We start from the raw sequence: 57,671 nt of genomic DNA, 5'->3' as shown, positions 1-57,671 counted from the left end.
TGAAAACAGGCTGAAAAAACATTCCATGAAACTAACAAAATATATCTCAGGATTATCTTCTATTAGCTTTATAATGTTTATAATACTTGATTTATTCGCTATAATTTATGCTTTAGAAAATAGATCATGTAATGATTTTCTAAAATATAGTCTACTTATAGACGGAGCCATTATCTTACTTTTATCAATACCTGTAGTTTTTTTGTTGGTCAACAAAAAAACTAATATATTAAAAGCTATTTATCAGGAAGGATTTTTAATCTATTCCGCAGTACTTATATTATTTTTGGGTCCCATTTACTATTCTTTAGGAATTGTATTTTATGACATCCCTACATTCTTTGAAAGATTACTAAATCTTCCAAAAAATCTTATAACACCTATTACGGTGCTAATTATATTATTAGGGGGAGTATCTTTGTTCTACTTTCGAAAACGCTATCGCTTATCTTATGGTATTTCAGAATGCGCTTTAGGATTGATTATAGGAGTTGAAAAGACTACTGAACAAAATATTGATAATTTTGCGAGTTACGATTTTTATCTCGTCATATTAACAGCGTCATTATTCCTTGTCGTTCGCGGATTTGACAATATATATCATGCATTAACAAAAGAGCCACTAAACCCGTTCCTAGAAAAAATTAATTTTGCAATTAAGAGAATTGAAGAGCTTAACAACAAACCTTAAAACGATTAAAATTAGCTTTTTTTACAAAATATACCCCACTATGAAACAATACCACGATTTACTAAAGCACGTACTCGAAAACGGTAACCAAAAAGGAGACCGTACAGGAACTGGAACATTGAGCGTTTTTGGATATCAAATGCGTTTTGACCTCAGCAAAGGTTTTCCCATGGTAACGACCAAAAAGTTACACTTAAAGTCCATTGTTTATGAGTTGCTTTGGTTCTTGAAAGGAGATACAAATATTAAATACCTTCAAGAAAACGGCGTGCGTATCTGGAATGAATGGGCAAATGAAAATGGTGATTTAGGCCCTGTTTATGGTCATCAATGGCGTAATTGGAACAATGATGAGATTGATCAAATTAAAGATGTTATTCAATCTTTAAAAAACAATCCTAATAGCAGACGTATGTTGGTTTCCGCATGGAACCCAAGTGTACTTCCGGATACTTCAAAATCGTTTTCTGAAAATGTGGCCAATGGCAAAGCGGCACTTCCTCCCTGCCATGCCTTTTTTCAGTTTTATGTTGCAGATGGCAAGCTTTCATGTCAACTTTACCAACGTAGTGCAGACATCTTTCTAGGCGTACCGTTTAACATTGCTTCTTACGCACTATTTACAATGATGATGGCACAAGTGTGCGGTTATGAAGCAGGTGAATTTATTCACACTTTTGGTGACGCCCACATCTACAACAACCATATGGAGCAGGTAGAATTGCAATTGAGTCGCGAACCTAGGCCTTTACCGAAAATGGTCATCAACCCGGAAATAAAAGACATTTTCGACTTTAAGTTTGAAGATTTCAGCCTGGAGGATTACGACCCTCACCCACATATTAAGGGTGCCGTTGCCGTTTAGCGTTCACCAAAAATACTATTGAGCTCATGGCGTACATTCTATAATCCTTATATTTATAGAATATAAAAATTGCTATGACCTCAACCGATTCTCTCGTTGATTTTTTTTTAGAGACGCGCCTGCACACAGAAAATATTTGCACGCCTCTAGAAATTGAAGACTACGTGGTTCAACCCATTGTAGATGTTTCCCCTCCTAAATGGCACCTAGGACACACAACTTGGTTTTTTGAAGAGTTTATTTTAAAACCTCATTTTAAGGGCTATACCCTTTTTGATGAGGATTTTTCCTTTGTATTCAATAGTTACTATGAAACCGTAGGCAAACGTGTAGTGCGTTCCGATCGGGGCAATCTATCGCGCCCCTCTGTAGACAGTGTCTATGCCTATCGCACGTACGTAACGGAAGGGATAAAAAACCTATTTAGCACATCACAAAGTCAAGAACTAGATGACCTGTTGGAAATAGGTATACATCATGAAAAGCAGCATCAAGAGTTGTTATTAACGGATATTAAGTTTATTCTGGGCAACAACCCGCTATTACCCGTTTATTCAAATAACTTTAAAGAGCATCCACATGAAAATGAACCACAAGAGTGGATTTCTATAGATGAAGGTATTTACGAAATAGGCCATAACTCTAGCACTTTTTGCTATGACAATGAATTGGGAAGGCATAAAGTATACCTACACCCGTTTCAGGTATCAAAAAATCTTATTACCAATCAAGAATATATTGCATTTATTGAAGCCGGAGGTTATAAGAAATTTGACCTTTGGCATGCGGAAGGTTGGGATTGGATAAACCAAAATAACATTTCCGCACCTTTATACTGGCACAATATTGACGAACTTTGGCATAATTATACGCTAAACGGGCTTCAGGAAATTACACCCAATGCCCCGGTTACCCACATTTCATATTTTGAGGCATTCGCTTTTGCACAATGGAAAGGCTGCCGTCTTGCTACGGAATTTGAATGGGAAGCGGCTCAATCACTCTTTAATTGGGGAAAGCGATGGGAATGGACGGAAAGCGCTTATCTCCCCTACCCCAATTATAAAAAAGCTGATGGCGCCCTAGGTGAATACAACGGTAAATTTATGGTGAATCAGAAAGTTTTACGTGGTGGTTCCGTTGCCACACCCGTACATCATACCAGACCCACATACCGTAACTTTTTTCAGACCCAACTAAGATGGCAATATACCGGTTTAAGGCTGGCCAAATAATTTTTTAGACAACACAGTATAGTATTTAGAACTTTTCCGACCTAAGAGGCATGCATAAACCAACCCAAATACTTTTTGAGACCCAATTTGAAGAAGATGTCCATACCGGGCTAACGGATTTCCCCAAACATTTATCGTCCAAATATTTCTATGACGAGAAGGGAGACAAACTTTTTCAGGATATCATGAATATGCCAGAGTATTACCTTACTCAGAAAGAGTTTGATATTCTTGCGAATCACACCCAAGAAATAGCCGAGCTTTTTGCTTCGGGAATCCCTAAATTTAAACTTATAGAGTTGGGTGCCGGAGATGGCAAAAAGACTAAAATCCTATTAAAACACCTTTCAGAAAATAACTACGATTTCAAATACCAACCTATTGACATAAGTCAAAACGTACTTAATGGCTTGGAACAATCCCTTAAAAAAGAGCTGCCCAATGTGGTTGTAGAACCCCAACAAGGCACCTATTTTGAGGCATTGAAAAAAATAAACTCCAAAAACGGTACTAAGAAAGTAATTCTCTTCTTAGGTTCTAACCTTGGAAACCTCTTGCACGAGCAAGCTATAGACTTTCTCAAAAGTGTTCAAGAGCTTATGCAAAAGGATGATTTGTTCTTTATTGGGTTTGACATGAAAAAAAACCCACAGACCATTCTAGACGCTTACAATGATCAAGCCGGAATAACTGCAGCATTCAATAAAAACGTATTGGCCAGGATCAATACAGAACTTGGCGGCAATTTTGATTTGGACAAGTTTCTACACTGGGAAGTATATGACCCGGAAACCGGAACGGCAAAGAGTTACTTGGTAGCCAAAGAAGCCCAATCTGTAAGTATTGAAAAGTTAGACGTACTAATTGATTTTGAACAGTGGGAAACAATACATACAGAAATTTCCCAAAAGTATGACGACAAGGTGGTTGCTTGGCTAGCCAAAGAAGCGGGTCTAAAAATAGAAACAGAGTTTTGTGATGCCGAAAACCATTACAAAAATTTCGTGCTAAGAAAAAAGTAAGCTCAACACCTTCTAACTTTAATTATTTATCTGCCGTTTAAAGGAATGGCATAAATGCATTTGATATGAAAGCAATTTGGAACAATACCGTAATAGCGGAAAGTGATGAAACAGTTGTTGTAGAAAACAACCATTATTTTCCTGCGGAAAGTATTAAAAAAGAATACTTCAAAACAAGTGAAACACATACTACTTGCCCATGGAAAGGTCAGGCACATTACTATACCCTAATGGTTGATGGCAAGGAAAATCCTGATGCAGCATGGTACTACCCAGAAGTTAGCCCATTGGCCAAAGGTATCAAAGGCCGAGTTGCTTTCTGGAAGGGAGTTACCGTTGAAGCATAGAGACAAATAGATAATTAGCACAACCGCTTCTACACAAGCTTGTGCAATTGCTCCAAAGTAAAAAAAGCCGGGACATAAACATGTTCCGGCTTTCTATATATTTCTAACGAATGAATTATAAATCCAGAACGGCGTTTTCACCACCAGCGTAATCGTTCCACTGGTAACGATCAGCTTCCGCTTCGTTTACATAGTTACCGTCTATGATATATTTAAACTCAAAAGAAGTCTCTTTAGGAAGTTCTAAAGTACCTTTGAAATTTCCGTTTTTCAACTTCTTCAATGAACTTGCTTTGTTTGCTTTCCAGTTATTGAAATCACCAACAACAGCCACTTTTGATGCTTCCTCTGCAGGAACCGTAAAAGTAACTTTACAAACGGGTTTTGTTTTTAGATACTGTTTTGAAATTGCCATTATGTATTATTTTAAATTGATTTTTTAGTTTCTAAATCAAGAGCAAAACTAACATATTAAAATGCTCATATACAATGATTAACGCATTTTTATCATTTTCGCAATATTTACATAACAAATAGTAATTGGATGCAAAATATTGTCATCCTTTTCTCTACATTGTAATCGTCTATATAGCTGTTTTTAAGATTTTTACAACTTCATCGATATCTTCTTCACTATTGTAAAAATGAAAACTAAGCCTAATACCGTTTCCGCGTTGCGAACAGATGACACCTTTGTCCGTTAATTTTTGAAAAAGAGCATCATTTCCTTCTATATTAAATATAGTACTATGATTGTCTCTACCTAGTATTGACTTGGGCAACAATCCTAGTTCGCCAAATTCATTTTTTGCTTTTTTAGAAAGCAATTTTAACTGATTTTCTATAGCATCCTTACCCAAGGCACTCAAATACTCTAAGGAAAACTTTAAACTCCCAAAGTTTAACGTATCTAAATGTCCCGGCTCAAACCTATTGGCAAATGGAATGCTATCTCTTGCACCTAGGTCATGCCCCGAAGCATTGTAACCTATTGTTCGTACAGCAAACGTTTCTTCCAATCCATCCTTGAACAGCATAAAACCGTTTCCATAACCGGACAATAACCATTTATATGCACTTGCTCCTAGAACATCCAAAGGCGAACTATCAAAATCAATGTTTGACGTGCCACAAAACTGCGTGCCATCAGCAATTATTTTCAATTTAGGAAATTTCTGCTTAATTTTTGTAAGAAAATCTAAATTTATATGAATTCCGTTGGTCCATTGCACTAAGCTTAAAGCCAATACGGTAATTTTATCCTTCTCGATCTGATTCAAAATAGTGGCTTCCAAATCTTCGTTCAAAGGAACATAGGATACATCAAAACCACGGTATTCAAAAGGCCAATTTACCGATGGATAATCATCTTCAACCAATAATATCTTATGGCTCCTGTCCAGTCCTTCCAAAAGCATATTCAACCCTAGCGTAAAATTTTGGACCAATGCTGTATTCTCCTTTTTAGCTCCAAAAAAATTGGCTACCGTTTCGCGCGTTTCAGAAATTAACTTAGCGGCTACCTCATTTCTAAAATTGCTTCCGCCTATTAAATAATCCAGATCATGTTCCTGGCGCCACTCCATTAAATCATCATTAAGTAATCCTGAAGAAGCGGTGTTAGCATAGATATACTGACTTAAAACGGGAAAGTGTTTTCTGGTATTTTTCATCTTGTATTCGCTGTGTCGGCAATTGCCTTATCTTTGTAATCTAAAGATAACTATTCGTATGTTCTCTAAAAATAAAAACCGCTCCGAAGTAGATCTTGAGCAACACGAAATGCTTGAGAACGCTCAAACCCGCATAAAACAAAAGAAACGGCTCTACGTTCATTTTGTCATTTTTCTAATTGGCAGTGTCTTTTTAATTCTAATAAATAAGATTTTAAAATACGGCGAGACCTATGACTGGTTTATTTGGGGCATTACCTTTTGGGCCTTTTTATTTGTCATACATGCTTTTAATGTTTTTATTACCCAAAAATTTATGGGCAAGGATTGGGAACGTACCCAACGTGAAAAACTGGTAGCCAAACAAAAAAAGCGCATTGCCGAAATACAAAAGGAAATAGAGACCGATTTTCCGCTATCCAAAATCAATAAAAAAATTGAACCATGAAAACTGTAGCAATGATAGCGGCGGCCGCCGAGGACAATGCTCTAGGAAAAGACAATGACCTCCTATGGCATTTACCGGACGACTTTAAGAGGTTTAAAAAACTAACTTCCGGGCACAGCATTATTATGGGAAGAAAAACGTACGAAAGCTTTCCCAAGCCCCTTCCCAACCGTAAACATATCATCATAACCAGGGATAAAAACTATACCGTAGACTATGATACTTGTGTTGTTGTGTATTCTTTAACCGAAGCATTGCAGCTTGTAAAGGACCAGCCCTTATCGTTTATAATTGGAGGAGGAGAAATCTACAAGCTTGGAATGGAACAAGCTAACAAAATTGAACTTACCCGCGTACATGGCACTTTTGAAGATGCCGACACTTTTTTTCCGGAAATTGATGGGTCCGTTTGGGAACTTGCAACCGAGCAATACCATCCGGCAGATGAGAAACACAAATACGCATTTACGTATCTTACCTACTTAAAAATCTAATTTTTCAACTAAAAAATCTGCCGTAACATCCTCCACAAAACGCTTTAGAACGTCAGGAGCTACGTTAGTATAAAGTCTATGTCTTGCCAGCTCATTTGATGCATTGAGCGCATCGTTCTTTTGGAGCACGGCCCGTACCTGTCTTGCTACTGCTTCTCCGGAATCAATAATCTTTACATGAGCGGGCAATAGACTTTTTAGAACAGGTATTAGGTATGGATAATGGGTACAGCCCAAAACCAGATGGTCCATGCCTTGTTCAAGCATAGGGCCCACATATTTATTTAAAAGTTCCTTGGTTTCCTTAGCTTCTACTTTGCCGCTTTCTATTAACGGCACCAAACCGGTTCCTTCTTGTTCTATAATCCTAATTCCGGCAGCATGGTTAATAGATGTGCTATGAAAAAGACTACTGGATAGCGTTCCTTTTGTAGCCAATACACCCACAGTCTTAGATTCCGATTGTAAGGCCGCAGGCTTTATTGCCGGCTCTATACCTATAAAAGGAACTTTGTAATGCGCCCTTAAATACGAAATAGCATTGGTAGTGGCCGTATTACAGGCAACCACAATAATCTTACAGCCTTTATCCAGAAGAAACTCTGTATTCTTTATACTTAGCTGAAGAATCTCTTCCTGTGATTTCTCACCGTAAGGTGCATTTTTACTATCTGCCAAATACAGGGTATTCTCATTAGGTAAGAGTTTCTGAATTTCTTTCCAAATGGAAGTTCCTCCAACCCCTGAATCAAAAACACCAATTGGCCTATTGTTCATATGCTTTCTAATTATTCCAACACTTCTACTATTGGGCTTCCTGTAGCTCCGTTAGGAAACGCTATCCCTAATAAGCTAGCTACTGTTGGAGCAATATCATCTATTTCGGTTCGCTCTACCGTACTCCCATGTTTAATTCCCGCACCGTAAAAAAGTAAGGGTACATGCGTATCATAAATTTGTGGCGAACCATGGGTAGAACCTGTTTTTGGGTAAGAAATTGTACCCGGAGACAATACGACCAAAACATCACCAGAACGTTTTTGGTTATACCCATTTTGAAGAATATAAGGTATACCATGAGTGTAATCATTCTGCCACATTTGGTAGGCCGTATAGGTACGATCAATCCCTTTATAATTCAACAATTCTTTTGCTATATTTTCCTGAACTTCCTGTACGCTCAAATCCAGATTCTTAATAATACTATTGTCTAAAAAGTATTGGTTGTTAGAAAAGTCCTTTACAATATCAGTTGTTCCATAATTGAACTCCAAAAATTGATTGAAATTTGTTTTTATCTCGTCCCAAACAACATAATCTGCCGGTATTCTCTGATCCTTTAAATATGCCGGAACTTCAATTGCGGCATGATCTGCGGTTAGAAATACGGTATATTCTCCTTTACCCACTTTGCGATCTAATTCCTTAAAAAGACGTTCTAAATCTTGATCAAGTCTTACATACGTATCCTGTATTTCTTTTGAGTTGACACCAAACTTATGACCTACGTAATCCGTACTTGAAAAACTAACGGCCAAGAAATCTGTAATATCATCTTTCCCCAGCTGCTCTTCCTCAAGGGCGGCTACGGCAAAATCAGTAGTTATACTATTACCAAAAGGTGTTGCTTTAAGCAGCTCATACTTACCATTCTCATCCCATAGCGCAGGTAAATCATGAGGAAAAACCGAAGTCTTCTCACCTTTAAACAATCCTTCATAAGCATTATAGTCCGTACCGCTTTCAACATACTCCGAAATCTTCTTTAACGTTTTCCATGGCTTCTTGTAAGCATCTACGGATTTATCAGCATTAAACTTCTCCACCCAAACAGGTAACTTATCCATATAAAAAGAACTTGTAATCCAAGCGCCATCGCTAAACCAATACGCCGCATTAGCCGTATGCCCACCTGGAAGAACAGCACCTCTATCTTTTAAGGCAATGGCTATAGTCTTTCCTCGCATTTGCGTATGCAAGCGAAGTTCATCTGTAATTGTGGTAACGGTCATTCTATGGGGAGACATTTTTCCGGCATCAGAAGTAGTACCAACTGAATTATAGGCCGGATCACCCGCACAATATACATCGGTATCCGATTCTTTATCGTACCAGTTATTGCCAATTATGCCATGCATAGCCGGTGTTGTACCTGTATATACAGAAGTATGCCCAGGTCCTGTACTCGTGGGAGCATAGTTATAATGATTGTTCTTACAATTGAAACCTTCATTTACCAAGCGTTTAAATCCATCATCACCATAATGGTCCCAAAAACGGGTAATATAATCATAGCGCATTTGATCCACAATAATACCCACCACAAGCTTTGGGTCTGTTTTCAATTGAGCATCAGTTTGTTCTTTTGATTTTTTTTGACCGAATGACGTAAGCGGTAAAAAAGTAATGGTACAAATAGTAAAAAATAAGACGGTAAAATTCTTGGACATAGTTGTTTTATTGAGATAGCAAAAGTAAATAAATTCCCCTTTTAAAGTTTAAATGGAGGTTAAATGAAATCGTTTATTGTTATTTTTGTTAGGATATACCTATTTTCATCACATGAACTACCTAAGATCGATTGGCAGATATGCCATTATGATAAAAGAGGTCTTTAAGAAACCTACAAAATGGCGCATTATGAAGTCGCTCATTTTGAAAGAAGTAGACGAATTGATCTTCGGTTCTTTGGGTATCTTAATTTTCATTTCTTTTTTCATGGGAGCTGTTGTTGCCATACAGACGGCATTGAACATTACCAGTGAACTTATACCAAAAAACCTGGTGGGCTTTGCAACTAGGCAATCCATTATTCTTGAGTTTGCCCCTACCTTTTGCTCAATTATCATGGCAGGAAAAGTAGGGTCCTATATCACATCCAGCATTGGTACTATGCGAGTAACAGAGCAAATAGATGCGCTAGAGGTCATGGGAGTAAACGCCCTTAATTATCTGGTTTTCCCAAAAATTATAGCACTTTGCCTTTACCCGTTCATTATCTCAATTGCTATGTATGTTGGGATTTTTGGAGGTTGGATGGCGGCCGTATTTGGAGGATTTAGCACCAGTGCAGATTTTATAGAAGGTGTTCAATTAGATTTTATTCCTTTTCACGTAACCTATGCCTTTCTCAAAACATTGGTATTTGCTTTTGTTTTAGCTACGGTACCTTCCTATCATGGTTTTTACATGACTGGTGGAGCTTTAGAAGTAGGAAAGGCCAGTACCACCTCGTTTGTTTGGACGAGTGTGGTAATAATCATTGCTAACTATATACTCACCCAACTCTTATTAGGCCAATGATAGAAGTAAACGACATACACAAATCTTTTGATGGCACCCATATTCTTAAAGGGGTGACCACTAGTTTTCAAAAAGGAAAGACCAATTTAATAATTGGACAAAGTGGCTCCGGTAAGACCGTTTTCTTAAAGTGCTTGTTAGGACTTTTTACTCCGGAGGAAGGCACGATTAGTTATAACGGTCAAATCTATACGGAACTTACCGATGAACAAAAGAGAGACCTACGCCAAGAAATGGGCATGGTATTCCAAGGAAGCGCCCTGTTTGATTCTATGACCGTAGAAGGCAATGTGAAATTTCCGTTGGAAATGTTTACAAAACAGTCCAAATCCGAAATGCAGGACAGAGCGGATTTTGTACTAAAGAGAGTCAATCTGGTAGATGCGCATCATAAATATCCTTCCGAAATTTCCGGGGGAATGCAGAAAAGGGTAGCTATTGCCCGCGCCATTGTTATGAACCCTAAATATCTTTTCTGCGACGAACCCAATTCTGGACTTGACCCAAAAACCGCTATTGTCATAGACAACTTGATCAAGGAAATTACGGAGGAGTATGACATTACCACTATTATCAATACCCACGATATGAACTCGGTAATGGAAATAGGAGAAAAAATTCTTTTTCTTAAAGATGGTTTAAAGGCTTGGGAAGGCACCAACAAGGAAATATTTAAAACCGATAACGAAACGGTTACCGATTTTGTTTATTCTTCCGACCTCTTTAAGAAAGTGCGCCAGATGTATATAGAAGAGCGTAACTAAATCTACAATCCTATTTAGCAGTTCCTCGCAGCTGTATGGTGGTATCCTTCAATCGTACTTTTAACCACTCATGAACCCGTTTGTTCTCCGATGCAATTTTAGTATTGCTCAGCCCTTCTTTCCATTTTACTTCAAAGATTGATAGGGTATCTGTTTTACTGAAATCCGTAATAACGGCATTATCATACTGCAAAGAAACCAAATTCTCATAGTTGGCTTTTGCCTCGGCACTTATATCCTGAAAAGGAATTTGCTTTCTACTAGATGCATCCTTTTGCAAGCGAGTGACCTCAGACTCTAAAAACGCAATTTTCTCCGCTTTACTAGACAATTGGTTTTTCTGGGACTCGTACAGTTCATTAATATATTTCAACTGATCTACTTGATCATTTTGAGACCCTTGAATAATATGAAGCTCGGTATTCGTAAGCCGCTTATAATCCTCATCTTCTTTTAGCATAGTATTCCATGAAGAAATTATATTGGCCGGAATAACCTCATTACCCATACAAACGATCTCAATTACCGGCTGTTTACCTTCATTATATTCAATACTCGTAAAATTATCCAGATACCTTCCTCCGCTTGTAAATTGGTATTTTCCAATGGTCTCACTAACAAATTCATTGGCCTGTTTTTTAAACATGGACTCCTGAAACACCTTATAGAACGTCCATCCCGCAGGTATCATAACCAATAAAGCCACAATAGAAGCTATACGCGCTATACGTCTTCTTTTGGCGGAATTCACATAACGCACCATAGGAAACTTTAAAAGCTTTATGGTCAAGAAAGTCGCCAAGGCTATGAAAATGGTATTTATGATAAATAAATACATGGCCCCAAAAGCGTAACCCGGATTACCTATGGCCAGACCAAAGCCTACCGTACATAAAGGCGGCATTAAAGCCGTAGCAATGGCAACACCAAAAATAACACTAGCAATAGTTCCTTTTTTAGCCCTTGCAATTACCAATGCCAAACCACCAAAAAAGGCTATAAGAACATCCCTAATATCCGGAGCCGTACGTGCCAACAACTCAGAAGACTCATCTTGAATTGGAAAGAATTCAAAAAACAGATAAGCCGTTAACACACTAAGAACCACCATTACGGCAAAATTCTTTAATGATCGCCTTAGTGTGTCAATATCATTAATGGCCAAAGACATACCCAGACCCAAAATAGGCCCCATAAGCGGTGATATTAACATGGCACCAATAACTACCGCTGTAGAGTTTGCATTAAGACCAATAGAAGCAATAAAGATAGAACAGATCAAAATCCATGAGGTATGCCCTTTAAAGGGTATATCTGCAATTATAGCTTCCTTCGTAGCTTCTTGATCCGTATTTTCACGAATATCCAATAATTCACGCATAAACCTCCGCAGGCTTTCCCACAGACCTTTTGCATCTTTCCTTACGGCCTCTTCGCTCTCCTTTGGAGCCTCTGTTGGCGTGATATTATCTTGATTCAGTTTATCGCTCATGTATTAGAATTAGGCATATTCGTCGCCATATTTATCCTTAACGGCACCCAACACCTTTTTAATATCCTGTTCTTTAGTTTTCGGGTATATTAAAAGTACTTCTTTTTTGTCTACGATGATATAGTCATTAAGACCATCTACCACAACAATTTTATCTTTTGGGGATCTGATCATATTGCCGGATGCATCAGTAGTTACCACCTTGCTGTTTACAATGGCGTTATTATCATCATCCTTGTCCAATTTATCATATAGAGAGCCCCAAGTACCCAAATCGTTCCAGTCAAAAGTAGCCGGTAGTACAAATATGGATTTTGAATTTTCCAAAATGGCGTAATCTATAGAGATGTTTTCTGCTTTTGGATAGTTCTCTTTTATAAACTCTTTTTCTTCGCCAGTATTGTAACAAGACATCCCGGATTCAAAAAGTGAATACTGTTCAGGTTGATAGTTTTTGAACGCATTTACAATGGTCTTCACGCTCCACATAAAAATTCCCGCATTCCAAAGAAAATTTCCTTGGGCCAAAAATTCCTTTGCCGTTTCGTAATCAGGTTTTTCACGGAACTGATTTACCTTCTTTAAGCCTTCCGGACTTTCCTTTTCAAATTCTATATAACCAAAGCCTGTATTAGGAAACGATGGTTTAATACCTAAAGTACAAAGTACGTCTTCCTTCTCACATTTATCAAAACAGGTGGTTACATCTTTGGCAAAGGCATCTTCATCTTCAATCCAATGATCACTGGGCGCTACGATCATTACACCGTTCTCGTTCATTTTTTGAATCTTTAAAGCTGCGTACAGAATACAAGGAGCTGTATTTCTCATAGCAGGTTCAAGCACTACTTGATCCTGTTTAACCAAAGGTAGCTGCTCCAAAACCAAATCATTATAGCGATCATTGGTCAGGATGAGAATATTTTCGGTAGGAACAAACTTGTTCAGACGCTTAAAAGTTTTTTGAATTAAGGTGTCTCCCGTACCCAACATGTCATGAAATTGCTTTGGATAAGAAGATGTACTGATTGGCCAAAACCTTGAACCGACACCACCGGCCATTAGAACTGCGTAATAATTGTTGTTTTTCATTTCTTGATTGCTATGAAAGCGGAAGTAACAAAATCTTTCGCTTATTTATAAATAGTTAGTTATTTTTCACGTAATTTCTTACAATTTTAATCAAAAACCAATTCCACTTCTGCATTAGGTTGAAAAAGATACATTCGCCCTGTAGCCACCTCTATACATTCATATCGCTTAACGCGTCTATTCCCTTTTTTGTACAATTTACCATTATGTATGCGAAAAATACTACCTAAGGGCACCTCAAAAACGTAGGTCCTATCCGTTTTTTGCTCGTCAAAATGTTTTAATGCTATGGACAGCCTTGCGTCCGTACTACTACTTGCCTTTGGATTTTTAAAATGATTTGCTAGAAGAGGTAGTAATTGGGTAGGAAAAATTTCGGGCCTTATAAACGGTAACATTAAATATTGAAAAATGCGTTTCCACTCCGTACCATGTGGTTTTATAGTCCTGCCGTATTTTTCAAAAGCCACTAAGTGGGCAATTTCATGTATAAGCGTAATCAAAAATCGATATTTATTGAGATTGGCATTTACTGTTATCTGATGCTTTCCATTGGGCATCCGCCGGTAATCCCCATGGCGGGTAACCCGTTCGTTAACAATCTTTAAGTGAACGCCTGTCTTCTGAATCAACTCCAAACAGGATTCTATAGCCCTTTCGGGAAGATATTTTTGTAACACATTATCCACTGCGAACAAAAATAAGTTAACTCAACCAATAAATGAAGTTATCTATTATTAAGCCTATGTCAAAAAATAACGCCTATTCACAAGAACGACCCTATGTAAGGAAAAACCAAAAGTTTAGGGCGTACTATTACTGACCTGAAGTAGTTTTCCGTTATACAGCTGATGGCCTTCTAAAGCAAAGTTCTTAATGTATTTGGCCATTTGCAAAGCTGTTGTAGGCGCTTCATACCCTGGAAAAGCCTCTTGTAGCATTTCAGTCTGGACTGCGCCCAACGCCAACACATTAAATGAAGGACCGGTTTCCTTAAATTCTTCGGCCCACAATTCGGTTAGAGTGATTACCGCCCCCTTACTGGAACTATATGCAGATAAACCCGGAAACTTAACACTGCCCTGCACACCCCCCATAGAACTAATGGTAAGCACATGGCCGTCTTTAGGCATTCTTGGTAGAATTTTCCTTGTCATTTCCGCTACTCCAAATACATTTACTTTGTAAACAGCCTCAAACTCCTCGGCTTCGGTTTCAAGAAAAGGTTTGTTCAACAACTTTCCCGCATTATTTATAAGTACGTCTACCGTTTCAAAGTTTTCAGCTAAAAAATCCTCCATCTTTTTAAAATCGGATGGATTACCCAAATCAAAGGAGAAACTAAAAATATTTTCATGAGCCAAATCGGAAATTGGCTTATCATTTCGGGATAGAGCCAAAACTTTGTGCCCCTCATCAGCAAACAATTTGGCCAGTTCAAAACCTATACCCCTACTAGACCCCGTTATTACGATATTTGCCATTAGTTGTACTTAATTTCTTTTGTTGGTGCGTTAACGATACCCTCTACAACCGGAATACTCTTATTTATTAAGTTAGCCATGTGACCGAAGTCCATTTCAGAAAGTTCATCTCCCACTTTGTGGTAATGGTTAAAGTTCGTAAAATCAAACGTACTGAAAGTCTGTGAAGGCACCCCAAAGGCTTCATGAAACGGATAATTATCCGATCGCTTAAAAAGGTTGAATTCCTTCGCTTTAGAAAGAAAGCCCGCGTAGGTCTGTTCTGCATAGCTATTAGCTACTTTGGCCATATTGGATTCTTCATACCCCGTTAAGTAAGCCAAGTAATCCTTACCTACCAAGGGCACACCAACCATTTCATAATTGAGCATTGCATACAGGTTCAAATTCTCTTCCTTAAGCTTTTGCGCCAAGTGTTTTGACCCTAACAATCCTTTTTCTTCAGCACTGAAAAGAGCAAAAATTATGCTTCGCTTATTTGTTCTTGATTTTCCAAAATAACGGGCAAGCTCCATCACGGTTGTAGTTCCCGTTGCGTTATCATTTGCACCATTGGCTATGGCATCTCCATTCTCCTCTGCTATAAGTCCTATATGATCGTAATGAGCACCAATTATTACAAACTCATTTTTTAGTTTAGGATCACTGCCTTCAACCACACCAACAACATTAAAAGCGGGTGCATCATAATTAGAAAGATCATCTCTATACGTTTCAAAATAAGGTTTGACGTTATTTTTTGAGAAGCTCTCTTCAATGAACTCAGCGGCTTTTTCAATTCCTTCACTTCCAGTATCCCTACCTTGTAGCTCGTCCGAAGCCAGAAAATTCATGATTGAAGCCACTTTTTCCACGTTTGAAAATTGATTTTGCCCCGCACCTACAATACTTCCTATACCATTTAAATCGTCGGCCTTTTTAGGCACCTCCATTAAGCTGCGGTCAAATTGCACCGCTTCTTCACTTTCTAATGTTACGGATTCATCAATCTTTTGAGAACCGCACGACAAAGCCAATATACTGGCAACAAACAGAAAACTCTTTTTCATAGGTGTTATTTTTAATGGTACAATTTAGAAATAAAAAAAGGCATCTGGAAATAACCAAGATGCCTTTATTATAATAGTTAGCGATCTGTTTAAGCCAGCATGGTTACCGGATTTTCCAAATACGCACGTAGTGTTAACAAAAATTGAGCGCCAGTAGCCCCATCAACCGTTCTATGGTCACACGCCAAAGTTACCTTCATTGTATTACCAACTACAATCTGGCCATCTTTAACCACTGGTTTTTGAACAATGGCTCCAACGGATAAAATTGCGGAGTTAGGTTGATTGATGATTGAAGTAAACTCGGTAATACCGAACATACCCAAGTTAGAAACTGTAAACGTACTACCATCCATCTCGGCTGGAGTCAGTTTTTTGTTTCTCGCACGACCGGCCAAATCCTTAACGGCAGCACCGATCTGAGTTAAACTCAATTGCTCAGTAAATTTCAATACAGGAACAACAAGACCTTCATCTACAGCTACGGCAACACCAACATGTACATGATGGTTATAACGTGTAGTATCTCCGTTCCAAGTAGTATTTACCTGCGGATGCTTCTTCAAGGCCATGGCACATGCTTTCACTACCATATCGTTAAAAGAAACCTTTGTATCAGGCAAATCATTTATCTGTTTTCTAGAAGCCATGGCATTGCTCATGTCTACTTCTATAGTCAAGTAATAGTGAGGTGCGGTAAATTTAGATTCGGACAAACGCTTTGCGATGGTTTTTCGCATTTGCGAATTTTTGACCTCCTCAGAACCTTCTTCACCTACTGGCAGGATTACAGGAGCACTTGCAGGCGCCGCCGCTTGTGAACTAGCCGCTTTTTGCGGAGCTTGTGAAGCTGCAGCAGGAGTATACCCCTCTACATCTTTCTTCACAATTCGCCCGTTATCTCCAGAACCTTTAACATTGGCTAAATCAATACCCTTTTCCTTTGCTATTTTCTTGGCCAAAGGCGATACAAATATACGTTGACCGTCATTTGCAGCCTTGGGAGCTGAAGTATCTTTAGAAGCTTCCTTCTTTGGCTCTTCTTTCTTAGTCTCAGAAGAAGTACTTTCTTTCTTACCCGAAGACGGCTTGGCATTAAGCACAGCATCAACATCCGTACCTGCAGGTCCTATAACCGCCAACACTGCATCAACCGGAGAAGATTCACCCTCTTGAATACCGATATATAATAAGGTACCCGAGTAGAAGGATTCAAATTCCATTGTAGCTTTATCCGTTTCGATTTCAGCTAAAATATCTCCTTCTTCTACCGTATCACCCACTTTTTTCAACCAAGCAGCAACAGTACCTTCTTCCATAGTATCACTAAGGCGAGGCATCTTTACCACTTCTACGCCCTCTGGAACATCTGCAGAAGCAACCTCCTCAGAATCTTCAGAACTTGCAGCTACAGGTTCATTGGATTCTTCCGCCTCTTCTTCGCCAGAAGTATCTGCACTACCGTTTAACAATGATGAGATATCTTCTCCCTCTTCACCTATAATGGCCAAAAGAGAATCTACCGGTGCACCATCTCCTTCTGCAATACCAATATGCAATAAAGTACCTTCATAAAAGGACTCAAATTCCATTGTGGCTTTGTCAGTTTCTATTTCTGCAAGTATATCGCCTTCCTCAACTTTGTCACCAACGTTTTTCAACCATTTGGCTACGGTACCTTCTTCCATGGTATCGCTCAAGCGGGGCATGTTTATTACTTCTGCCATTTACCTAAAATTATTTATGTTGTACAAATGGAAAATCTTCTTGCTCATAGACCATATCGTACAATTGCTGTACTGGCGGATAATCTGATTCGTCTGCGAATTTTTCGCATTCCAACACCAAATCCTTAACTTTTTTGTCTATTGCCTTAATGTCTTCTTCAGATGCGTAATCGTTCTCTTTAATAATATCAAGAACTTGGGTAATAGGATCTATTTTCTGATATTCCTTTACTTCCTCCTTAGTTCTATAATGTTGTGCATCCGACATAGAATGACCTCTATATCTATATGTTTTCATTTCAAGGAAAGTTGGCCCACCTCCAGAGCGTGCTCTTTCTACGGCTTTACTTACCTCTTGAGCAACCGTTACCGGATCCATACCGTCTACAGGACCACAAGGCATCTCGTAACCCAAACCTAGTTTCCAAATTTCAGTAGAATATGATGTTCTCTCTACGGAAGTACCCATAGCATAACCATTGTTTTCACAAATGAATACTACCGGAAGTTGCCAAAGCATTGCCAAGTTCAACGCTTCATGAAAAGAGCCCTGACGTACGGCACCATCACCCATATAACATAAGGTAACGTTATCCCTACCGGCGTACTTATCACCAAAAGCCATACCAGCACCTAATGGAATTTGTCCTCCTACGATACCATGACCACCATGAAAACGGTGTTCTTTTGAGAATATATGCATTGAGCCTCCCATACCTTTGGAAGTACCAGTAACCTTACCATACAATTCTGCCATTACTTGTTTAGGATCAACACCCATACCAATTGGTTGAACGTGATTCCTGTAGGCGGTGATCATACGGTCTTTGGTTAAGTCCATTGCATGCAATGAGCCAGCCAAAACAGCTTCTTGACCATTATACAAGTGTAAAAAACCTCTAACTTTTTGTTGAATGTAGACCTGTGCCAGCTTGTCCTCGAACTTGCGCCAGAACAACATATCTTCATACCATTTCAGATATACTTCTTTGGTAATTTTTTTCATTGATGCTAATAATTTGGATTCGTGGTTACAACACCCTGACCGTTCCTTTTTTATTCACGGAACCAACCAGAAGGGCAAAAATACATATTAAATCAATAGTTGAAAAAAATTGAAGTAAAAGGTTTGTTAGAATTTATCCTTAGGTTGTTCAGAACTGTTACAAAAACGAACTATCAAAGCCCAATGGCAGAATATCCGCCATGGAATTACATTTAAAAATTTTGCCTTTTTCCCCCATCATCAAAAGTGCTATGGGAGTTTTTTGCTTTACTTCATACTCCGAGATAGCCTGCCTACAGTTTCCACAAGGTGCCGCCGGGTTGGTTAACTCGTAATTGATAGAGGTTGCGGTTATGGCTATAGCAGTAATGCCCACACCCGGATATTTTGCCCCAGCGTAGAAAATTGCCACACGCTCAGCACAAAGCCCGGACGGATAAGAAGCGTTTTCTTGATTGTTACCTATAACCACTTCGCCATTTTCCAATAGCACCGCAGCACCAACCTGAAAGCTCGAGTAAGGTGCATAAGCATTTTTTCTTGCTCCAATGGCATCTATCATAAGTTTACCATCCTCTTCCGAAAGCTCCTGAATTGAATCAAAAATGGTCAATTCAAAAGATATATTCTGTTTTTGCATACTTGTTTAATAAGGGCCTAAAATAAGAAAACCTACCGTATGGCAGGTTTTCTTATTATATATTTATACGAATCTTAATCGTTGTAGAACTCATCCCCTAAATTAAAGGTTAAAGAGAAACGAAGAGAATTCTCTACAGGGTTAGTGATTTTAGATGTAGAAAATAGATAGGATAAATCTATTTGAGCGGAATTAAATTTAAAACCTGCACCTAACGTAAAGTATTTTCTAAAACCTTTTACATCACTCTCATTGAAATAACCTGTACGGAACATAAAAGCATCTTGGTATGTATATTCTGCACCTAAAGCCCATGTCATTTCTTTTAGCTCCTCACTAAAACCATCAGGGGCATCTCCAAAAGATTTAAACACACCACTTAAAAATCCAATATTTTGGTACTCGTCGTTATCCGCGGCATCCATATCTCCATCATTATCAAAATCCTGAGGTGTTGGCACTAACAACTTATTGAATTCGGTAGTAAGGCCAATTACATTGTCTTGATCAAGAATAAAATCAAAACCAAAACCAAACTTTAAATTTGTTGGGATGAAGTTATCTTGCCCATTTTCATCATAAGCAATTTTACCTCCTAAGTTTGAAATATTAAAGCCACCTCTCCAGCGGCCGTCAAACCTGTTATAGGCAATTTCCCTAGAACGGTAAAAACCTGCTACATCAACCGCAAAAGTACTTCCCGGCTTAGAATCTACATTATTATCATTTTGGAATTTGAGGTTAGACCTAATATATCTACCCCCTACAGCCATTGAAAAAGTTGGGCTCAATTTTAAAGAATAAGACCCATCAAAAGACAGTTCGTTTGGCTTAACAACCGTTCCTACATCATCAAAAGTTTGCCTAAGCTCAATATCTCCCAAGGTAAAATAGCGAAGACTAACGGCAAAAGCGCTCTGATCATTAATTTTATTGAAATAACTTGCGTTCAAAAGACCAATACCGGAGATGGCATTGCTAAGATAAGGCGTATACCCCATACCAATACCCATTTTACGCTCCGCAAATGCAAACTTTGCAGGGTTCCATTGCTGAGAATATGCGTCGGTTGAAGTGGCCACACCCAAATCACCCATACCTGCCGCTCTGGCATCTGCTGTTATGTTCAAAAAGGGAACTGCAGTGGTAATTACACGATCACCTGCTTCTTGGGCCGATACTTTGCATGCAAACACAAGCAAAATAAGTATTGAAATTTTTTTCATTTTTAATATAGCTAAATTTAGTCGGTCAAATATTACAATATAGTGCTACAAACCAAAAATATATTAGTTGTATTACATGTAAACGGCCTTTTAAGGAATATCTTGCATAGAAAACACAAAATTTTCAAATTTCCGTTTCAAATCAAAAACAGGGCATAAAGTACGCACATCTTTTGTAATTTCGCATTCGCTTAGAAATATTATGACCTTCATACTGTTTTTTGGGCAAAAGAAATGCATCTAGCCATACTATAAAGTTATTTGCACCGTTATGATTTTTGAGGCGGCATCGGTTAATTGCAAACGCGATGTCTCCTTGGCAGACAAAATAATTTTTCACAAATAAAATATTCTGTGCAAATCATCGTTTTATATGCCGAAAGTGACACTAAAAATTAATCAAAATAAAATAACCAACTGCGCTACCATTTTAAGCAGTGGTACTATTTGAACTCAAGTCCTAATTATGAAAAAACAGTTTATCAAAGTTGTACTTTCTTGTGCAGTACTAGCGGGAGGTTTTACGGTTACCAGCTGTAAAAATTCCGGTTCTTCCAAAGACGTGTCAAGAGCCACAGGCTGGAAAATAAACGCCAAAGAAGGTGGTTTTCAATACAATACGGATTTTAAAGAACAAGAAACGGCACCAGGCCTTGTGTTTGTTGAAGGTGGTACTTTCACCAAGGGTAAAGTACAGGATGACGTTATGCACGATTGGAACAACACGCCTACATCGCAACACGTACAGTCTTTTTATATGGACGAGACAGAGGTAACCAATGTCATGTACTTGGAGTATCTTGATTATCTTAAAAGTGTTTATCCTCCAGAAAATCCACAATACGCAAACATCTATAAAGGTGCTTTGCCTGATACTTTGGTTTGGAGAAATAGATTAGGCTTTAACGAAACTATGACCAACAACTATTTAAGACATCCGGCTTACGCTGAATATCCTGTAGTTGGTGTAAACTGGGTTCAAGCAACACAGTTTGCCGAATGGCGTACAGATCGTGTTAACGAAGTAATGTTGGAAAGAGAAGGTTACTTGGCAAAAGATGCCAAATACCAAGCGGCCCAAGGTGAAGTTGCAGGTACTTTTAGTACGGAAGCTTATTTGAACAGACCAGAATCTGTTTACAACGGGCAAATAGACTCTTTACAAGGAAAAGCTAAAAAGGACAGTGTAAATACATTTGCCAAAAGAAGTAGCGGTGTAATTATGCCAGAATATAGACTACCAACGGAAACCGAATGGGAATACGCCGCACAAGCCAACCAAGGTAACCGTGAGTACAATAACTATAGAGGTAGAAAAAAATATCCTTGGGAAGGGGATTATACCAGAAACGGACAACGTGTAGGTAGAGGTGACCAGTTAGCCAACTTTAAGCAAGGTAAAGGTGATTACGGCGGAATTGCCGGATGGTCCGATGATGGTGCCGATATTACTGCTCAAGTAATGTCTTACAAGCCTAACGATCTTGGTCTTTATGACATGGCGGGTAACGTTGCCGAATGGGTTGCTGATGTATACAGACCTATTGTAGATGATGAAGTAAGTGACTTTAACTACTACCGTGGTAACATTTACATGAAAACCGCAATAGGAGAAGATGGTAAAGTCAACATCCTTAGAGACTCTGTAATGTACGATACCATGCCAAACGGAAAAATAGTTGCCGTTAACCTTCCTGGTGAAATTAAAATGGTACCTGTTGATGAAGAAGAAACTTATTTAAGAACTAACTTCTCTTCAAGTGACAACAGAGGATACCGTGATGGTGACCCAGGTTCTTCTAGATTCTTTGATCAATTTAGTGATGAGGAAGATGAGAATGACAGAAAGAAAATGTACAACTCTCCTAAGCATAGTGTTGAGCGTGACTCTACCGGGAAATTGGTTCGTCAGTATGATAAGTCTAACAACAGATCAACATTGATCAATGACGAAGTTAGAGTTTACAAAGGTGGTTCTTGGAGAGATCGTGCCTACTGGTTAGATCCTGCACAAAGAAGATACATGCCTCAATATATGGCTACGGATTACGTAGGTTTCAGATGTGCTATGTCTAGGGTTGGATCTAAATCCAAAACTAAGAACAAAACACCAAGAGGTAAAAAAGTAAGATAAGCTCCTTAAAATATTTTTCTAAAAAGTCTCGGTATAATATGCCGAGACTTTTTTTATACTTTTACTTTATGAAAACAGCTCAATTGCACGACATCTTTTTGGAGTTTCCCGAAATCTGTACGGATACCAGAAAAATAAAGGAAAACTGTATTTTCTTCGCCTTAAAAGGAGACAACTTTAATGGAAATGAATACGCCGCCAAGGCATTGGAGAACGGAGCTGCCTATGCCGTGGTTGATGAGGAGGCCCATACACAATCAGACCAAAGGTTTATCCTAGTTGATAATGTTTTGGAAGCCCTTCAAAAATTAGCTTCTTTCCACAGAAATCACTCCAACGCTAAGGTTATTGCGTTAACGGGAAGTAACGGCAAAACCACCACCAAAGAGTTGATTAATGCCGTGCTATCAAAAAAGTACCGCACTATTGCAACCAAGGGCAACCTCAACAACCATATTGGAGTACCCCTTACCCTACTCTCAATAAAACCAGAGACTGAAATTGCCATTATAGAAATGGGAGCAAACCACCAAAAAGAAATTGAGTTCCTGTGCAGTTTGGCACTGCCGGATTTTGGATATATCACCAATTTTGGAAAAGCCCATATTGAAGGTTTTGGAAGCGAAGAAGGTGTTATAAAAGGTAAAAGCGAATTATATGATTATCTCACCCAAAACGATAAGCATATATTCATGAACGGTGATGACCCGGTTCAGTTTCAAAAACTAGGGAGCTACATAAAGAAGTACGGCTTTAGCACTAGTCTAAAAGAATTTTACAAAATAGAATTCTTAGGAGCAAATCCATTTGTGACAGCATCATTTGAAGACCTAAAAGTGGAATCACAGTTAATAGGCAGTTACAACTTTACCAATTGTGCAGTGGCCATTCTTATAGGAAAATACTTTAACGTTCCCCTTAGTGAAATTGCAGAAGCCATAAAAAGCTACTCCCCTAACAACAATCGCTCTCAAATCATTAACCATAACGGACATCAAATTATCCTTGATGCCTACAATGCTAACCCTACAAGCATGAAAGCCGCCCTGGAAAATTTCTCCCAAATGAAAGGAGACAGCAAAATTGCTTTTTTAGGCGATATGTTCGAGCTTGGGGAAATTGCATCTATTGAACACCAAAATATAGCAGATTTAGCAAAAGAATTAAATTTTGGCGAGGTTATACTCGTTGGCGAAAACTTTTACAAGACCAACACATCTTTTAAGAAATATAGCACTTTTGCTGAACTTAAGGACTATTTAAAAGACCAGCAACCTAATCCCAAAAGCCTTATCCTTATAAAAGGGTCACGCGGAATGGCCTTGGAACGCATTCTAGATTCCATTTAAACCAAAAAAGGCAGCACCCCTAAAGTACTGCCTTTACCATCTATTACTACTTGTTGGCTTCTATTCCAACTTAACCCTATTTTCTACAATCTCTTTTATAGGTACAATTAGCTTTCCTTCTTTTGTATTTAAGGTTACACTAATATTATCTATCGCTTCAATTGTGCCCTCTATATCCGCAAACTTCACCTTATCTCCTGCGGCATAATTTTTTCGTGCATAAAAAGTCTTCAATAGGCTTTCAACCACATTTCTAGACCCAAGACCTAGTCCCAACGCAAAAGCTAAAAGAAACGCACCCAATATAAGCGTGAAATTACTTGTAAACATGGAAGTATCAATCCCCGCTTGATTTAAAGCCGTTATCGTAACAAAAATCACCATGATATAGAAAACTATACTACTAACAAGCTTTCCGCCTCCAAAGCCCATGGAATCAAAAACGCTTTTCAGTGCGGATTTTATCAACTTGGCCGCATATAGTCCGATCATAAAAATGACCATTGCACTAAGTAATATTGGAAGATAACGGAGCAGGTTGGCTATCTCATGCGAGATGATGGTAAGCTCTACTATATCTGCCGCAACTATAATAAATACCAACAATAGTATATACTTCACAAACTGAAGCAATACTTTCTCTATATCTATTTTAACGTTACTGTCTCCAAATAACCTTGCTTCATTAATTTTAACCGAGACTTTACTCAACTGCGCTATCTTGAACACCTTTTTAAGAACAAAACGCACTACTTTACTAATGCCCCATCCCAACAACAGAATAACGATAGCTCCCAAAATATTGGGTAACGCAGATGCTATATCACTTACGATAGTACTTAAGGTATTGAAAGTTAAATCTTTCCACTCTGAAACTTTATCCATTTTCTTAAATGTTATGCGTTAAATAATATCGGGCTTGGTTTTAAATATATCTTCAATTGCAGACTTATAATTACATGTAAACAAGTTTGCCATGTCCATAACAAGTTTGGCAGAAGCTATATCATCCATAACCTTCTTTTTCAAATGAGGAGGAACCTCGTGCAACGAGTCTTCCATTTCCTTAAATGGATTTTTCTTTTCCATAGACATTATGGTATTTTGTTATAAGCTTCCACAATACGAGACTTTGCTCGTTTGAGTCGCATTTTCACGGCACTTTCCCCTATATCTAATATTGAGGTCAGTTCTTTTATCGATATATCGTCTTGGTACTTTAAAAGCAATATTTTTTTATCCTCTGGGTCTACTAAATTTAAGGCCTTTTTAAGTTTTTCCGACCGCATATTGGCTATTTCCGCATCATCATCTACCACTGTTATGGGTTTAGTTGTTTGCGAAATAGAATCAGATTTATCACTCATTAACCTCTGCTTGTTCCTTTTTACATAGTTCACACAAAAATTATAGGTGAACGCATATACCCAAGTAGAGAATTTTGACTTTCCCTTAAAACTGGAAAGCTTCACAAAAAGCATCAGGAAAACATCCTGCGTAAGGTCTTGGGCCTCTGCTTGCGAATTAGAAAAACTATAACATTTATTATACACTCTTTGTGCATACCTATCGTAGAGTACAGCAAAAAGCAAAGCATCATTATGCCTCGCTATCTTACGCACGAGCTCTTCATCCGACATCAATTCCGGTACTACTTCTGTTTCCAATATTTGGTTCTGGTTGCTAGTTACTAATTGCGACACAAAAAATGTCTAAAAGTCACCGTAATATATTTTAACAGACTCATTAACGACACGCAAAGGTATAAATATAGCGCCAGTAATCACCTTCAAAACAGAAAAGTAATCAATAAAAAAAGCTCAACATCTGCTTTTTAAACAAAGCAAGACTGAGCTTTTCCATCTTAATAATAAAGAACATTTTCCAACCCTAAAACCTATGTCTTGGTTTTAATAGTTGACCGAAAAGGTGTCAATTATTCTTTTTTCTCTTTATCCTTGAGCGCCGCAGGTTTCTGTTCTTTGGCACTGGAATTTGTAGAAAACAAAATGTTGGGAAGCATAACTACCATACCCAATAAGAATATGGCAATGCTTATACTGAAGAATACAAATACAAGATCATTCATCATATAGTAATGTTAGTTAGTGTATTCTTTTGGACACGGCAATTAGCAAAAAGTCACATTATACCAAAAAAATCTATTTTGAAACCAACATTACAGCTTTATCTACCCCTAAACACAAATATCTTAGAACATATAATTCTCGTTTTTACTTTGATTCTACTCAGGTTTTTCTTTCATCTTTTTTTTCCATTTTGTTTTACCTCTTAAATCTAAATAGCCCCTACCTTTTCTAGTATGCTCCTTAGAAGATAAGGCCGATGGTATCACAAATACCACAATCACCAAAAAAATGATTAAACTAACTGCCAAAAGAAGAACAAACGGATTAAACACACTTAGTAATTAACAGGTTATACACTTAGTAGGAAACCACTTAACGAAAAAAGTCACATAAAAAAGTATAAATATTTACCTATTCCTCAAAAAAGAAAGAATTGTCCCTGATGTAATTATTGAATTTTAAAAAAACACCTGATCTACATTGTTAAAATGTGAAAATTGCAAGCAGGGAAGAAGAGAGAAATATGTGGGTCATACTGGATTCGAACCAGTGACCTCTGCCCTGTCAAGGCAGCGCTCTAAACCAACTGAGCTAATGACCCATAAATAGTGAGCCAAAGGTAAAATTAATTTCGGATTAAGAAAACATAAATTAATTGTCTTTAGTAAGAGAAAACCCGCATTGCACGTTCAATACAAAGAGTCAACAACTTACACCTAACAACACTAAAGTTTACGCTAAATTATTATCCATTAACCAACCTAACGCAAGTTTACGCACTTTACAAAGTCTACAAATACTCAACATTGCATAGATTGACCATTTATTGCACTAATCCTATCATTTAAAATATGTATTTTGCGTCAATCACAATAAATTTACAATAGCTCAAAGATTGACTCATTATTTTACAGTATGCGCAACACATACACTGAGTTGATATTAAACATGAGTATTTTATTTTAATTATAAATTTATTGTTCAACTCAAACCAACACTTTAGAACCAAGATTCATGATAGCATTAGAATTCTCAACTTTTTTAGGTCGCTTTCACCCACTATTTGTACATCTTCCTATTGGGTTTCTTTTTTTAGCCATTGTTTTAGAATGGTACGAAAGCTTCAAAAAAACAGAAGTCAAAAGCAAACTAATTCCATTTGCATGGTTATTAGGTGCACTTAGTGCCGCAGGTGCCGCAATTTCCGGATGGTTCCTAGGAGAAACCGGCCTATATGAAGAAGAACACCTATTTGCCCATAGGTGGCTGGGCATTGCCTTGGTAATAGTGGCCTTTATTGGATGGTACCTAAAAAGCAAACCAAAAGCTTTCCCCATTAAATTACAACACGGTTTTAACATCCTACTTTTGGCCATGCTTTTTATAGAAGGTCATAAAGGGGGAAATTTAACCCATGGCGAAACTTACTTGACCGAGTACGCTCCTGCCCCTATCCAAAAACTATTGGGCGCAAAAGATACAAATGACTCCGGTACTTCATTTATGACTACAGATTCTGTTCAAGTTTATGCCGATTTGGTTGCTCCAATTTTTGAAGCAAAATGCGTAGGGTGCCATAATGACGAAATAAAGCGAGGCGGACTGAACATGAGCCACCCAGATTCATTACGTATGGGCGGAGATAGCGAAAATGTTATTGCCGCCGGAAATACCCAAGACAGCGAACTTTTTAGAAGAATTACGCTTCCACCAAAAAATGTAAAGTTCATGCCACCTACAAATAATGCCCTCACCTATGACGAAATCAAAACTGTAGAATGGTGGATTGAACAAGGAGCTCCTTTTGAAGGCGCGTTAACTAGCATGAACGTAACCGAAAACATAAAACCAGTTCTACTAAGACGCTATGGCATTGACACCAACCCAAAACCATGGTATGAGACCGTACAGCTTCAAAAATTGGACAGCATTCAATTATCAAATCTGGTACAACAAGGTTTTGAAGTTAAAATCTTAGGTCCTGATAATTCCTTATTAGACGTTAAATATTCAGGTTCGGACCTTACTCAAGAAAAACTTGCAGAACTCCATAAGGTAAAAGACTATGTGACTTGGTTAAACCTGGCCAATACAAATGTTAGTGACGAACAACTTTCAAATATCTCAGAGTTTGTGAACCTTACTCGTTTACAATTAGAAAAAACAGAAATTTCGGATAAAGGTGTTTCTCACTTAGCAGGACTAGAGCATTTAGAAGCCTTAAATCTATACGGTACTAAAGTAACTGACGCATGTTTACCAAGTATAGAAAAAATAAGCAGCCTTAAGCGCGTTTATTTATGGCAAACAGGAGTAAGTGCCCAAACAGCAAAAAACATTCAAGAGAACAACGAAAAACTAAAGATTGTAATAGGAAAAGGATAACCGATCTACATTTAAAATTTTAAAAGCCATCTAAACTATTTAGGTGGCTTTTTTTTTATGAAGACTGAGCACATTTGGTAGTTGACAAACTATAAATGCCTAACAACTCGTGACCTTTGCAAAACTGTTTCATTTCAGATTTAGATACAAGCAATACCATGCTTCTACACTTGTGGAAAAAATCGTCGTACACTATAAAGACCAAGCTTTAATCTTTGAGTAAAATCCAATAGCTTTTCTAACGTTCTTAATAACGAGCGGACATGTTTTGTGAAGGGATGATTTAACGCTGTTCTAACCAAAACAAGAAGTAAAATGAAGAAAGTAAAAAGTCCTAAAAAGAAAAAATCCTCAAACATTTTAATGCTTGAGGATTCTGGTGGGCAATGAGGGATTCGAACCCCCGACCCCCTCGGTGTAAACGAGGTGCTCTGAACCAACTGAGCTAATTGCCCTAAAAGGTGTGCAAATATAAGACTCTTTTTTACTTCTCAAAACAAAAAAAGAAAAAAAATTAAATTACTTCTGAAACCGTGAACGTACTACCTCCAACAAAGATAAAATCTTCCGGTCCGGCCTCTGTCAAAGCAGCATGATACGCAGCTTCAATAGATGTATATTTTCTCCCGTTCAAACCAAAATCTTTCACCCTGTCCATCAACTCATTAACCTCTAATCCTCTTGAAATACTTGGTGATGACAAGTAGTAATTCGCATCTTTTGGGAACAACGGAAGTATACCATCAAGGTCCTTACCCTTCACGAAACCAAGTACGAAAAATAATTTTCTAAATTTTTGCTGAGATACCTGATTTATCACAATAGATAGACCTTCCTTATTATGTGCCGTATCGCAAATAACGGTTGGAGCAACTTTTATTTGCTGCCACCTCCCCATTAAACCCGTATTCTCGACCACATTCAAAAGCCCTTTACGTATTTGTTCATCTGCCAGACTAAAACCATTTAGTTGTCTTATAACGGCCAATACGCCTTTAACATTCTTTTTTTGATATGCACCTAAGAGCGAAGTAGGATACACCTCTTCAATTTCACGCTCCGCATAAATAAGTTTTGCCTTCTTAGATTTGGCCACCTTCCGAAACGTTTCGTCCGTTTCTGGCTGAAATTCACTTACCACCACAGGAACACCCTCTTTAATGATACCCGCTTTCTCAAAAGCGATCTTAGGTAAGGTATCACCCAACATATCTACGTGGTCAAAACCTATGTTCGTAATCAGACTTACTTCAGGATGCATAATATTGGTTGAATCCAACCTACCTCCCAGCCCTACCTCAACCACGGCAATATCAACCTTCTCCTTTGCAAAATAATCAAAGGCCATGCCTACGGTCATTTCAAAAAAAGACAAATGATAATTTTCAAAAAAAGATTGATTATTCGCTACAAATTCAACCACGAAGTTTTCATCCACACATTCGCCATTTATACGAATACGTTCACGAAAGTCCTTAAGATGTGGCGACGTGTACAAACCTACTTTGTACCCGGCCTCCTGAAGTATTGATGCTAACATATGACTACTGGAACCCTTACCATTGGTCCCGGCCACGTGAATACTCTTAAACTTGTTCTCCGGATGATTTAAATGATTTGCAAAGTTGCGAATACCATCTAGTTTGGCATTATAGGCTTGTTTTCCTTTTTGTTGATACATTGGAAGTTGCGCAAACATCCAATCCAAAGTTTCCTGATAGGTCACTCTCCCAATTTAAAGTTGACGACCACAAAACCAACTTGCTGACTGGGCGCATTGGAATCTAAATTCCATTTATGCTTAAATGCGGTTTTCTTTGCAGGCTCCAATAAGCAAGGACTATTATTGGTAGTTCCCTTAACCCCAGGCGTAGCACTCACTACATTACCGTTCCGATCAACAATGATCTTCACTACTACCCTACCTTCTTCATTACACTGCTGCTTTACCTGTCCTTTACCCACCAAGGAGCGACCATTTAAGCCATAACCACCTGTTCCGCTACCAGAACCGGGACTTCCATAATAACTCGTGGCATAGGGATCACCATCTGGCTGTCCCTTATCACCCGCTCTGTTATCATCTCCTTCGCTTCCCGAAGCATTGCCTTCGGATTTACTGATACCGCCAATAAGCGCATCTAGCTTTTTCTTTTTAGCCTCTTGCTCCTTACGGGCCTTTTCTTCAGCAGCTTTTTTCTCTTGAGCTTTTTTTGCTGCTTCCGCCTTTGCTTTTTTCCGAGCGTCCTCGGCTCTTTTCTTAGCGGCCTTCTCAGCTTCCTCCGCTTTCTTTTTGGCCTCTTGAGCTTTTTTAATTTTGATGGATTCTTCGTTCTCTTGAGTCAACACTTTTTCAGCCGGGGCTTCTTCGGCCACAACTTCTTCAGGCACATCTTCTGCAACCTCCTCTACTTCCTCAACAACCTCTTCTTGTTTAGAAGGCTCAACAGGTGGTGTATCCAAAGGTTCTGATCGGATTTTTTCTTTAGGCTGCACATTACCACTACCAAAGTTGGTAGTACCGAAATTAACGGAAATTCCGTTTTCGATAGGTGGGTCCATATAGGTAAGGCCTATATAGAACAATACAAGCAACAATACACTTAATAGAAAAGTAGTAAGTGTAAAAGATTTCTTTTTGTGTCTCGTGTCTAGGAATGACATTAATTGGGTCGCACGGCCAAGATTACCTTATAACTATTTCTATTGGCAATATCCATAACGTTCACCGCTTCTTTGATGGCAACGCTTTCTTCCGCCCTTAAAATAATTGTGGGTTTATCTTGTCCTTCTAGTGCCTTTTTTAATTCAATTTCTATGTATTCTCCGTTTATTCTCTCGTTGTTAACGTAGTACTGCAAGTTCTTATCAATACTGACGGATACGTTTTGTGTGTTCGTAGACTTTCCTTTTGCCTTTGGAAGTAATAAATCTAAAGCATTGGGAGAGTTTGCCGTAAGCATAAAGAATATCAATAACAGAAATACGATATCTGTCATTGAAGACATACTAAAATCCGGGCTAACTTTGTTTCTTCCTCTTAGTTTCATGCCTTGCGAATTATAAAGGTTCGTTCAACAAGTCTAGAAACTCTACGGCGTTCGCCTCCATTTTATGAACCACTTTATCGGTCCTGTTCACCAAATGATTGTACCCAATGTAAGCTATAATACCTACGATCAAGCCCGCTACGGTAGTTGTCATTGCGGTATATATACCAGAAGCCAATGAGCCCATCTCTGCTTGACCACCACTTGTAGCCATTTCGTGGAACGCCAATATCATACCAATTACGGTTCCTAAGAATCCGATCATTGGTGCGGCACCCGCAACCGTTGCAAGAATACTAACATTCTTCTCCAGTTTATAAACCTCTAAGGTACCTGCATTTTCTATGGCCGTATTAATATCATCCAACGGCTTTCCAATTCTAGAAACCCCTTTTTCGGTTAATCGCGCTACAGGAGAATCGGTCTGGGCACAAAGTAATTTTGCCGCTTCCAACTTACCATTGGTAACATGGTCGCGAATCTGGTTCATAAAATTACTATCTATTTTTGAGGCCGCCTTGATAGCGAAAATACGCTCAAAGTAAATATAGAGAGCAACGAACAACATGATAAAAAGTACCGTTATAATAAGCACACTACCTGTACCGCCATTAAATATCAAATCGATAACGGAAAGTGTCTTCTCTTCTGACATAACATCCGCAGCTGCAGGATCTTGAGCCATATCTTGAAATAACATCATAGAATTCTTAGGTATTAGAGTTGCCTCTATAACGGTATTTTATCGATTAAATTATACGTTTAATACAAAATCTCTTAATAAAATAAAAGTTACGGCTCCGGATATAAAACCAACCAATGCCAACCATGCTATTTTCTTTAAATACCAGAAGAAATCTATCTTCTCCATACCCATGGCAACAACACCGGCAGCAGAACCGATAATCAACATACTACCTCCTGTACCAGCTGAATATGCAATGAAGTGCCATAATGGATTATCCATTGGTTCTGAGAACATTCCCAAACTAGCAGCCACTAAAGGCACATTATCAATTACAGCGGAACCAATACCAAATAGCATTACCACAATATCCGTATTAGGAATAGCTTCGTTTAGACTTTCGGCATAATGGAATAACATACCCAAAGATTCCAAAGCTGCAACCGCCAATAATATACCTAAGAAAAATAATATACTTGGCAGTTCAATTTTTGAAAGTGAATGATGAACAGGACTATGGTGACCTGCAGTATCATCTCCTTCTCCTTCTACATTTGAAATACTGAATTTTGAATTACTATAAATTTCAGCAAATGTTGCTACAACGGCCAATGACAACATCATACCCACGTATGGAGGTAAATGAGTAACCGTTTTAAAGAAAGGAACAAATACGATAGCACTCAAACCTAAGTACAACATTGTTGCACCATATTTAGACTTTGGCTCTTCTAAAGCATCAATATTACTATCAAGATTCCCCTTAAAAGCTTTAAATCTACTAGCTATCAATACTGGCACTACCATACAAACTATTGAAGGAAGAAGAACGTGTTCCACTAATTGTAAAGCAGACACTTTGTTTGCGATCCATAGCATGGTAGTTGTTACATCTCCAATAGGAGACCACGCACCACCAGCATTTGCCGTAATGATAATCATACCCGCAAACCACAGACGTGTTTCCCTATCATTAACCACTTTTTGCAATATGGTAATCAAAACAATTGTAGCAGTTAAGTTATCTATGATAGCCGAAAGGACAAAGGCCAATATTGAAAATAACCATAACAACTTTCGTTTACTTTTAGTTCGGATGAACCCTTTAATAGTCGCAAAACCATCAAAATAATCAATGATTTCCACAATGGTCATCGCCCCTAATAGAAAGACTAGTATTTCTGCCGTTTTACCTAAGTGATGCAGTAGAATTTCATCTATATGTGTGGGCTCGAGCTCCCTAAGTTGTGTGTTGACCTCAAAAACATCCATATGGGTCAAGGCAATTATAGCCCAGAGAATAGCCATCATGGCAAGAGCCGGAATTAGCTTATCTATTTTAAGGTTATGCTCAAGGGTAATCGCAAGATAACCTGCGAGGAATACAATAATAATAATGGTCTCCATACTCAATCTATTTATATTAGTTGTTTCAATGCAATTTCAAATGCCGTTCGGCTGATATTCTCCTTAGAGGAGTTTTGTTTATAAGTGTTCAATATAGCTTTTCGGATGGTATCCGAAGTATCTTTAAAAATAAGCTCATCATCAATGCCTACTCTTTTTTCCATGAAGTAAGCAAAAACTCGTGCCATACCACAGTTTGATATAAAATCTGGAATTACACTCACCTTTCCGTCCGTATACTCCATAATCGGCCCAAAAAATATCTCCTTATCCGCAAAAGGTACGTTAGCCCCGCAGGAAATTACTTCTAAACCTGTGTTGATCAAACTATTTATCTGATCTCTTGTTACAAGACGAGATGCGGCACATGGCGCAAATATCTCTGCCTGCAAAGACCAGATACGCTTATTTATTTCATCAAAAGGAATCATCTCATCAGCCCCAGCTATTAGATTGTTCCCATTTTTATTAAGGAAAAAAGTCTTGATTTCTTCAAAAGAAAACCCATCTTCATTAATTACACCTCCGGCGCGATCAATTATCCCAACGATTTTAGCTCCCATTTGGGCCAAGTAATAGGCCGCGGCGCTCCCTACATTTCCAAAACCTTGAACTATAGCTTTTTTCCCAACAACGTTCCCGCCGTATATATCGTAATAATGTTTCACTGCTTCGGCAACACCATATCCGGTAATCATATCGGCAACGGTATACTTCCTGGAAACTTCAGGGGAATACTTTTTGTTTTCCAAAGCTTTGATCACCCCAAGGCGCAATTGCCCAATTCGGTTGATTTTATCTGCTTCGGTAGGCTTAAAATGACCATTAAAAACACCTTCTTGCGGATGCCAGACTCCTGCATCTTCAGTAATTGGAATGACCTCATGAATCTCATCTACGTTAAGGTCCCCTCCGGTACCGTAGTAGCTTTTTAATAACGGTGATACCGCATGGTACCAACGTTCCAACACTCCTTTTTTTCTTGGATCATTGGGGTTAAAGTTAATTCCGGACTTAGCCCCGCCAATTGGTGGGCCAGAAACGGTAAATTTAACCTCCATAGTTTTTGCCAAAGAAAGCACCTCGTTCATATCCAATCCTTCACGCATCCTGGTTCCTCCTCCTGCAGCTCCACCTCTAAGTGAATTTATGACCGTCCACCCCTCGGCTTCCGTCTCACTATCTTTCCAGTTAAAGACAATCTCAGGCGATTTATTTTCGTATGCTTGTAGTAACTCTTTCATTATAAATTGATTTAAATACTATTATGACTCTAATTCCCCATTTAAAAATTTCTCTTTCTCTACGCCAAAACGGCGTTACTGCTGTGTCATAACTTTCAGTTTAAATCAATTCGAAAAACGAATTCAACAAATATAAAAATTTGGCTTGGGATACAAAGTTTTTGACCACTAATGAATCATTAATTTTTTAAAAAAAATTAGCTCACTTTGCTAGGTGTACAATTTATTTCAGAAGCTTATATTTGTAGAAGCTCAAAAAAAAAGACAGATAAATTATGGATTTCTCATTATCAGAAGAACATTTAATGATTAGACAGGCTGCGCGCGATTTTGCTCAGAACGAATTACTACCCGGAGTAATCGAAAGGGACGAAGCTCAAAAATTCCCCTCCGAGCAAATCAAGAAGCTTGGCGAACTTGGGTTTTTAGGCATGATGACCGACCCTAAATATAGTGGCAGCGGCATGGACACCCTATCTTATGTTATTGCCATGGAAGAACTATCTAAAGTTGATGCTTCTGCATCTGTAGTGGTTTCCGTTAACAATTCATTGGTCTGCTGGGGCCTGGAAACCTTTGGAAATGAAGAACAAAAACAAAAATATCTGACACGATTGGCTTCTGGAGAAGTAATTGGCGCTTTCTGCCTTTCCGAACCCGAAGCAGGGAGTGATGCTACTTCCCAAAAAACTACGGCTATAGATAAAGGTGACCACTATATTCTGAACGGAACCAAAAACTGGATTACCAACGGTGGTACTGCGGACATTTATTTGGTCATAGCCCAAACGGATAGAGAAAAAGGACATAAAGGTATTAACGCCCTTATTGTGGAAAAGGGAATGCCCGGTTTTGAAATCGGCCCAAAAGAAAATAAATTAGGGATACGTGGTAGCGATACACACTCCCTTAACTTTAATGACGTAAAGGTTCCTAAGGAGAACAGAATAGGTGAAGATGGTTTTGGTTTTAAATTTGCCATGAAAACCCTATCCGGAGGCCGTATAGGTATTGCCGCACAAGCACTAGGTATTGCAGCTGGGGCATATGAGCTGGCACTTAAATATTCTAAAGAACGAAAAGCATTTGGCACGGAAATTTCCAATCACCAAGCCATAGCTTTTAAACTGGCGGACATGCACGTACAAATAGAAGCAGCACGAAACCTAGTATATAAAGCGGCATGGGACAAAGACCAAGGTAACAATTACGACCTATCTAGTGCCATTGCCAAACTTTATGCATCCCAAGCAGCTATGGACACGACTGTTGAAGCAGTACAAATACACGGTGGTAATGGTTTTGTTAAAGACTACCACGTAGAAAGACTTATGAGGGATGCCAAAATAACCCAGATTTACGAGGGAACTAGCGAGATTCAAAAAATAGTAATCTCTAGGAGTATTTTAAAAAATTAATATCCAAGGCACTGCCTACCCCGTTAATTCTATCACATTTACAATAAAAAATAGACTTAAATACCACAACACCACACAAAACAGAGGGGGTTAACTTCAAAAATTAAGAAATATAACAAATACCCCCTCTAAAAACCTTTCACAGGTCTATTGAATGTGCTAATTTTACCATTCTGATAAATTTAGCTCACATAAAAACCATATATGAATATTTTTCAACGTTTTATTTGAAACGTTGAATTTTTATTTGATTAGACAAAAATAGCTGCTAATTATTCATCAGAAATGCTATTTTTGGATAAATACCATAATCTATGACGTTGAAGAAGCAAGGGTTGTACCTACCGGAATTTGAACATGACAACTGTGGCGCAGGTTTTATCTGTAGCCTTAAAGGAAAAAAGTCCAATGATATTATCCATAAAGCACTGGAAATATTAGATAAGTTAGAGCACCGTGGTGCTGTTAGCTCAGACGGAAAAACTGGTGATGGTGCCGGTATACTTATAGATATACCTCATGACTTCTTTAAAGCAGTTTGTGATTTTGAACTTCCTGAGCCAGGTGAATATGCCGTAGGTAACATCTTCTTGCCACAAAAGGAGAACCAACGTGAGTTCTGTATTTCTACATTTGAGGAAAACATAAAAAAACAAGGCTTAAAACTATTGGGTTGGAGAGATGTTCCTGTTAACCGATCTATTCCTGGCCGTGTTGCTATGGAAACGGAGCCTTTTGTTAAACAAGTTTTTGTTGCCAAGGAAAGTGATGAGCAGGACTATTTTAACTTTAACCTTAAATTGTTCGTTGCCAGAAAAGTTACAGAGCATACGGTAATCAACTCAAAACTATCTGAAAGCAAGTTCTTTTACGTACCTAGCCTTTCAACAAAAATTATCATATTTAAAGGGCTTTTGATGCCTAAGGACATCAGTCTATACTATAAGGACTTGATGGATCCTCGTGTGGTAACCCGTTTATCTCTGGTTCACCAACGTTTTTCCACCAACACCTTCCCTACTTGGGATTTGGCACAACCCTTCCGTTACATGTGTCATAATGGTGAAATAAACACGCTACGTGGTAACGTATCCAGAATGCGTTCTCGAGAAGAACTTTTGAAAAGTGATTGGTTTGGTGAGGATATAAAAAACATCCTACCTACTATACTTCCAGGTAAATCAGATTCCGCAACTATGGATATGGTTGTTGAACTTTTGTTGATGACCGGTAGGTCTTTACCAGAGGTTATGATGATTCTTATTCCTGAAGCATGGGAAAAGAACCCGGACATGTCCGAAGCAAAAAGAGCTTTCTACGAGTACCATTCTTGTATGATGGAACCATGGGACGGTCCCGCATCCGTACCTTTTACTGACGGAAACTATATTGGCGCCGTACTTGACCGTAACGGTCTACGCCCATCTAGATACACGGTTACAAAAGATGATTACGTAATTATGTCTTCCGAAACCGGTGTGGTGCAAATTGCTCCTGAAAATGTTGAATTCCACGGAAGACTGGAACCAGGTAAAATGTTCTTGGTAAACATGGAGGAGGGCCGCATCATTAACGATGAGGAAATTAAAGAAGACATCGCTAGCCGACTTCCTTATAAAGAGTGGTTGGACAACAACTTGGTTCACTTAAAGAATATACCTTATAATGATTGTCCGTTATTTTTAGGTGAAGCTTCGCTTGAAAAACGTAAATCTGTTTTTGGCTACACCTTAGAGGATATCAATACCATTATCCTTCCAATGGGCAAAACGGCAAAAGAACCAATCGGTTCTATGGGTTCGGATACGCCTATTGCAGTACTATCTCAACGTCCGCAGTTAATTTACAACTACTTTCAGCAGCTGTTCGCCCAGGTAACCAACCCACCGTTAGATGGTATTCGTGAAGAATTGATTACTGATATTAGCCTTACCTTAGGTAGTGACCATAATATATTTGACTTCTCTGAATTACATTGTAGAAAATTAAAAATTCAGAACCCGGTTATTTCCAAAGAGGATTTGGATAAAATCAAAAATTACGATGCCAGTCCGGATTACAAAGTTGTTTCCATTCCTGTCCTTTATGAAATAGAAAGAGGTCATAACGGTTTGGAAGATGCTTTAGAATCAATTTTGCAACAAGCATCAAAAGCTATAGATGAGGGTACCAATATTATTATCCTTTCGGATAGGAATGTAAGTCAGACTATGGCACCTATTCCTGCATTATTGGCCTGTTCATTTGTAAACAGTGGCTTGCAACGTTTAGGAAAGCGAAGTAAGCTTAGTATCATAATTGAATCTGCCGAACCAAGAGAAGTACACCATTTCTGTTTATTGTTCGGTTTTGGAGCCAGTGCAATTAACCCATACTTGGTAAATGAAATTATTGGCGAGCAAATAGAGGAGCATGATATAACCGATTTCACTTTTGAAGAAGCCGTTAAGAACTACAACAAAGCAGTTGGCAAAGGTATTCTTAAGGTAATGAACAAAATTGGAATCTCTACGCTAAACTCGTACCGAGGCTCACAATTGTTTGAGTGTATAGGAATAAACACCAAAGTAGTAGATAAGTATTTCCCTAACACACCTACCCGTATTCAAGGTATAGGCTTGTACCAAATAGAGAAAGAAGTAGCTAAACGTCATAAAAAGGCGTTCAACACCAAAGAAGTTGCCGCTAACCTTGATTTGGAAATGGGCGGAGATTACCGCTGGAGACGTGATGGCGAAAAACATATGTTCAACCCATTAACCGTTGCCAAGTTGCAAAAAGCCGTACGTGGTAACGAAAATGAGACGTACAAAGAGTACGCAGAAATGGTGAACGAACAGTCTAAAAACTTAATGACCATTCGTGGGCTATTTGAATTCTCCAATTACGATCCTATTCCATTGGACGAAGTTGAACCATGGACAGAAATCGTGAAGCGCTTTAAGACCGGAGCTATGTCTTACGGTTCTATTAGTAAAGAAGCACACGAAAACTTGGCAATAGCCATGAACCGTATTGGTGGTAAAAGTAATTCTGGTGAAGGTGGTGAAGATGCAGAACGTTTCTACAAAAATGCTACTGGAGATTGGAAGAACAGTGCTATTAAGCAGGTAGCTTCAGGACGTTTTGGAGTAACATCCGATTACCTGACCAATGCTCAAGAAATACAGATTAAAATGGCACAGGGGGCCAAACCTGGAGAAGGTGGCCAACTACCTGGTCCAAAAGTAAACCCATCCATAGCCAAAACAAGAAACTCTACTCCTTACGTAGGATTGATTTCGCCTCCACCACATCACGATATCTACTCGATCGAGGATCTATCGCAGTTAATCTATGATTTAAAATCGGCTAACCGTGAAGCGCGTATAAATGTGAAGCTCGTTTCCGAAGTAGGTGTTGGTACCGTTGCGGCAGGGGTTTCTAAAGCCAAGGCAGATGTTGTTCTTATTTCCGGATTTGATGGAGGTACGGGAGCGTCCCCATTGACTTCCCTAAAACATGCAGGCTTACCATGGGAACTTGGTATAGCGGAAGCGCAACAAACATTGGTCATGAACGACCTAAGAAACAGGATTGTTCTTGAGTGTGATGGTCAGCTTAAAACAGGGCGTGATGTTGCCGTTGCTTGTCTCCTTGGAGCAGAAGAGTTTGGTTTTGCGACCGCTCCGCTTGTTGCTTCAGGATGTATTATGATGCGCGTTTGCCATCTAAACACATGCCCAGTAGGTATTGCAACCCAAAACCCTGAATTACGTAAGAAATTTGCAGGGAAACCGGAACACGTTGTAAACTACATGTATTTTGTAGCTCAGGAATTACGTGAAATCATGGCTCAACTAGGTTTCAGAACTATAAACGAAATGGTGGGTCAGGTTCAAAAACTAGACCGTAAGAAAGCTATTGATCATTACAAGTCGGCAGGTATTGATTTAACCCCTATTTTATATGAGGTTGATGTACCGGCAGGAACCAAATTTTACAACACTCAGAAACAAACGCACGACATTGACAACTCAATTGAGTTTGATATTATAGCAAAAGCAAATCCGTCTTTATTTAGAAAGGAAAAGCTAACATTAGATTTCCCCATTAAAAATACGGATCGTGCCGTTGGAGCAATCATCAGTAATGAAATCTCTAAAGTATACGGGGCACAAGGCCTTCCTATCAATACTTTAAAACTGAACTTTACTGGTTCTGCGGGACAAAGTTTTGGTGCATTTGCCACCAGAGGTCTTACAATGACAGTAAACGGAAACACCAATGATTACCTTGGAAAAGGACTATCAGGAGCCAAATTGGTCATTAAAGTTCCAGAAAAATCTACCATTGTACCAGAAGACAATGTAATTACGGGTAACGTTACGCTTTACGGAGCAACCGCGGGACGTGCTTACATCAACGGAAAAGCAGGAGAACGTTTCTGCGTTCGTAACTCGGGAGCAAAAGCGGTAGTAGAAGGTATTGGAGATCATGGTTGTGAGTATATGACCGGAGGTGTGGCCGTAATACTTGGTGAAGTAGGAAGAAACTTTGGAGCTGGTATGAGTGGTGGTATTGCCTACATATATGATCAGAAAGGAACTTTCAGAAAAAAATGTAACAATGAAGACCTTAATTTGTTAGAGGTTACCGAAGATAACGACGTTAAACAATTGAAGGATTTAATAGAAAGTCACTACAACTCTACTTTGAGCCCATTGGCACAAAGAATTTTAGAGAAATGGGAAGATTGTCTACCTAAATTCATCAAGGTCTTACCTGAAGAATACAAACAGGCATTATTACGTATGGAAAGAGAAAAATTAGAAACTATTTAAAGTCGAGACATGGGAAAGATTACAGGATTTTTGGAATTCGATAGAAAAGTAGAATCATACGCGCCTGTTGAAGACCGCGTTAAAAATTATAATGAGTTTACCGTTGCCTTAAATGAGCCGGAGCTTAAGGAACAAGGTGCAAGATGTATGGATTGTGGTATTCCGTTTTGCCACAGTGGTTGCCCGTTAGGCAACCTTATTCCCGATTTTAACGATGCCGTATATCGTGGCAAATGGGAAAAGGCAGCTACAATTTTACACGCCACCAACAACTTTCCGGAATTTACCGGAAGACTTTGCCCGGCCCCATGCGAAGAAGCATGTGTTTTAGGCATCAACGAAGACCCGGTAACTATAGAAAATATAGAAAAAAATATTGTTGAAACCGCCTTTAAAAAAGGATGGATAGTTGCAAAACCTCCAACAACAAGAACCGGTAAAAAGGTAGCTATTGTAGGTTCCGGTCCTGCCGGGCTTGCTGCAGCACAACAACTAAACCGTGCAGGACACACCGTTACCGTTTTTGAAAGAGACGAGAAACCAGGTGGACTATTACGTTATGGTATTCCAGATTTCAAGATGGAAAAACATATCATTGATCGTAGGCTAGAGGTTTTAGAAGAAGAAGGCATTGAGTTTAAATGTGGAGTGCACGTTGGCAAGGATATTTCAGGTAAAGACCTTCAGAATGATTTTGATGCCGTAGTGCTTTGTGGTGGTGCAACCGTTCGCAGAAACCTGCCAATAGAAGGAGCTGATTTAAACGGTGTGGTTCAGGCGATGGATTTCTTACCTCAGAACAATAGAAGAGTAGATGGCGTTAAAGAGTTTGAAAACGAAATCATGGCCACGGGCAAAGACGTTATCGTTATTGGTGGTGGTGATACTGGGTCTGACTGTATAGGTACATCTATAAGACACGGGGCAACTTCTGTTTCAAATTTTGAAATCATGCCAATGTCCACAACCGAAAGACCGGAAGGACAACCTTGGCCTTTTTGGCCAATGCGCCTAAAAACAAGTACGTCCCACAAAGAAGGTGCGGAACGTTTCTTTAGCATATCTACTAAAAAATTCATTGGAGACGATAAAGGTAACCTAACTGGACTTATCACTACTCAGGTAGAGTGGATTAGAGAACCAGGAAAGGCTATGGTCTTAAAAGAAGTGGAAGGCACCGAAAAAGAGTGGAAGTGCGAATTGGCCCTATTAGCATTAGGTTTTACCGGATCGGAAATGACCATTGCCGAGCAATTGGGTATCGAAGCTGATGGAAGAACCAATATTAAGGCTAGCGAAAGCAACTATAAGACCAACGTTCCCGGTATCTTTGCTGCTGGTGACCAAAGACGAGGTCAATCCTTAATTGTTTGGGCCATTTCTGAAGGTCGCCAAGCTGCCCATCATGTAGACACCTATCTTATGGGAGAATCTGCCTTACCGTTAAAAGGTGAAGGAGATTTGCCAAGGGTGTAACCAGGGTTAGTTTTATATAACTAGAATTTATACAATCCAACCCAATTAATTGGGTTGGATTTTTTTATCCACTACATCACGTAGTAAAAGGCCTTTTAGGTTTCCGTTATGAACATTAAAAAAGTTCTCTTTTACATGATTCTTAGTGCTTTGGCATTTACCCTAATGAATGTCGCCGTAAAACAACTACAGCACTATAACGTCTATCAAATTGTATTTTTTAGGGGGTTTGGCTCGTTCCTACTTACAATGGCCATCCTAAAACGCTTGAAAGTTCCTGTATTGGGAAATAATAAAAAGCTTCTGGTGTTACGCGCAATTGTAGGTACAAGTTCTATGACCCTTTTCTTTATGTCATTGAAACACCTCACGGCAGGAACAGCGGTTTCACTCCGCTATCTAGCACCTATTTTCTCCGCAATATTTGCGATATTTTTATTGAAGGAAAAAATAAAACCAGTACAATGGCTGTTTTTTATCGTTTCGTTTATTGGCGTTCTAATTCTAAAAGGACTGGACTCTAACCTAGATAACACAGGCCTCATTTTAATCTTTGGAGCAGCGGTATTAAGTGGACTAGTTTATATTATCATCAGTAAAATCGGTCAAAGTGACCACCCTATTGTAATTGTAAATTACTTTATGTTTACGGCAACTGTTTTTGGCGGAATATTTGCCATACCCTACTGGCAGAACCCCATAGGAATAGATTGGCTCTTCTTTTCAACATTAGGGTTTTTCGGATTTATAGGGCAACTCTACATGACCAAAGCATTCCAAATAGCCTCCAACAATCTAGTTGCTCCCTTTAAATATCTTGAAGTACTCTTTACTGGACTAATTGGCTTTATGTGGCTAGGCGAAGTTTATACGCTATGGAGTTTAGTGGGTATTGTTTTAATCATAGCCGGTTTGGTAATGAACGTTGCCTACAAAGCCCGAGACAAAAGATATACAACTTAAAACAACCTACTATTACTCAACCAGTAATTATAATTGTTTAAAATTTAAGTAGACCCGAACGGGGTTCAACAAGGGCTTTATTAATAATCATTTTCTTTTGCGCTATTTTCTTGTGAGGTTTTCCACTTGTTCCAAGTGGCGACCATTGAACTTAATATTTCCGGTTCCTCCTCGGCAAGATTATTTTCTTCTTTAGGGTCATTCGAGATATTGTAAATCTCGAAATGCCGCCCCTCATCGGCACTATATATCTTGTATTCATTGTTCATAAGCGCAGCTTGTTTCTGAAATTCAAAAGCTAAAGCTTTACCCCTTTCTTTTACTTTGCCTTGCGCAATAGGAAGTATATCAATACCATCATATGGACGATGGTTTTTCTTTATATCGACTCCCAGTATATTTGCTATGGTAGGAAAATAATCAGAAGTAAAACAAGGCACATCTACTTTGGTACCCGGTTGTATTCTACCTCGCCACTCCACAATTCCCGGAACCCTGATTCCACCTTCATACAAACTTCTTTTTCTACCCTTCAATCCGTTAGTTATACCTTGGGTTCTACCTGTAACCGATTTTCCTTCTGGCCCATTATCACTTGTATAAAACAACACCGTATTTTTGGCAATATTCAATGCCTTTAATTTATCTCTAAGACGACCTACTTGTTTATCCATCGCTGAAATAACTCCATAGTAATGCTGCTCATCTTCAGAAAGGTCGGCGTAAAGATTTCGGTCTTCTTCTCCTGCCAAAACAGGTAAATGGGGCGTATGAAACCAGATGATGGTCAAAAATGGCTTTTTGCTTTTAACTGCTTCCTCGATAAATGGAATAGCCCTATCCATAATCACTCTGGAATCGTCTCCTTCTAAATTATCTGTTACTATTTGCTTTGGTCCGGTCCAATATGAAGTATTAAAAGGTTCACCTTCTTCCAAAGCCCCATTCACATCGCCAGCTGATTTTGGTGGTGTTATCATAGGATTCCAAGTAGGTACTTTTGATTCCGTAACAAAACTAACATCAAAACCATGGTCCCATGGCGGAGCATATTCACCATCAAATTTAGGTCTTCCTCCTCTATTTGCTTCAACTGTATCACGCGTTAACGTACCCAAGTGCCATTTTCCAAAGTGACCCGTTGTGTAGCCAACACTTTTAACCATCTCACCTAAAGTAATTTCCTGCGATTTTACATGACCACAATTGGCATGACAAATTCCATAACGCAAAGGGTGCCTCCCTGTCATAACACTACCACGTGTTGGCGAACAAACAGCAGATGCAGCATAGAAACGTTCAAAAACAACTCCATTGCTTGCCATTTTATCCAAATTGGGAGTTTTTAGATGTGGATGTCCGTTATAGCTTGTATCTCCCCAACCTTGATCATCTGCCATTAGCAAAATAATGTTAGGTCTTTCCTGATCATCAAAGGCGACTTCTGATTTTTTCGATTTTTCAGAACAACCGAATAACGTGCTTATAATGAAAAATACAGTTACAAATAATTTCATAGTATTATTCTAGATTTACTGATATGTTTCTGCATATTGTAAATATAAGTTTCAACGTATCGCTAAGATTATATGATTGACATAAAGATTCACTAGTTTAATGTTCGTTGGCTTAACGATGATCGTTACTTACAAAGCCAGCGTTAAAAGACACTTTACTAAAACACACCATCTATTCATCCAAATTTAGTAAGTATAGAATCTTCATTTTGAACATTGATTATCTTAATTGTTGTAGAAGTATCTCAAAATACAACTCTCACAGAGTCAAAAAATATTAACCCTAACACTAAAAACTCAAATGAAACGGGCTTACGCCTTTCTAAGACAAGAAAGCGCACAAAAGATAATCCACTGTTTGGTATGGCTTTCTTTTATGCGCTAACTAACCTTTATATTTCGCACTGTAGTTTTGGCTTATTCAAAACTCTCAATACTTACCTGTTTTGAAGGCCAATAATCATCTTTACGGAACTCAAATTTGGTGGGCTTGTAATCACCAACTAAGGTAACATCTGCCCTTTCTGGAATGGGCAAGTCAAGCCCCCAAAATATGCCATTTACCAGTAATCTTCTGGTACCTTCTACCAATAGGTCATTTGCGGCACCAACTGTGGAGGTAAACGCTTTTCCTTTTTTACCATCAGGTAATTGGTAGCTCTTAATCCATGTAACGGGCATCAACTCTTCACCTAGGCTTTTTCCATCTTTGTTGGTAGTTGCAATTTCATCATCCGTAGGTCTCATTCCGTAAAACACATCGTTTTCGTCATACTCTCCTTTTCTATTCATAACCTGCCCTAAGATTATAGGCTGCGAGTCTCCAGGAAGGGGAAGTCTAACCCCGTACACATCACTAGCACCCCATACGTCTCCATCAGAAATTCCGTTGGTTATACCGGTTGTACCAGCGCCAATAGCTACCATTCCCTTTGTACTTTGGTGTTTATGGTGCCCATGATGATTGATCCAGGTTTCGCCAAGAACCAAGCGACCAAAACCGCCGTCCCATTCCGTCTTGTCTCCTTTGTAATTGAAACTATAGTGCGCATATGGAGAATTGGAATCTTCAGGAAAATTAAAACCGTGGGTTGCAGTTCTTAACCCCATAACCGGTTTTCCAGATTTTAAATAATCGTTTATATATTTCATTTGATTATCGGGCAGTGCTCTAAACCGGGTAAAGATCACCATCATATCCGCCGAAGCCAATGCCTCTAATCCCGGTATATTTTTAACGTAATTCGCATTTATAATACCTGGCTTATCTTCTTCCTGCGCAAATAGAACGGTACATTTAAACCCATGATGTTTAGATAAAATTTTTGCCAATTGGGGTAACGCTTCTTCGGAACGGTACTCCTCGTCTCCCGAAATCATAACGATATGCTTGGCATTGTCATTGGCTCCCTCATAGGTCAACCATTTTTTTGGAGCATCTATTTCTTGAGCCATTTCGGGTTCTGTATCAACGGTTTTCTTTTGCTCTTTGCATGCAAATAAAAATAGACAAATAACAATTGGCAGTATATTTTTCATTCTATTCTAGTTTAAATATTTTATTTTTTGATTCCCAATCCTTCTGAGATGAGTTTAAATCCTTCAGTATAAACCTCCTCAACCGGCGAATAGTTTCTCCATACATTAATAGCATTGGCAAATTCCGGTATAGTTGTACTAAAGGCTTCAATGGTTACCCAGCCTTTATAGTCTATTTCCTTGAGCCCTGAAAAAACGTCTGGCCAGTTCACTTGTCCCCTACCTGGTGTCCCCCTATCATTTTCACTAATGTGCACATGCTTTAGATAGGGCGCTATAGTTTTAATAGCACCAGATTGACTTTTCTCTTCTATATTGGCATGGTGCGTATCGAACATGGCTCCCAAATTTGGGTGATTCACCTCTTTTACCATATCACCTAAATCGGCCATGGTATTATATAAATAACATTCAAACCTATTTACGGCTTCAGGCGTTAGAGTAATATTTGCCCCTTTGGCATATTCTGCCGCCTTTAACAGCATTTCATTGCTCCACTTCTTTTCTTCCTGAGTGGGTGGTTTGCGAGTAAATAAGGCAAAAGTGGAATGAAAAGGTCCGCATAAAACTTGGGCATTGGCAGCCGCACCCATATCAATTGACCACTTTAAACGTTCCAGACCCGCTTCTCTTACTTTTTTATCGGGACTTGCAATATTTTGCTCAGCAGATAAAGAGGCTACACCGGTTACCCCCATATCCATTCCGGAAAAATGGTTGCCCAGCTGTGAATAATATTTTTCGGTTCCTTCTCCAAAAAAAAGCTCAATACCGTCATATCCGGTATCCTTTAGAGTATCTACAATACCAAAATGCTGCTCAGTGACATGATTAGTCCAAAGCAACATATTCATCCCTATTTTCATTGTGTAATGGTTTCTTTAAAATTTGTTGTGAAATAAATAAAACATGAAATTCGATTCTGATTTCCTTCTAAAAATCGCGCCGGGGGACTTATGAATTCCATATAGTGAACAAAACTAGCGCTAAATGAAACTTTAAAATTCCTTTATTTTCTTAAAGATTGATACTTTTTTGCCATTTACTACGGAGTACAGCACACAGTCATACATAATTAAACTGATTTTTGAATCTTTAAAAATAGCTTCCTATACTCAAGGGGACTCATGTCTGTAATAGACTTAAATTGTCTATTAAAATTTGATAGTGCGTTATAGCCGCATTCATAACTAATTTGGGAAATATTAAAATTATCCTCTAAAAGCAATTTTCGGGCATGACCAATTCGTATCTCGTTAACAAAACGTGTAAAGGTCTTATTGGCCCTAGGCTTAAAATACCTACAAAATGAAGTTGTGGTCATGCTTAAAAGACCTGCGGCCTCGTCCAGAGATATATTGGTCTTAAAATTAGACATCACATAATCATACACTTTGCGCATTTTTTCCGCATCTCCACCTTTAAAAGCATTCATATAGTTAGGACTGGCCAACATCGTATACTCATTACTATTGGATAAGGTGTCTAATATTTTCAACAGATGTAAAATTCTCTTAAAACCCTGTTGGTTATCCAACTCTAAAATAAGGGCTATAATGGCTTCCCTTGTTTCTCCATAAAATTCTATACCCCTTAAAGAATGTTCTACAAGCTTATTTATCTTGTAAAACTCTTCCATCTCAAGAAGTGGTTCGTTTAAGAGCACATGATCAAAATAAATAACCAAGCCTCTAGTAGAAAGTTTACTGTCCTTTTGAAAATAGACATCGTCACTTCTCCATAAATGAGGAAGGTTGGGCCCCGTCATTACAAGGTCGCCTTCTTTGAAATTCTGTACATGATCACCTATAAATCGCGTTCCTTCGCCTTCTACGATATATGAAATCTGAAACTCAGGGTGAAAATGCCAATTAGGATTAAAATAAGGACCAATAAGGTCTTTATAGATAAAAGTTTCCTTTGGCGTCAACGTCTTTTCTATACTTGGAGCACTCATAAATTTTCTCTATAAATACGTTTCGACCCCAATATATGATAAAAAAGTATCAACTTTTAATAAGATACAGGATAATTTAAATCAAAATCTATCATAGCTTTGTCTACAATCTCAACAACAATCTAATTTTATCGGCAAATTTTTAAAAATAGTTAAGCTAATGTGGATGCAAATTCCGATATTAACAAGTGTAAAAAGTACATTAATAATTTTAAGCCTATTTAGCTTGTAAGAGCGATATAAATACTCAACCAAGACCAAACCATCGTCATCTTAACTCAAAACAAAATTATTCTACCTATTATGAAAATTATTAAAACGATCGACAAAGCAAAGCTCATCATGACCTTTGTCGTAGCACTTTCATTTTTGGCATGTAGCGAAAAAGAAAACAACACCTTAACCGTAGATAAAAACTCTCGCATTGTTTTAGTAGGAAACAATTTAGGATCAAGAATGATGGAGTTTGGGCATTTTGAGACCGAAATGCAACTAAGGTATCCCACCGATTCCTTATATATTAGAAATATGTGCGATGGAGGAAACACTCCTGCCTTTAGACCACACGCCGCTAGAAAATCTCCCTGGGCCTTTCCTGGAGCCGACAAGTTTGAACATGACCCAGGAAGCAGAATACACTTTATTGAAGATGATGGCGGACACCAATCCGGAAGTGTAGGTCACTTTCCTACTCCCGATGAATGGATTACCAGCTTAAAACCGGATATCATACTTGCATTTTTTGGCTATATAGAATCTTTTGAGGGCCAAGAAGGTCTTGAAAATTACAGGGAAGAACTGCGTGCGTTCATAAAACATACTTTGGCCACCAAATATAACGGCATTGCTCCTCCACAGCTCGCCATTGTTTCGCCTATTGCTTTTGAAAATCTTTCGGCCAAAATGGATTTACCCGATGGTATACAGGAAAACACAAATTTGGCACTTTACACCAAAGCTATGAAAGAGGTGGCCAATGAAGAAGGTGTACTTTTTGTTGATGCGTTCGATGCTACAAAAAAATGGTACGAAACCGAAGATGAAGACCTTACCCAAGATGGGTTTCAGCTTACGGATTCTGGCTATAAAAAATTCGCCAAATTATTGGCCAACTCCGTATTTGGAGAAAAGCAAACTACTGAAACCAACAGTCAACTTGTTCATGAGGCCGTCATGGAAAAGAACTGGTTTTGGCTCAACGATTTTAAAATACCCAATAGCGTTCATGTTTACGGAAGACGGTACGACCCTTTTGGACCGGACAACTACCCTTTTGAGATTGCCAAAATTCGGGAAATGACGGCTATACGTGATACTGCCATCTGGATGGCCGCTACCGGTAAAAAAATGGACTTGGTCGCTGCCGATGCAAAAACAAAAAAATTGCCTAAGGTAGAGACCAACTATAAAGAAAGTGAAAAAAATGGGACTCCTAAATACCTCTATGGCCAAGAAGCTCTAGCTCAAATTAAAACCGCTCCAAGCTACAAAGTAGAACTTTTTGCCTCCGAAGAGCAGTTTCCTGATTTGGCCAATCCTGTTCAAATGTCTTTTGATAACAAGGGCCGTTTATGGGTGGCCGTAATGCCAAGTTACCCTCATTATAAAGCAGGAGACAGTAAACCAAATGATAAACTTCTCATTTTTGAAGACACGGATGGCGATAATAACGCTGATAAGCAAACGGTTTTTGCAGACGGTCTACACCTTACCATTGGTTTTGAATTTGCTCCGGAAGGCGTGTACATGTCCCAAGGAACCAGCCTAATTTTATTAAAGGATACCGATGGGGATGATAAAGCCGATAAAAAAGAAATAATTCTAAGTGGGTTTGATGATCATGATACACACCACGCTATTAGTGCCTTTACTACCGATCCATCCGGTGCTATTTATATGGGCGAAGGTACTTTTCTTCATTCCAATGTAGAAACGGCCTACGGAAGTGTTAGAGGGTCTAACGGAGGTTTTTACCGTTATAGTCCACAGCGACATCATCTTGAGCGCACCGCCCAATTGGCAATTCCAAATCCATGGGGTATAGCTTTTGACGATTGGGGGCAGCCATTTTTTGAACATACCTCTGGCCCAGCTGCCACTTGGATGATGCCGGGAACTATTGTTCCGCGTTACGGGGTAAGCTCTCCTATCCCAGAAAACCTTATTGAGAAAGACCATTTAGTGCGTCCTACTTCCGGCCTAGAATTTGTTTCTAGTCGTCATTTCCCGGATAATGTACAAGGAGATATGTTGATTAATAATACGATTGGATTTAGGGGAACCAAACAACACAAAATGGTAGATGACCCTAAAACTGCGGGCTATATCAGCAAATATAGACAAGACCTTATTTTTTCCGATGATAAAAATTTCCGCCCCGTAGATATGGAGTTCGCCCCAGACGGTTCACTTTACTTTTTGGATTGGAGCAACGTACTCATAGGTCATATGCAACACAATGCACGCGACCCACTAAGAGATCACGTACATGGTAGAATTTATAGGGTTACCTATCCATCTAGACCATTGGTAAAACCAGCTAAGGTTGCAGGTGCAACAATAGACGAATTGTTGGAGAACTTAAAATTACCGGAATACAGAACGCGCTACAGAACCAAAAGAGAATTACGTGCTCGTAACGCCGATGAGATTTTGGCCAAATTGGATATCTGGGTTTCCAACCTTGATAAAAAAGATGAAAATTACGAACATAACCTTTTAGAGGCTCTTTGGGTTAGTTGGGGACTTAACAATATTGACCATGATTTATTGACCCAATTATTGGGAGCTAAAGATTTTAGGGCACGTGCAGCTGCAGTTGAAGTATTGAGATATGGCGGGCACCAAATTAATGATCAAGCAGAATTGTTGATGCAGGCAGCAAAAGACGACAATCCTAGAGTACGCCTTGAAGCATTGGTTGCCGCATCTAGACTAGGTAAAGATATTGGAATTCCTATTATTACCGAAGCCGGAAAAAAAGGATTGGACAAATGGATGAAAAAACCTTATGAATCTGCCCTTGCACATTTGAACGGACATAGAGCTGGAGAAGAAGCTAAAGAAGTAATAGAAACAGATTTAAAAGGAAAAGATTTAGAACTGTTAATGGCTGGACAAGAAATTTATGAAAGGGATGGCTATTGTGCTACCTGTCACCAATCGGATGGCGAAGGCCTTAGCGCTTCAGGGTTCCCTCCTCTAGCGGGTTCAAAATGGGTAACCGGCAGTGAGGAAAGACTGATTAAACTCACCACAAACGGAATTATGGGCCCTATAGAGGTAAAAGGCAAGAAATACCCTGGTCAAGTACCCATGACCCCATTTGGCAAATTACTGAATGAAGAAGAGACTGCCGCCGTGCTTACCTATGTTAGAAATACATTTGGCAACAAAGCTTCAGCCATTTCACCTGAAAAAGTGAAAGAAGTTCAGGAACAGATTAAAGATAAAGAAGGGTTCTATTCTCCCGAAGAATTACTTCAGGAGCACCCAATGAAATAATTTAAACATATACCATTCTACCATTTGCAAAGGGGACATTCTTATGAGTGTCTCCTTTGTTTTTTCTTCACGTTAGAAAATTTTGATACTGTTTTACAGAATGAGCACCCGTTCTCTTCAATTACAAAACTGATACTATTTTATCTTTTGTTAAAACAAAAAAATACCACTCTTCTAAGCCTCTTAACCTTTCATTTAACCCTTTAGTAAAAAAACAAAATCCTCTATCCATACCATTCAACAAAAATAGTTAGTATTGATGATTTCTTAGGAACCCTTCTCAACTCTGTTTTTTAATACAGGTTTAAAAACTTCAAAAAACAATCCGCAACCAAAATAAAGGTCTTCCTCCTCCTCATTTTTTTGTGTCAAAAATTATAGTGACTAAAAATGCGATATTAAAAAAACAATAAAGCCAATAATATCAAATAATCAAAAAATGACAAAAAAATACCATTATTAGTAAAATTACAGGTGTACTCGCACACTACATACAATTACATTTGAAGGAAATCCCCCTAACTAATTCATCAACTTAAACTTTTAGACTATGACTTCAATGTTATCATCTTTTAAGATCAAACAGTTTTGCGTCTTATTAGGTATTCAAATTGTATGTCTCCAATCTTCCTTTGGGGCTAGTTTATCTATCGATTCAATTGATAGGTTTACAGAAAGAAATGACACCGTTCGGCTACTCATCAAGAATGACCAGGACAACGTAATTACGGGTACCGTTAACGACCAAGGCAACCAACCTTTACCTGGTGCAAGTATTATTGAAAAAGGCACAACAAATGGCGTAACCACAGACTTTGATGGAAATTTCTCCATTGAAGTTAGCAATCAAGATGCCGTACTGGTTATCTCCTATATAGGATATGCCACAAGAGAAGTACCTATTAACGGTCAAAACAATATAACAATTGGCCTTGAGGAAAATGCATCTGCTTTAGACGAAGTAGTACTGGTTGGCTATGGCACCCAAAAGAAGAGTGATTTAACTGGTGCCGTGGGCTCCGTAAAAGCGAAGGAACTAGCCGAAAGGCCAGCCGCGTCTATGAACCAAGCCATTGCCGGTAAAGTTTCTGGGGTTAACATTACTTCAGGATCAGGTAGGCCCGGAGGTAGAACTGTTGTTAGAATTCGTGGAAATACATCGGTAAGTATTGCCAACACACCACTTTATGTTATTGACGGCGTAATCCTTAGCGCCGCTAGTCTACCCAACGGAAGCACGCCCATAGATTACATGAACCCTAATGATATTGAATCTATTGAAGTACTTAAAGATGCGTCGGCAACAGCTATTTATGGGGCTAGAGGTGCAAACGGTGTAATTCTGGTTACTACAAAAAGAGGCACAACAAGTGGTGGTGGCCGTCTTAATTATGATGTAGATTTTAGCATAGGAACACTCCCCAAAAAGCTTAATTTATTAAACTCCGAAGAATTTCTTCAAGTAGAAGAAACGGCGTACGCCAATGCAGAAAAGTTTGACCCTGAAGGTTGGGCAGGAGATAGGTATACAGACCCTAGACTCAAAAGAACCGACCCAAGGTTGTTTGATTCTGAAGGAAACCCTCTGTACGATACGGATTGGCAGGATGAAGCTATTAGAACTTCGTTTACACAAAACCATCAACTTTCTTTTACCGGAGGAACCCAAAAGGGCAACTACGGACTTTTTATGGGCTTTCGCGATGAACAAGGACTTATTATAGAATCATGGTTAAAGCGTTATTCGGCTAGATTCACAATGGATTCGGATATCACGGATTGGTTAAGAGTTGGTGGTAGTTTAGGTTATAATGACCAAAATGAAAAACAAGTAGACCAATTAGGTGGTGGCGGTATCACCACAATGCGTCAAGTTTTTGAAGCGCTTCCTATTATACCGGTCACTTATGAAGATGGCACATGGGGCTCTAACATAGATTATCCCGGCATGGAAGGTGGAGGAAGTCCTGTTGCTGTGGCCAATGACAGAAGGTACTTCCTCAAGACTCAAACCGTTTTAGGTAATTTCTATAGCAACATTGCCTTCAATAAAAATTTGCAATTGAGAACTACAGTTGGGGCAAACGTCATAAATCAAAGGAATGACTACTATGGAGGTCGTGACTTAAGATATATTGCCAGACCTGATGGAGCGGCCTATGTTTCAAACGGAAGATATAACTCTTGGCAATTTGAAAATTATTTGACCTATAACAAAGATTTTGAAAACGAAAATTCGTTAACAGCCATGCTGGGACTTTCTTGGCAGCACATAGATGAATTTGAGTCCAAAGCGGAGACTAGGGGTTTTGCAGATGATTTTTACGGTTTCAACAATCTTGGAGCTGGGTCCAATCCGCAAACACCAACGTCAAGTAAAATAGCATACGGACTTAACTCTTATTTTGGCCGTGTAAACTATAACCATCAAAACAAATATTTGCTGACCTTAACAGGAAGAGCGGATGGGTCTTCCAAATTTGGTCCAGAAAATCAATTTGCATTCTTCCCTTCGGCGGCTTTGGCATGGAGAGTATCCAACGAAGATTTTCTATCTCAAAGCGAAACCATTTCCAATCTAAAAATAAGGGCTAGTTATGGAGCCACAGGAAACTCAGAAATTAAAGCTTATAGAGCTTTAGCAGGTCTTGAAAGTGGGTCCGTAATCTTTGCAGGAGACCGCGCTTCCTTTAATATACCGGAACGAATGGCCAATCCAGATTTAAAATGGGAAAAAACAGAGCAGGTAGATGCAGGAATTGAGCTTGGCCTGCTAAACAACCGCATAGCAATAGAACTTGATGTATACCGTAAATTAACTACAGACATGCTCTTGGATGCTCCTGTTCCTTCTACCAGTGGTTTTACAAGCGTTTTCCAAAATGTGGGCAGTATGGAAAATAAAGGGGTTGAGTTTACCTTAAATACTACCAACATTGATAACGAGGTATTTGGATGGGATTCAAATTTTAATATTTCCATAAATAAGAACAAGGTTGTAGCATTAACGGGAGGTTCTGATATTTTCCTTGGGTCCACGCTAATACGAGAAGGAGAACCGGTAGGAACTTTCTTTGGTTATATTGATGAAGGTACATGGAATACAGATGAGGCCGCCGAAGCAGCCATTTATGACAGACTTCCCGGCGACATTAAATACAAAGACCTAAACGATGATGGAGCCATAAATAGTGATGATAGAGCTATCATAGGAAAAGGAATTCCAGATGGTTTTGGAACTTTCTCCAACACATTTAGATACGGCAATCTTGAGCTATTGGTCGATCTTCAATTTCAATATGGTAACAGTCTCATGTACCGTGATGAGCATTCGGCCGAAGACCGTCAGACCATTGCCAACAGCTTTTCTACTGTATTGAATGCTTGGACACCTGACAATCAAGATACAGATATAGCTCAAATTAGACCTATAGCCGCTGGATATGACACCAATAATGATTCTGGAAAATTAAAGGATGCCTCTTTCTTAAGAGGAAGAAACTTAATGCTTTCCTATGTCTTTAATCCTGAACTTACAAAGCGCTTACATTTAAACCGCCTAAGACTCTATACGTCTGTTCAGAACTTCTTTGTATCCACAAAATTTCCCGGGTACGATCCAGAAAGCTCCAATGGAGGAGGCACGTTCGATCAAGGTTACTCCTTATATGATTACCCAAGACCCCGCACATTTATGATTGGGCTTAATGTTGGATTATAATAATATAAAACGATAAAAAATGAAAACCTATAAAAACATCATAAGAACTATAGTGGCCCTGACCGCTATATCGCTTACAACTTCATGTAGTGACTTTTTAGATGAAGAAGACGAGTCCAATTTTACTACTGATACCTATTTCACCAAAGCAGAACATGCCGAAAGTGCAGTAAATGGTATATATGAACCTCTAGTTCCTATTACAAACAGTGGGTTCGGAGGAGGAACTTGGCTCATGCTAGAATTTGCAACTGGTTTAGCAAATACTTCTTTAGGACAAGCCACCAACATTTATTTAGTCAAAGATTTGATTAATAATTCGGACAACGGATACGGAAGTAGCTTTTGGAATGAATACTATACAGGTATATCAAGAGCAAATTTAGCCATTGAAAAAATTCCGGAAATAAACATGGATGAGACCGCTAAACAGAACTATTTGGCGGAAGCTAAGTTTTTTAGGGCTTATTATTATTTTGGACTAGTAAGAATGTTCGGTAACATTCCAATTATTACAGAATCCGTAGACCTAACTTCAGAACAACTACACCCAGAACAAGCTTCACCAGAAACGGTTTACGACCTTATTGTATCAGATTTAACTGAAGCCGAAAATTCCTCCCTACCATGGAGAGATGAATCAGGTAGAGTAACATTGGGAGCGATTAAAACATTGTTGGCAGATGTTTATTTGACTATGGGCGGATACCCTCTTCAAAAAACCGAAAATTTTCAACTAGCCGCCAATAAAGCCAAAGAAGTAATAGACTCTGGCCAGTATACTATATTCGATTCATATGATGATTTACATAACCCCGCTACTAAAAATACAGGGGAGTACATCTTTATGACGCAATTTGCTGCCAACATACAATCGGCAAACTGGCAACCGGCAATTCTACCGTACAATTTAGGAATCTCAGCCTACTCAGCACAGACTGGAGGTATATTTTCAACCAATGAATTTGCAAATTCCTATGAAGCGGGAGATAAACGTGCTGAAGAAAAACAATTCTATTTTACAAGCTACTCTTTGGAAGCGGATAGAAGTGATAGTGTTAATTTGGGCGCTCCGTATATATTTAAGCATTTTGATGTTCAGGCCAATGAAGAAAGCGCACAATCCGATTTAAATTGGTGTATCTATCGTTATTCCGATGTGTTATTAATGTATGCCGAAGCTGCTAATGAAGCAGAAGGAACACCCTCCGCAGATGCGTATGCGGCCATTAATGAAATTAGACAACGTGCTGAAATTGCAGATTTATCCGGTTTATCACAAGAAGCATTTAGAAATGCAGTACGAATAGAGAGAATTCATGAACTAAGCTTTGAGAACAAAACTTGGTTTGACATGGCTAGATGGAGAAAAGCTTATAACCCAGAAACCAATCAACTAGAAGATTTTGTAGGGCACAACTTTTCCTACCTCCCCAATAAAGCATTAACAGAAAGAGAACTCCTGTTTCCAATTCCAACATCAGAAATGCAAAACAACCCTAACCTATCGCAAAACACAGGTTACTAATACATAAGATACTTTTAAGAATTTCTTTTTTTTGATAGTTAGTTGATAGTGAAGATAGCCCTTGGTTTTACCAAGGGTTATTTTTTGTGGCACCTTTCATAAGAAGAAGACACTCTCTAAGGTAATTAAAAACACTCTATAGATTGTTTGGAGACGGATATCCTTATCTCGAATACAATTAGCTTAATCGTGTTTGCACATAGTGGATAGTCATATACAATCACGCTAATCACAAATTAAAACAACTCCCACCGTTCGGGACGGGACAAAAAAAAAGGTCCCGACCAGTAAAACTGATCGGGACCTCGAAGCAAGGCGGCTTC

Annotated in this window: 46 protein-coding genes and 2 tRNA genes; 19 read left to right on the top strand and 29 right to left on the bottom strand. The window is 38.7% G+C overall.

What is annotated here, in order from left to right; genetic code table 11:
• Positions 1 to 25: 25 nt before the first annotated feature.
• From Q4597_RS11950 to Q4597_RS11930, 5 genes are all read left to right on the top strand, one after another.
• Positions 26 to 691 carry a hypothetical protein gene (locus tag Q4597_RS11950; protein WP_303406392.1) on the top strand — a complete coding sequence of 222 codons (666 nt, stop codon included), beginning with the start codon at positions 26 to 28 and terminating at the stop codon, positions 689 to 691.
• Between the two features lie 40 nt (positions 692 to 731).
• Positions 732 to 1,556, top strand: coding sequence for a thymidylate synthase (locus Q4597_RS11945; protein ID WP_303406391.1), 825 nt, complete (start codon positions 732 to 734; stop codon positions 1,554 to 1,556).
• A 74-nt stretch (positions 1,557 to 1,630) separates the two neighbouring features.
• A complete protein-coding gene (gene egtB / locus Q4597_RS11940; protein ID WP_303406390.1) occupies positions 1,631 to 2,791 on the top strand; it encodes an ergothioneine biosynthesis protein EgtB in 1,161 nt (386 codons plus the stop codon).
• 50 nt (positions 2,792 to 2,841) lie between these two features.
• Complete coding sequence (gene egtD / locus Q4597_RS11935) at positions 2,842 to 3,813, top strand: L-histidine N(alpha)-methyltransferase (RefSeq protein WP_303406389.1); 972 nt, start codon at positions 2,842 to 2,844, stop codon at positions 3,811 to 3,813.
• Between the two features lie 65 nt (positions 3,814 to 3,878).
• Positions 3,879 to 4,160 carry a DUF427 domain-containing protein gene (locus Q4597_RS11930; RefSeq protein WP_215441130.1) on the top strand — a complete coding sequence of 94 codons (282 nt, stop codon included), beginning with the start codon at positions 3,879 to 3,881 and terminating at the stop codon, positions 4,158 to 4,160.
• Positions 4,161 to 4,275: 115 nt separating this feature from the next.
• Here Q4597_RS11930 and Q4597_RS11925 read toward each other — a convergent pair whose 3' ends face one another.
• Both Q4597_RS11925 and Q4597_RS11920 read right to left on the bottom strand, forming a co-directional pair.
• Complete coding sequence (locus Q4597_RS11925) at positions 4,276 to 4,575, bottom strand: isoamylase early set domain-containing protein (protein WP_215441129.1); 300 nt, start codon at positions 4,573 to 4,575, stop codon at positions 4,276 to 4,278.
• Between the two features lie 169 nt (positions 4,576 to 4,744).
• On the bottom strand, positions 4,745 to 5,833 hold the full coding sequence (locus tag Q4597_RS11920) for an aminotransferase class V-fold PLP-dependent enzyme (protein ID WP_303406388.1): 1,089 nt from the start codon (positions 5,831 to 5,833) through the stop codon (positions 4,745 to 4,747).
• A gap of 58 nt (positions 5,834 to 5,891) precedes the next feature.
• On the opposite strand from Q4597_RS11920, the gene Q4597_RS11915 reads away from it, so the two are divergent.
• Positions 5,892 to 6,281: a 2TM domain-containing protein gene (locus Q4597_RS11915; protein WP_215441127.1), complete on the top strand. Its 390-nt coding sequence runs from the start codon at positions 5,892 to 5,894 to the stop codon at positions 6,279 to 6,281.
• Positions 6,278 to 6,775 (top strand): dihydrofolate reductase, encoded by a 498-nt coding sequence (locus Q4597_RS11910; RefSeq protein ID WP_303406387.1) that lies wholly within the window; start codon positions 6,278 to 6,280, stop codon positions 6,773 to 6,775. The genes Q4597_RS11915 and Q4597_RS11910 overlap by 4 nt, the downstream gene beginning before the upstream one ends.
• Here the strand turns inward: Q4597_RS11910 and murI are convergent.
• Together murI and pafA are read right to left on the bottom strand one after the other, a co-directional pair.
• Entirely contained in the window at positions 6,764 to 7,552 is a 789-nt protein-coding gene (murI, locus tag Q4597_RS11905; protein WP_303406386.1) for a glutamate racemase, read from the bottom strand. The genes Q4597_RS11910 and murI overlap by 12 nt on opposite strands.
• An 11-nt stretch (positions 7,553 to 7,563) precedes the next feature.
• Positions 7,564 to 9,225, bottom strand: a complete 1,662-nt coding sequence (gene pafA / locus Q4597_RS11900) for an alkaline phosphatase PafA (RefSeq protein WP_303406385.1) — start codon at positions 9,223 to 9,225, stop codon at positions 7,564 to 7,566.
• Positions 9,226 to 9,337: 112 nt separating this feature from the next.
• On the opposite strand from pafA, the gene Q4597_RS11895 reads away from it, so the two are divergent.
• Positions 9,338 to 10,078, top strand: coding sequence for an ABC transporter permease (locus tag Q4597_RS11895; protein ID WP_215441120.1), 741 nt, complete (start codon positions 9,338 to 9,340; stop codon positions 10,076 to 10,078).
• A complete protein-coding gene (locus Q4597_RS11890; protein ID WP_215441119.1) occupies positions 10,075 to 10,842 on the top strand; it encodes an ABC transporter ATP-binding protein in 768 nt (255 codons plus the stop codon). Before Q4597_RS11895 ends, Q4597_RS11890 begins: the two co-directional genes overlap by 4 nt.
• Before the next feature lie 10 nt (positions 10,843 to 10,852).
• Here Q4597_RS11890 and Q4597_RS11885 read toward each other — a convergent pair whose 3' ends face one another.
• From Q4597_RS11885 to porV, 9 genes are all read right to left on the bottom strand, one after another.
• Entirely contained in the window at positions 10,853 to 12,334 is a 1,482-nt protein-coding gene (locus tag Q4597_RS11885) for a DUF389 domain-containing protein (protein ID WP_303406384.1), read from the bottom strand.
• A gap of 9 nt (positions 12,335 to 12,343) precedes the next feature.
• Positions 12,344 to 13,426: a mannose-1-phosphate guanylyltransferase gene (locus tag Q4597_RS11880; protein ID WP_303406383.1), complete on the bottom strand. Its 1,083-nt coding sequence runs from the start codon at positions 13,424 to 13,426 to the stop codon at positions 12,344 to 12,346.
• Between the two features lie 86 nt (positions 13,427 to 13,512).
• Positions 13,513 to 14,115 (bottom strand): SprT-like domain-containing protein, encoded by a 603-nt coding sequence (locus Q4597_RS11875; protein WP_215911893.1) that lies wholly within the window; start codon positions 14,113 to 14,115, stop codon positions 13,513 to 13,515.
• 114 nt (positions 14,116 to 14,229) lie between these two features.
• A complete protein-coding gene (locus Q4597_RS11870; RefSeq protein ID WP_303406382.1) occupies positions 14,230 to 14,910 on the bottom strand; it encodes an SDR family oxidoreductase in 681 nt (226 codons plus the stop codon).
• A complete protein-coding gene (locus Q4597_RS11865; protein ID WP_303406381.1) occupies positions 14,910 to 15,959 on the bottom strand; it encodes a M20/M25/M40 family metallo-hydrolase in 1,050 nt (349 codons plus the stop codon). The genes Q4597_RS11870 and Q4597_RS11865 overlap by 1 nt, the downstream gene beginning before the upstream one ends.
• Before the next feature lie 89 nt (positions 15,960 to 16,048).
• Positions 16,049 to 17,686, bottom strand: a complete 1,638-nt coding sequence (locus Q4597_RS11860; RefSeq protein WP_215911867.1) for a pyruvate dehydrogenase complex dihydrolipoamide acetyltransferase — start codon at positions 17,684 to 17,686, stop codon at positions 16,049 to 16,051.
• Positions 17,687 to 17,696: 10 nt separating this feature from the next.
• Positions 17,697 to 18,692, bottom strand: coding sequence for a pyruvate dehydrogenase (acetyl-transferring) E1 component subunit alpha (pdhA, locus tag Q4597_RS11855; RefSeq protein WP_215911868.1), 996 nt, complete (start codon positions 18,690 to 18,692; stop codon positions 17,697 to 17,699).
• A 157-nt stretch (positions 18,693 to 18,849) separates the two neighbouring features.
• Complete coding sequence (gene cdd, locus Q4597_RS11850) at positions 18,850 to 19,332, bottom strand: cytidine deaminase (RefSeq protein ID WP_215911869.1); 483 nt, start codon at positions 19,330 to 19,332, stop codon at positions 18,850 to 18,852.
• Positions 19,333 to 19,406: 74 nt separating this feature from the next.
• Complete coding sequence (gene porV / locus Q4597_RS11845) at positions 19,407 to 20,558, bottom strand: type IX secretion system outer membrane channel protein PorV (protein WP_215441109.1); 1,152 nt, start codon at positions 20,556 to 20,558, stop codon at positions 19,407 to 19,409.
• Between the two features lie 466 nt (positions 20,559 to 21,024).
• On the opposite strand from porV, the gene gldJ reads away from it, so the two are divergent.
• Positions 21,025 to 22,692 carry a gliding motility lipoprotein GldJ gene (gldJ, locus tag Q4597_RS11840; protein WP_215441108.1) on the top strand — a complete coding sequence of 556 codons (1,668 nt, stop codon included), beginning with the start codon at positions 21,025 to 21,027 and terminating at the stop codon, positions 22,690 to 22,692.
• A gap of 68 nt (positions 22,693 to 22,760) precedes the next feature.
• A complete protein-coding gene (gene murF, locus Q4597_RS11835; RefSeq protein ID WP_303406380.1) occupies positions 22,761 to 24,041 on the top strand; it encodes a UDP-N-acetylmuramoyl-tripeptide--D-alanyl-D-alanine ligase in 1,281 nt (426 codons plus the stop codon).
• Positions 24,042 to 24,101: 60 nt separating this feature from the next.
• Here the strand turns inward: murF and Q4597_RS11830 are convergent, their stop codons facing one another.
• The 5 genes from Q4597_RS11830 to Q4597_RS11810 form a co-directional block, all read right to left on the bottom strand.
• Positions 24,102 to 24,926, bottom strand: coding sequence for a mechanosensitive ion channel family protein (locus tag Q4597_RS11830; RefSeq protein ID WP_303406379.1), 825 nt, complete (start codon positions 24,924 to 24,926; stop codon positions 24,102 to 24,104).
• 18 nt (positions 24,927 to 24,944) lie between these two features.
• A complete protein-coding gene (locus Q4597_RS11825) occupies positions 24,945 to 25,136 on the bottom strand; it encodes a hypothetical protein (RefSeq protein WP_215441105.1) in 192 nt (63 codons plus the stop codon).
• Entirely contained in the window at positions 25,136 to 25,744 is a 609-nt protein-coding gene (locus Q4597_RS11820) for an RNA polymerase sigma factor (protein ID WP_303406378.1), read from the bottom strand. The genes Q4597_RS11825 and Q4597_RS11820 overlap by 1 nt, the downstream gene beginning before the upstream one ends.
• A 233-nt stretch (positions 25,745 to 25,977) precedes the next feature.
• On the bottom strand, positions 25,978 to 26,133 hold the full coding sequence (locus Q4597_RS11815) for a hypothetical protein (protein ID WP_303406377.1): 156 nt from the start codon (positions 26,131 to 26,133) through the stop codon (positions 25,978 to 25,980).
• 524 nt (positions 26,134 to 26,657) lie between these two features.
• Positions 26,658 to 26,732, bottom strand: a tRNA-Val gene (locus Q4597_RS11810).
• A 413-nt stretch (positions 26,733 to 27,145) separates the two neighbouring features.
• Here Q4597_RS11810 and Q4597_RS11805 point away from each other — a divergent pair.
• Complete coding sequence (locus Q4597_RS11805) at positions 27,146 to 28,516, top strand: c-type cytochrome domain-containing protein (RefSeq protein ID WP_303406376.1); 1,371 nt, start codon at positions 27,146 to 27,148, stop codon at positions 28,514 to 28,516.
• Positions 28,517 to 28,893: 377 nt separating this feature from the next.
• On the opposite strand, the gene Q4597_RS11800 is transcribed toward Q4597_RS11805, so the two are convergent.
• The 7 genes from Q4597_RS11800 to Q4597_RS11770 form a co-directional block, all read right to left on the bottom strand.
• A tRNA-Val gene (locus Q4597_RS11800) sits at positions 28,894 to 28,971 on the bottom strand.
• A gap of 59 nt (positions 28,972 to 29,030) precedes the next feature.
• Positions 29,031 to 30,242, bottom strand: a complete 1,212-nt coding sequence (locus tag Q4597_RS11795) for a folylpolyglutamate synthase/dihydrofolate synthase family protein (RefSeq protein WP_303406375.1) — start codon at positions 30,240 to 30,242, stop codon at positions 29,031 to 29,033.
• On the bottom strand, positions 30,239 to 31,180 hold the full coding sequence (locus Q4597_RS11790) for an energy transducer TonB (RefSeq protein ID WP_303406374.1): 942 nt from the start codon (positions 31,178 to 31,180) through the stop codon (positions 30,239 to 30,241). The genes Q4597_RS11795 and Q4597_RS11790 overlap by 4 nt, the downstream gene beginning before the upstream one ends.
• Positions 31,180 to 31,566 carry a biopolymer transporter ExbD gene (locus Q4597_RS11785; RefSeq protein WP_215441096.1) on the bottom strand — a complete coding sequence of 129 codons (387 nt, stop codon included), beginning with the start codon at positions 31,564 to 31,566 and terminating at the stop codon, positions 31,180 to 31,182. The genes Q4597_RS11790 and Q4597_RS11785 overlap by 1 nt, the downstream gene beginning before the upstream one ends.
• 10 nt (positions 31,567 to 31,576) lie before the next feature.
• Positions 31,577 to 32,269: a MotA/TolQ/ExbB proton channel family protein gene (locus tag Q4597_RS11780; RefSeq protein ID WP_194526076.1), complete on the bottom strand. Its 693-nt coding sequence runs from the start codon at positions 32,267 to 32,269 to the stop codon at positions 31,577 to 31,579.
• A 51-nt stretch (positions 32,270 to 32,320) separates the two neighbouring features.
• Entirely contained in the window at positions 32,321 to 33,658 is a 1,338-nt protein-coding gene (gene nhaD, locus Q4597_RS11775) for a sodium:proton antiporter NhaD (RefSeq protein ID WP_215441094.1), read from the bottom strand.
• Positions 33,659 to 33,669: 11 nt separating this feature from the next.
• Positions 33,670 to 34,902 carry a Glu/Leu/Phe/Val dehydrogenase dimerization domain-containing protein gene (locus Q4597_RS11770; protein ID WP_215911877.1) on the bottom strand — a complete coding sequence of 411 codons (1,233 nt, stop codon included), beginning with the start codon at positions 34,900 to 34,902 and terminating at the stop codon, positions 33,670 to 33,672.
• A 275-nt stretch (positions 34,903 to 35,177) separates the two neighbouring features.
• On the opposite strand from Q4597_RS11770, the gene Q4597_RS11765 reads away from it, so the two are divergent.
• The 4 genes from Q4597_RS11765 (at position 35,178) to Q4597_RS11750 (ending at position 43,582) form a co-directional block, all read left to right on the top strand.
• On the top strand, positions 35,178 to 36,320 hold the full coding sequence (locus Q4597_RS11765; protein ID WP_289041505.1) for an acyl-CoA dehydrogenase: 1,143 nt from the start codon (positions 35,178 to 35,180) through the stop codon (positions 36,318 to 36,320).
• 314 nt (positions 36,321 to 36,634) lie between these two features.
• On the top strand, positions 36,635 to 41,143 hold the full coding sequence (gene gltB / locus Q4597_RS11760; RefSeq protein WP_215441088.1) for a glutamate synthase large subunit: 4,509 nt from the start codon (positions 36,635 to 36,637) through the stop codon (positions 41,141 to 41,143).
• A gap of 9 nt (positions 41,144 to 41,152) precedes the next feature.
• Positions 41,153 to 42,619, top strand: coding sequence for a glutamate synthase subunit beta (locus Q4597_RS11755; protein WP_215911880.1), 1,467 nt, complete (start codon positions 41,153 to 41,155; stop codon positions 42,617 to 42,619).
• A gap of 108 nt (positions 42,620 to 42,727) precedes the next feature.
• Positions 42,728 to 43,582 (top strand): DMT family transporter, encoded by an 855-nt coding sequence (locus Q4597_RS11750; protein ID WP_303406373.1) that lies wholly within the window; start codon positions 42,728 to 42,730, stop codon positions 43,580 to 43,582.
• Positions 43,583 to 43,662: 80 nt separating this feature from the next.
• On the opposite strand, the gene Q4597_RS11745 is transcribed toward Q4597_RS11750, so the two are convergent.
• The 4 genes from Q4597_RS11745 to Q4597_RS11730 all read right to left on the bottom strand — a co-directional run bounded on the left by Q4597_RS11745 (position 43,663) and on the right by Q4597_RS11730 (position 48,595).
• On the bottom strand, positions 43,663 to 45,099 hold the full coding sequence (locus tag Q4597_RS11745) for a sulfatase (RefSeq protein WP_303406372.1): 1,437 nt from the start codon (positions 45,097 to 45,099) through the stop codon (positions 43,663 to 43,665).
• 417 nt (positions 45,100 to 45,516) lie between these two features.
• Positions 45,517 to 46,638 (bottom strand): hypothetical protein, encoded by a 1,122-nt coding sequence (locus Q4597_RS11740; RefSeq protein WP_303406371.1) that lies wholly within the window; start codon positions 46,636 to 46,638, stop codon positions 45,517 to 45,519.
• Between the two features lie 20 nt (positions 46,639 to 46,658).
• On the bottom strand, positions 46,659 to 47,504 hold the full coding sequence (locus Q4597_RS11735; protein ID WP_303406370.1) for a sugar phosphate isomerase/epimerase: 846 nt from the start codon (positions 47,502 to 47,504) through the stop codon (positions 46,659 to 46,661).
• Between the two features lie 209 nt (positions 47,505 to 47,713).
• A complete protein-coding gene (locus tag Q4597_RS11730; protein ID WP_215441081.1) occupies positions 47,714 to 48,595 on the bottom strand; it encodes an AraC family transcriptional regulator in 882 nt (293 codons plus the stop codon).
• A 303-nt stretch (positions 48,596 to 48,898) separates the two neighbouring features.
• Between Q4597_RS11730 and Q4597_RS11725 the strand changes: the two genes are divergently transcribed.
• The 3 genes from Q4597_RS11725 to Q4597_RS11715 all read left to right on the top strand — a co-directional run bounded on the left by Q4597_RS11725 (position 48,899) and on the right by Q4597_RS11715 (position 57,348).
• The gene (locus Q4597_RS11725) at positions 48,899 to 52,099 is read left to right on the top strand and encodes a PVC-type heme-binding CxxCH protein (protein WP_303406369.1); all 3,201 of its coding nucleotides are present in this window, start codon (positions 48,899 to 48,901) and stop codon (positions 52,097 to 52,099) included.
• A 550-nt stretch (positions 52,100 to 52,649) separates the two neighbouring features.
• Positions 52,650 to 55,820 carry a TonB-dependent receptor gene (locus Q4597_RS11720; RefSeq protein ID WP_303406368.1) on the top strand — a complete coding sequence of 1,057 codons (3,171 nt, stop codon included), beginning with the start codon at positions 52,650 to 52,652 and terminating at the stop codon, positions 55,818 to 55,820.
• A 19-nt stretch (positions 55,821 to 55,839) separates the two neighbouring features.
• Entirely contained in the window at positions 55,840 to 57,348 is a 1,509-nt protein-coding gene (locus tag Q4597_RS11715; RefSeq protein WP_303406367.1) for a RagB/SusD family nutrient uptake outer membrane protein, read from the top strand.
• Positions 57,349 to 57,671: the final 323 nt, after the last annotated feature.

Origin of the sequence: Zobellia sp. 1_MG-2023, assembly GCF_030549125.1 — a bacterium.
Taxonomy (GTDB): Bacteria; Bacteroidota; Bacteroidia; order Flavobacteriales; family Flavobacteriaceae; genus Zobellia; species Zobellia russellii.
This window is presented reverse-complemented; position numbering and strand designations above follow the sequence as displayed.

Coding starts and splice junctions, on each gene's coding strand:
- Q4597_RS11950 (WP_303406392.1), top strand. CDS start 26: ATGAAACTAACAAAATATATCTCAGGATTATCTTCTATTAGCTTTATA.
- Q4597_RS11945 (WP_303406391.1), top strand. CDS start 732: ATGAAACAATACCACGATTTACTAAAGCACGTACTCGAAAACGGTAAC.
- egtB (WP_303406390.1), top strand. CDS start 1,631: ATGACCTCAACCGATTCTCTCGTTGATTTTTTTTTAGAGACGCGCCTG.
- egtD (WP_303406389.1), top strand. CDS start 2,842: ATGCATAAACCAACCCAAATACTTTTTGAGACCCAATTTGAAGAAGAT.
- Q4597_RS11930 (WP_215441130.1), top strand. CDS start 3,879: ATGAAAGCAATTTGGAACAATACCGTAATAGCGGAAAGTGATGAAACA.
- Q4597_RS11925 (WP_215441129.1), bottom strand. CDS start 4,575: ATGGCAATTTCAAAACAGTATCTAAAAACAAAACCCGTTTGTAAAGTT.
- Q4597_RS11920 (WP_303406388.1), bottom strand. CDS start 5,833: ATGAAAAATACCAGAAAACACTTTCCCGTTTTAAGTCAGTATATCTAT.
- Q4597_RS11915 (WP_215441127.1), top strand. CDS start 5,892: ATGTTCTCTAAAAATAAAAACCGCTCCGAAGTAGATCTTGAGCAACAC.
- Q4597_RS11910 (WP_303406387.1), top strand. CDS start 6,278: ATGAAAACTGTAGCAATGATAGCGGCGGCCGCCGAGGACAATGCTCTA.
- murI (WP_303406386.1), bottom strand. CDS start 7,552: ATGAACAATAGGCCAATTGGTGTTTTTGATTCAGGGGTTGGAGGAACT.
- pafA (WP_303406385.1), bottom strand. CDS start 9,225: ATGTCCAAGAATTTTACCGTCTTATTTTTTACTATTTGTACCATTACT.
- Q4597_RS11895 (WP_215441120.1), top strand. CDS start 9,338: ATGAACTACCTAAGATCGATTGGCAGATATGCCATTATGATAAAAGAG.
- Q4597_RS11890 (WP_215441119.1), top strand. CDS start 10,075: ATGATAGAAGTAAACGACATACACAAATCTTTTGATGGCACCCATATT.
- Q4597_RS11885 (WP_303406384.1), bottom strand. CDS start 12,334: ATGAGCGATAAACTGAATCAAGATAATATCACGCCAACAGAGGCTCCA.
- Q4597_RS11880 (WP_303406383.1), bottom strand. CDS start 13,426: ATGAAAAACAACAATTATTACGCAGTTCTAATGGCCGGTGGTGTCGGT.
- Q4597_RS11870 (WP_303406382.1), bottom strand. CDS start 14,910: ATGGCAAATATCGTAATAACGGGGTCTAGTAGGGGTATAGGTTTTGAA.
- Q4597_RS11865 (WP_303406381.1), bottom strand. CDS start 15,959: ATGAAAAAGAGTTTTCTGTTTGTTGCCAGTATATTGGCTTTGTCGTGC.
- Q4597_RS11860 (WP_215911867.1), bottom strand. CDS start 17,686: ATGGCAGAAGTAATAAACATGCCCCGCTTGAGCGATACCATGGAAGAA.
- pdhA (WP_215911868.1), bottom strand. CDS start 18,692: ATGAAAAAAATTACCAAAGAAGTATATCTGAAATGGTATGAAGATATG.
- cdd (WP_215911869.1), bottom strand. CDS start 19,332: ATGCAAAAACAGAATATATCTTTTGAATTGACCATTTTTGATTCAATT.
- porV (WP_215441109.1), bottom strand. CDS start 20,558: ATGAAAAAAATTTCAATACTTATTTTGCTTGTGTTTGCATGCAAAGTA.
- gldJ (WP_215441108.1), top strand. CDS start 21,025: ATGAAAAAACAGTTTATCAAAGTTGTACTTTCTTGTGCAGTACTAGCG.
- murF (WP_303406380.1), top strand. CDS start 22,761: ATGAAAACAGCTCAATTGCACGACATCTTTTTGGAGTTTCCCGAAATC.
- Q4597_RS11830 (WP_303406379.1), bottom strand. CDS start 24,926: ATGGATAAAGTTTCAGAGTGGAAAGATTTAACTTTCAATACCTTAAGT.
- Q4597_RS11825 (WP_215441105.1), bottom strand. CDS start 25,136: ATGTCTATGGAAAAGAAAAATCCATTTAAGGAAATGGAAGACTCGTTG.
- Q4597_RS11815 (WP_303406377.1), bottom strand. CDS start 26,133: ATGATGAATGATCTTGTATTTGTATTCTTCAGTATAAGCATTGCCATA.
- Q4597_RS11805 (WP_303406376.1), top strand. CDS start 27,146: ATGATAGCATTAGAATTCTCAACTTTTTTAGGTCGCTTTCACCCACTA.
- Q4597_RS11790 (WP_303406374.1), bottom strand. CDS start 31,180: ATGTCATTCCTAGACACGAGACACAAAAAGAAATCTTTTACACTTACT.
- Q4597_RS11785 (WP_215441096.1), bottom strand. CDS start 31,566: ATGAAACTAAGAGGAAGAAACAAAGTTAGCCCGGATTTTAGTATGTCT.
- Q4597_RS11780 (WP_194526076.1), bottom strand. CDS start 32,269: ATGATGTTATTTCAAGATATGGCTCAAGATCCTGCAGCTGCGGATGTT.
- nhaD (WP_215441094.1), bottom strand. CDS start 33,658: ATGGAGACCATTATTATTATTGTATTCCTCGCAGGTTATCTTGCGATT.
- Q4597_RS11770 (WP_215911877.1), bottom strand. CDS start 34,902: ATGAAAGAGTTACTACAAGCATACGAAAATAAATCGCCTGAGATTGTC.
- Q4597_RS11765 (WP_289041505.1), top strand. CDS start 35,178: ATGGATTTCTCATTATCAGAAGAACATTTAATGATTAGACAGGCTGCG.
- gltB (WP_215441088.1), top strand. CDS start 36,635: ATGACGTTGAAGAAGCAAGGGTTGTACCTACCGGAATTTGAACATGAC.
- Q4597_RS11755 (WP_215911880.1), top strand. CDS start 41,153: ATGGGAAAGATTACAGGATTTTTGGAATTCGATAGAAAAGTAGAATCA.
- Q4597_RS11750 (WP_303406373.1), top strand. CDS start 42,728: ATGAACATTAAAAAAGTTCTCTTTTACATGATTCTTAGTGCTTTGGCA.
- Q4597_RS11745 (WP_303406372.1), bottom strand. CDS start 45,099: ATGAAATTATTTGTAACTGTATTTTTCATTATAAGCACGTTATTCGGT.
- Q4597_RS11740 (WP_303406371.1), bottom strand. CDS start 46,638: ATGAAAAATATACTGCCAATTGTTATTTGTCTATTTTTATTTGCATGC.
- Q4597_RS11735 (WP_303406370.1), bottom strand. CDS start 47,504: ATGAAAATAGGGATGAATATGTTGCTTTGGACTAATCATGTCACTGAG.
- Q4597_RS11730 (WP_215441081.1), bottom strand. CDS start 48,595: ATGAGTGCTCCAAGTATAGAAAAGACGTTGACGCCAAAGGAAACTTTT.
- Q4597_RS11725 (WP_303406369.1), top strand. CDS start 48,899: ATGAAAATTATTAAAACGATCGACAAAGCAAAGCTCATCATGACCTTT.
- Q4597_RS11720 (WP_303406368.1), top strand. CDS start 52,650: ATGACTTCAATGTTATCATCTTTTAAGATCAAACAGTTTTGCGTCTTA.
- Q4597_RS11715 (WP_303406367.1), top strand. CDS start 55,840: ATGAAAACCTATAAAAACATCATAAGAACTATAGTGGCCCTGACCGCT.